General features: G+C 69.8%; 52 protein-coding genes and 3 pseudogenes (2 of these 55 running past the window's edge). 17 read left to right on the top strand and 38 right to left on the bottom strand.

Going from position 1 to position 56,104, the window contains the following annotated elements; translation table 11 throughout:
- The 3 genes and pseudogenes from BEN78_09030 to BEN78_09020 form a co-directional block, all read left to right on the top strand.
- Positions 1–543 (top strand): annotated as a pseudogene (locus BEN78_09030) (AI-2E family transporter); it begins 578 nt to the left of the window's first position.
- Between the two features lie 22 nt (positions 544–565).
- Positions 566–1,279 (top strand): HAD family hydrolase, encoded by a 714-nt coding sequence (locus tag BEN78_09025; GenBank protein ID ASR43491.1) that lies wholly within the window; start codon positions 566–568, stop codon positions 1,277–1,279.
- A gap of 12 nt (positions 1,280–1,291) precedes the next feature.
- Positions 1,292–2,653 carry a leucyl aminopeptidase gene (locus BEN78_09020; protein ASR43490.1) on the top strand — a complete coding sequence of 454 codons (1,362 nt, stop codon included), beginning with the start codon at positions 1,292–1,294 and terminating at the stop codon, positions 2,651–2,653.
- A 38-nt stretch (positions 2,654–2,691) separates the two neighbouring features.
- Here BEN78_09020 and BEN78_09015 read toward each other — a convergent pair whose 3' ends face one another.
- From BEN78_09015 to BEN78_08995, 5 genes are all read right to left on the bottom strand, one after another.
- A complete protein-coding gene (locus tag BEN78_09015) occupies positions 2,692–3,075 on the bottom strand; it encodes a hypothetical protein (GenBank protein ID ASR43489.1) in 384 nt (127 codons plus the stop codon).
- A gap of 103 nt (positions 3,076–3,178) precedes the next feature.
- Positions 3,179–3,799 (bottom strand): DNA-binding response regulator, encoded by a 621-nt coding sequence (locus BEN78_09010; protein ASR45041.1) that lies wholly within the window; start codon positions 3,797–3,799, stop codon positions 3,179–3,181.
- Between the two features lie 18 nt (positions 3,800–3,817).
- Positions 3,818–5,014 carry a two-component sensor histidine kinase gene (locus tag BEN78_09005; GenBank protein ASR45040.1) on the bottom strand — a complete coding sequence of 399 codons (1,197 nt, stop codon included), beginning with the start codon at positions 5,012–5,014 and terminating at the stop codon, positions 3,818–3,820.
- 64 nt (positions 5,015–5,078) lie between these two features.
- Positions 5,079–5,861 carry a hypothetical protein gene (locus BEN78_09000; protein ID ASR43488.1) on the bottom strand — a complete coding sequence of 261 codons (783 nt, stop codon included), beginning with the start codon at positions 5,859–5,861 and terminating at the stop codon, positions 5,079–5,081.
- Positions 5,858–6,793 carry a multidrug ABC transporter ATP-binding protein gene (locus BEN78_08995; GenBank protein ID ASR45039.1) on the bottom strand — a complete coding sequence of 312 codons (936 nt, stop codon included), beginning with the start codon at positions 6,791–6,793 and terminating at the stop codon, positions 5,858–5,860. Before BEN78_08995 ends, BEN78_09000 begins: the two co-directional genes overlap by 4 nt.
- A gap of 234 nt (positions 6,794–7,027) precedes the next feature.
- Between BEN78_08995 and BEN78_08990 the strand changes: the two genes are divergently transcribed.
- The 5 genes from BEN78_08990 to BEN78_08970 all read left to right on the top strand — a co-directional run bounded on the left by BEN78_08990 (position 7,028) and on the right by BEN78_08970 (position 12,060).
- Positions 7,028–8,257, top strand: coding sequence for an efflux transporter periplasmic adaptor subunit (locus tag BEN78_08990; protein ID ASR43487.1), 1,230 nt, complete (start codon positions 7,028–7,030; stop codon positions 8,255–8,257).
- A gap of 93 nt (positions 8,258–8,350) precedes the next feature.
- A complete protein-coding gene (locus BEN78_08985) occupies positions 8,351–9,046 on the top strand; it encodes an ABC transporter ATP-binding protein (protein ID ASR43486.1) in 696 nt (231 codons plus the stop codon).
- A gap of 206 nt (positions 9,047–9,252) precedes the next feature.
- On the top strand, positions 9,253–10,419 hold the full coding sequence (locus BEN78_08980; GenBank protein ID ASR43485.1) for a hypothetical protein: 1,167 nt from the start codon (positions 9,253–9,255) through the stop codon (positions 10,417–10,419).
- A gap of 10 nt (positions 10,420–10,429) precedes the next feature.
- On the top strand, positions 10,430–11,758 hold the full coding sequence (locus BEN78_08975) for a hypothetical protein (GenBank protein ASR45038.1): 1,329 nt from the start codon (positions 10,430–10,432) through the stop codon (positions 11,756–11,758).
- Positions 11,755–12,060, top strand: a complete 306-nt coding sequence (locus BEN78_08970; protein ASR43484.1) for a hypothetical protein — start codon at positions 11,755–11,757, stop codon at positions 12,058–12,060. Before BEN78_08975 ends, BEN78_08970 begins: the two co-directional genes overlap by 4 nt.
- Before the next feature lie 25 nt (positions 12,061–12,085).
- Here BEN78_08970 and BEN78_08965 read toward each other — a convergent pair whose 3' ends face one another.
- From BEN78_08965 to BEN78_08890, 16 genes and pseudogenes are all read right to left on the bottom strand, one after another.
- Positions 12,086–12,670 (bottom strand): hypothetical protein, encoded by a 585-nt coding sequence (locus BEN78_08965; protein ID ASR43483.1) that lies wholly within the window; start codon positions 12,668–12,670, stop codon positions 12,086–12,088.
- A gap of 134 nt (positions 12,671–12,804) precedes the next feature.
- On the bottom strand, positions 12,805–13,716 hold the full coding sequence (locus tag BEN78_08960) for a hypothetical protein (protein ID ASR43482.1): 912 nt from the start codon (positions 13,714–13,716) through the stop codon (positions 12,805–12,807).
- Positions 13,713–14,669 carry a drug/metabolite exporter YedA gene (locus tag BEN78_08955; protein ID ASR43481.1) on the bottom strand — a complete coding sequence of 319 codons (957 nt, stop codon included), beginning with the start codon at positions 14,667–14,669 and terminating at the stop codon, positions 13,713–13,715. Before BEN78_08955 ends, BEN78_08960 begins: the two co-directional genes overlap by 4 nt.
- A 295-nt stretch (positions 14,670–14,964) precedes the next feature.
- Positions 14,965–17,154 carry a tail-specific protease gene (locus BEN78_08950; GenBank protein ASR43480.1) on the bottom strand — a complete coding sequence of 730 codons (2,190 nt, stop codon included), beginning with the start codon at positions 17,152–17,154 and terminating at the stop codon, positions 14,965–14,967.
- Positions 17,155–17,355: 201 nt separating this feature from the next.
- Entirely contained in the window at positions 17,356–18,360 is a 1,005-nt protein-coding gene (locus BEN78_08945) for a lipoyl synthase (GenBank protein ASR43479.1), read from the bottom strand.
- An 81-nt stretch (positions 18,361–18,441) separates the two neighbouring features.
- A complete protein-coding gene (locus BEN78_08940; GenBank protein ID ASR43478.1) occupies positions 18,442–19,122 on the bottom strand; it encodes an octanoyltransferase in 681 nt (226 codons plus the stop codon).
- The gene (locus BEN78_08935; protein ID ASR43477.1) at positions 19,119–19,604 is read right to left on the bottom strand and encodes a hypothetical protein; all 486 of its coding nucleotides are present in this window, start codon (positions 19,602–19,604) and stop codon (positions 19,119–19,121) included. Before BEN78_08935 ends, BEN78_08940 begins: the two co-directional genes overlap by 4 nt.
- A gap of 16 nt (positions 19,605–19,620) precedes the next feature.
- Positions 19,621–19,899, bottom strand: a complete 279-nt coding sequence (locus tag BEN78_08930; GenBank protein ASR43476.1) for a hypothetical protein — start codon at positions 19,897–19,899, stop codon at positions 19,621–19,623.
- 377 nt (positions 19,900–20,276) lie between these two features.
- Positions 20,277–21,497, bottom strand: a complete 1,221-nt coding sequence (locus BEN78_08925) for a serine-type D-Ala-D-Ala carboxypeptidase (GenBank protein ID ASR45037.1) — start codon at positions 21,495–21,497, stop codon at positions 20,277–20,279.
- A gap of 83 nt (positions 21,498–21,580) precedes the next feature.
- Positions 21,581–22,857 (bottom strand): annotated as a pseudogene (locus BEN78_08920) (hypothetical protein).
- Positions 22,858–22,889: 32 nt separating this feature from the next.
- On the bottom strand, positions 22,890–24,020 hold the full coding sequence (locus tag BEN78_08915; GenBank protein ASR43475.1) for a lytic murein transglycosylase B: 1,131 nt from the start codon (positions 24,018–24,020) through the stop codon (positions 22,890–22,892).
- A 66-nt stretch (positions 24,021–24,086) separates the two neighbouring features.
- On the bottom strand, positions 24,087–25,196 hold the full coding sequence (locus tag BEN78_08910) for a rod shape-determining protein RodA (GenBank protein ASR43474.1): 1,110 nt from the start codon (positions 25,194–25,196) through the stop codon (positions 24,087–24,089).
- Positions 25,193–27,205 (bottom strand): penicillin-binding protein 2, encoded by a 2,013-nt coding sequence (locus BEN78_08905; protein ASR43473.1) that lies wholly within the window; start codon positions 27,203–27,205, stop codon positions 25,193–25,195. Before BEN78_08905 ends, BEN78_08910 begins: the two co-directional genes overlap by 4 nt.
- A 6-nt stretch (positions 27,206–27,211) precedes the next feature.
- Entirely contained in the window at positions 27,212–27,691 is a 480-nt protein-coding gene (locus tag BEN78_08900) for a rod shape-determining protein MreD (GenBank protein ID ASR43472.1), read from the bottom strand.
- A complete protein-coding gene (locus BEN78_08895) occupies positions 27,688–28,674 on the bottom strand; it encodes a rod shape-determining protein MreC (protein ID ASR43471.1) in 987 nt (328 codons plus the stop codon). The genes BEN78_08900 and BEN78_08895 overlap by 4 nt, the downstream gene beginning before the upstream one ends.
- A 196-nt stretch (positions 28,675–28,870) precedes the next feature.
- A complete protein-coding gene (locus BEN78_08890) occupies positions 28,871–29,911 on the bottom strand; it encodes a rod shape-determining protein (GenBank protein ASR43470.1) in 1,041 nt (346 codons plus the stop codon).
- Between the two features lie 242 nt (positions 29,912–30,153).
- Here BEN78_08890 and BEN78_08885 point away from each other — a divergent pair, with 242 nt between their 5' ends.
- The gene (locus BEN78_08885; GenBank protein ID ASR43469.1) at positions 30,154–31,101 is read left to right on the top strand and encodes a sugar kinase; all 948 of its coding nucleotides are present in this window, start codon (positions 30,154–30,156) and stop codon (positions 31,099–31,101) included.
- Positions 31,102–31,176: 75 nt separating this feature from the next.
- Here the strand turns inward: BEN78_08885 and BEN78_08880 are convergent, their stop codons facing one another.
- Together BEN78_08880 and BEN78_08875 are read right to left on the bottom strand one after the other, a co-directional pair.
- Positions 31,177–31,944, bottom strand: a complete 768-nt coding sequence (locus tag BEN78_08880) for a hypothetical protein (protein ASR43468.1) — start codon at positions 31,942–31,944, stop codon at positions 31,177–31,179.
- Positions 31,945–32,159: 215 nt separating this feature from the next.
- A complete protein-coding gene (locus tag BEN78_08875; GenBank protein ASR43467.1) occupies positions 32,160–32,720 on the bottom strand; it encodes an NADPH-dependent FMN reductase in 561 nt (186 codons plus the stop codon).
- A gap of 391 nt (positions 32,721–33,111) precedes the next feature.
- On the opposite strand from BEN78_08875, the gene BEN78_08870 reads away from it, so the two are divergent.
- From BEN78_08870 to BEN78_08860, 3 genes are all read left to right on the top strand, one after another.
- The gene (locus tag BEN78_08870) at positions 33,112–34,338 is read left to right on the top strand and encodes a diguanylate cyclase (GenBank protein ID ASR43466.1); all 1,227 of its coding nucleotides are present in this window, start codon (positions 33,112–33,114) and stop codon (positions 34,336–34,338) included.
- Between the two features lie 104 nt (positions 34,339–34,442).
- Complete coding sequence (locus BEN78_08865; GenBank protein ID ASR45036.1) at positions 34,443–35,927, top strand: MATE family efflux transporter; 1,485 nt, start codon at positions 34,443–34,445, stop codon at positions 35,925–35,927.
- 105 nt (positions 35,928–36,032) lie between these two features.
- Positions 36,033–36,518: a hypothetical protein gene (locus BEN78_08860; protein ASR43465.1), complete on the top strand. Its 486-nt coding sequence runs from the start codon at positions 36,033–36,035 to the stop codon at positions 36,516–36,518.
- 8 nt (positions 36,519–36,526) lie between these two features.
- On the opposite strand, the gene BEN78_08855 is transcribed toward BEN78_08860, so the two are convergent.
- From BEN78_08855 to BEN78_08845, 3 genes and pseudogenes are all read right to left on the bottom strand, one after another.
- The gene (locus tag BEN78_08855) at positions 36,527–36,775 is read right to left on the bottom strand and encodes a 30S ribosomal protein S3 (protein ASR43464.1); all 249 of its coding nucleotides are present in this window, start codon (positions 36,773–36,775) and stop codon (positions 36,527–36,529) included.
- Positions 36,776–36,809: 34 nt separating this feature from the next.
- A pseudogene (locus BEN78_08850) lies at positions 36,810–37,543 on the bottom strand (hypothetical protein).
- Between the two features lie 137 nt (positions 37,544–37,680).
- Positions 37,681–39,666 (bottom strand): aminopeptidase, encoded by a 1,986-nt coding sequence (locus tag BEN78_08845; protein ID ASR45035.1) that lies wholly within the window; start codon positions 39,664–39,666, stop codon positions 37,681–37,683.
- Between the two features lie 71 nt (positions 39,667–39,737).
- Here BEN78_08845 and BEN78_08840 point away from each other — a divergent pair, with 71 nt between their 5' ends.
- Positions 39,738–40,484, top strand: coding sequence for an endonuclease V (locus BEN78_08840; protein ASR43463.1), 747 nt, complete (start codon positions 39,738–39,740; stop codon positions 40,482–40,484).
- 129 nt (positions 40,485–40,613) lie between these two features.
- On the opposite strand, the gene BEN78_08835 is transcribed toward BEN78_08840, so the two are convergent.
- Both BEN78_08835 and BEN78_08830 read right to left on the bottom strand, forming a co-directional pair.
- On the bottom strand, positions 40,614–41,375 hold the full coding sequence (locus BEN78_08835) for a bifunctional demethylmenaquinone methyltransferase/2-methoxy-6-polyprenyl-1,4-benzoquinol methylase (protein ID ASR43462.1): 762 nt from the start codon (positions 41,373–41,375) through the stop codon (positions 40,614–40,616).
- A 7-nt stretch (positions 41,376–41,382) separates the two neighbouring features.
- Entirely contained in the window at positions 41,383–42,927 is a 1,545-nt protein-coding gene (locus tag BEN78_08830; GenBank protein ID ASR43461.1) for a hypothetical protein, read from the bottom strand.
- A gap of 138 nt (positions 42,928–43,065) precedes the next feature.
- Here BEN78_08830 and BEN78_08825 point away from each other — a divergent pair, with 138 nt between their 5' ends.
- Positions 43,066–43,521, top strand: a complete 456-nt coding sequence (locus tag BEN78_08825; GenBank protein ID ASR45034.1) for a tRNA-specific adenosine deaminase — start codon at positions 43,066–43,068, stop codon at positions 43,519–43,521.
- Positions 43,522–43,543: 22 nt separating this feature from the next.
- Here the strand turns inward: BEN78_08825 and BEN78_08820 are convergent, their stop codons facing one another.
- Positions 43,544–44,761: a hypothetical protein gene (locus BEN78_08820; protein ID ASR43460.1), complete on the bottom strand. Its 1,218-nt coding sequence runs from the start codon at positions 44,759–44,761 to the stop codon at positions 43,544–43,546.
- Positions 44,762–46,553: 1,792 nt separating this feature from the next.
- Between BEN78_08820 and BEN78_08815 the strand changes: the two genes are divergently transcribed.
- On the top strand, positions 46,554–47,675 hold the full coding sequence (locus BEN78_08815; protein ID ASR43459.1) for a hemolysin secretion protein D: 1,122 nt from the start codon (positions 46,554–46,556) through the stop codon (positions 47,673–47,675).
- Between the two features lie 103 nt (positions 47,676–47,778).
- Here BEN78_08815 and BEN78_08810 read toward each other — a convergent pair whose 3' ends face one another.
- The 4 genes from BEN78_08810 to BEN78_08795 form a co-directional block, all read right to left on the bottom strand.
- Positions 47,779–48,414: a hypothetical protein gene (locus BEN78_08810; protein ID ASR45033.1), complete on the bottom strand. Its 636-nt coding sequence runs from the start codon at positions 48,412–48,414 to the stop codon at positions 47,779–47,781.
- A gap of 140 nt (positions 48,415–48,554) precedes the next feature.
- Positions 48,555–48,911, bottom strand: a complete 357-nt coding sequence (locus tag BEN78_08805; GenBank protein ASR43458.1) for a hypothetical protein — start codon at positions 48,909–48,911, stop codon at positions 48,555–48,557.
- A gap of 219 nt (positions 48,912–49,130) precedes the next feature.
- Positions 49,131–50,516: an HslU--HslV peptidase ATPase subunit gene (locus tag BEN78_08800; protein ID ASR43457.1), complete on the bottom strand. Its 1,386-nt coding sequence runs from the start codon at positions 50,514–50,516 to the stop codon at positions 49,131–49,133.
- Between the two features lie 100 nt (positions 50,517–50,616).
- A complete protein-coding gene (locus BEN78_08795; protein ASR43456.1) occupies positions 50,617–51,168 on the bottom strand; it encodes an HslU--HslV peptidase proteolytic subunit in 552 nt (183 codons plus the stop codon).
- Positions 51,169–51,386: 218 nt separating this feature from the next.
- Here BEN78_08795 and BEN78_08790 point away from each other — a divergent pair, with 218 nt between their 5' ends.
- Positions 51,387–51,587: a hypothetical protein gene (locus BEN78_08790; protein ID ASR43455.1), complete on the top strand. Its 201-nt coding sequence runs from the start codon at positions 51,387–51,389 to the stop codon at positions 51,585–51,587.
- A 5-nt stretch (positions 51,588–51,592) separates the two neighbouring features.
- Here the strand turns inward: BEN78_08790 and BEN78_08785 are convergent, their stop codons facing one another.
- The 5 genes from BEN78_08785 to BEN78_08765 all read right to left on the bottom strand — a co-directional run bounded on the left by BEN78_08785 (position 51,593) and on the right by BEN78_08765 (position 55,504).
- Positions 51,593–52,714, bottom strand: a complete 1,122-nt coding sequence (locus BEN78_08785) for a hypothetical protein (GenBank protein ID ASR43454.1) — start codon at positions 52,712–52,714, stop codon at positions 51,593–51,595.
- Positions 52,715–52,796: 82 nt separating this feature from the next.
- Entirely contained in the window at positions 52,797–53,678 is an 882-nt protein-coding gene (locus BEN78_08780) for a tyrosine recombinase XerC (GenBank protein ASR45032.1), read from the bottom strand.
- A gap of 8 nt (positions 53,679–53,686) precedes the next feature.
- A complete protein-coding gene (locus BEN78_08775) occupies positions 53,687–54,358 on the bottom strand; it encodes a hypothetical protein (protein ASR43453.1) in 672 nt (223 codons plus the stop codon).
- Positions 54,355–55,200 carry a diaminopimelate epimerase gene (locus BEN78_08770; GenBank protein ASR45031.1) on the bottom strand — a complete coding sequence of 282 codons (846 nt, stop codon included), beginning with the start codon at positions 55,198–55,200 and terminating at the stop codon, positions 54,355–54,357. The genes BEN78_08775 and BEN78_08770 overlap by 4 nt, the downstream gene beginning before the upstream one ends.
- 40 nt (positions 55,201–55,240) lie before the next feature.
- Complete coding sequence (locus BEN78_08765) at positions 55,241–55,504, bottom strand: hypothetical protein (GenBank protein ASR43452.1); 264 nt, start codon at positions 55,502–55,504, stop codon at positions 55,241–55,243.
- Between the two features lie 159 nt (positions 55,505–55,663).
- Between BEN78_08765 and BEN78_08760 the strand changes: the two genes are divergently transcribed.
- A protein-coding gene (locus tag BEN78_08760) for a hypothetical protein (GenBank protein ID ASR43451.1) crosses the window boundary here: on the top strand, positions 55,664–56,104 show its 5' portion. It continues 669 nt past the right edge of the window; 441 of the gene's 1,110 nt are visible here — the first part of the coding sequence; it begins with the start codon at positions 55,664–55,666; its stop codon lies off the right edge, out of view.

The raw sequence follows: 56,104 nt of genomic DNA, 5'->3' as shown, positions 1-56,104 counted from the left end.
CAACGCGATCGCTCTGTTGCCCGACCGGCAGCGCCGCAAGCTCACGGTCGACATCCTGCAGTCGATCGAGCGCGAGATCTCCCGCTACGTGCTGACCATCTCGATCATCAACACGCTGCTGGGCGCGCTGTTTGCCGGCATCCTGCTGTGGATGGGGCTGCCGCTGCAGGATGCGCTGCTGTGGGGGACGGTCGTCGCGCTGTTGAATTTCGCCCCTATGTCGGTCCGCTGATCGGCGTGCTGCTGATGCTGCTGATGGGCTTCGTCAGTTACGAGGGCAGTTGGCCGACCCCGGCCTGGGCGCCGGTGATTCCGGCGGCGATCTATCTGGCGCTGCACACGCTCGAGGGCCAGTTCGTCACCCCGATCGTGCTGGGCCGGCGGATGGCGTTGTCGCCATTGATGCTGGTGCTGGCGCTGCTGTTGTTTGGCTGGATGTGGGGCATCGTCGGCCTGCTGCTGGCGGTGCCGTTGCTGGTATGTGTGAAGCTGGTGCTCCGGCGCGTGGAGGGCTTCGAGGGCTGGGCGCGGCTGCTGGCCTGAGCACGCCCGCTACAATGGCCGCATGCGATTTCCCATCCGCGCCATCACCATCGATCTCGACGACACCGTGTGGCCCTTCGCACCGATCGGCACCCGCATCGAACAGGCGCTCGACGCCTTCCTGCGCGAACACAGTCCGGCGACCGCCGAGCGCTACCCGATCGAACGCATGCGCGCTTTGCGCGCGCAGGTGTTCGCCGACAACGCGCACCTGGCGCACGATGTCGAGGCCCTGCGCCAACTCACGATCGAGCACGCGCTGCGCGACAGCGGCGGCGATGTCGGCCTGCTCGATGCGGCCTATCGGGTGTTCCACGCTGAGCGCAACCGCATCGAGTTCTATCCCGACAGCCTCGAGGCACTGGCACGGATCGCCGCGCGCGTGCCGATGGCCGCGCTGACCAACGGCAATGCCGACATCGAACACATCGGCTTGTCGCATCTGTTCGCGTTCAAGCTGGCCGCGCGCGAGCACGGCGCGGCGAAGCCGGAAGCGAGCATCTTCCATGCCGCCTGTACGCGGCTGGGCTGCGCGCATGGCGACGTGCTGCACGTCGGCGACCACATCGAGATGGACGTCGCCGGTGCCGCGCGCGCGGGGCTGCGCAGTTGCTGGATCAACCGCGAAGGCCGCCGCTGGGAGCATCCCGAGCTGACGCCCGATCTCCAATTCGACACCCTCACCGCACTCGCCGACTGGCTCGACACCGTGCCGACCGCCGCCGACGATGCCTGACAGGACCCGCTCATGACCCACAACATCACCGACCTCTTCGCCGCTGACGCACGCGATGCCCGCCCACTGCACATCGTCTCGCGCAAGCACTACGCTGCCTGGCGCGACAGCCAGCCGGCCGCCATCGGCCACTGGCTCGATGCCCAGGCCTTCGACGGCGCCGCGGGCGCCTTGACCCTGCTGCCCGGCGGCGACGGCCTGGCCGGCGCGGTGATCGGTATCGGCGATGCGCACGACCCCGACAGCTACGCGCATGCCGTCTACGGCCTGCCCGAAGGGTGCTGGCACCCGGTCGGCCACTACGCGGCCGATGCATTGCAGCTGGGCTGGGGCCTGGGTGCGTATCGCTTCACCCGCTACAAGGCCACCGCGCGCAAACCGGCGCGCCTGGCGCTCGACCCCGATCCGGCGATCGTCGACCTGATCGCCGCGACCGCGCGCGTGCGCGACCTGGTCAACACCCCGACCGAAGACATGGGGCCCGAACAGATGGAGGCGGTGGTCGGCGACATCGCCGCCGCACATGGCGCCACGTTCGAGAGCATCGTCGGCGATGCCTTGCTGGCAAGGAACTTCCCGGCCATCCATGCCGTGGGCCGTGCCTCGCACCGCGCACCGCGCCTGCTGCACCTGCAGTGGGGCGACGCCTCGCATCCGCATGTGGCGATCGTCGGCAAGGGCGTGTGCTTCGACACCGGCGGGCTGGACATCAAGCCGGCCGACGGCATGCGCAACATGAAGAAGGACATGGGCGGCGCGGCACACGCGATCGCGCTGGCCGAACTGGTCATGGCGCGTCGGCTGCCGCTGCGGATCACGCTGCTGGTGCCGGCGGTCGAGAACGCGATCGGCCCCGATGCGTTGCGTCCGGGTGAGGTCATCGCCACGCGCAAGGGCCTGAGCGTGGAGATCGACAACACCGATGCCGAAGGCCGCCTGGTGCTGTGTGACGCGCTCGCCTACGCCGCCGAGCAGGCGCCCGACACGCTGCTCGATTTCGCCACGCTGACCGGCGCGGCGCGCATCGCGCTGGGCCCCGACCTGCCGGCGCTGTTCGCCAACGACGACGCGCTGGCCGCCGCCTGGATCGCCGGCGGCGAGGCCACCCGCGACCCGGTCTGGCGCATGCCGCTGTGGCGGCCGTACCTGCGCTACCTGACCAGCGGCATCGCCGACATCGCCAATGCCGGCTCGCGCATGGCCGGCAGCGTCACCGCGGCGCTGTATCTGGAGCGCTTCGTGCCTGGCGATCTGCCCTGGGCGCACCTGGACACCTACGCCTGGAACGACAGCAGCCGTCCAGGCCATCCGCAGGGCGGCGAGGCACTGGGCCTGCGCGCGGCGTGGGCAATGCTGCAGGCGCGCTGCGGCTGAAAAACGCCGGCCGACGGCGCGGCGGCAACGCCGCGTCGTCAGCGCAGCCAGCCGCGCCGTGCGGCCGAGCGGGCGAACAGCCAGATCGAACCGACCACCAGCACCAGCAGCACCGGCATCGCAGGCCCGGTGGGAAACAGTGCAGGCTGCAGCACCAGGCCGGCGCCGACCAGCACCGCGACCGCGACGAAGGCCGCAAGCAGCATCGGCACCGCCCAACGGCGGGCCAGCAGCAGCGCGACCGAGCCGGACGTGCCGGCGACTACGGCCAGGCCGGAGACGAGATCGAACCACATCGGGAGCGCGGTCGTTGCGACCTCGGTCTGCGCCGGCAGCGTGGCCAGCCGCAGCATCAGCAGCAACAGGCCGAACAGGTACCACAGCAATGCGATGAGGGCGACGACACGGCCGCCCAGCGGCATCGAGGATCGGATCACAGGGCCTTCCGGCAAGCGTGCACAACCGAGCACGGGCCAACGAGGCTAGCAGCCCGCCGCCACTACGCACAGCCAGCTGCGGCCGTCGCTACAGCCAGCCCTTCTGGCGGGCGAGCCGGTAGGCCTCGATGCGGTTGCCGGCGCCGAGCTTGCCGATCGCCTCCGACAGGTAATTGCGCACCGTGCCATGCGAGAGCTGCAGCCGCGCCGCGATCTGGGTCGCATCCAGCCCCTCGCCGGCAAGGCGCAGCGCCTGCCGTTCGCGCTCGCTCAGCGGATCGGGTTCGCTCCAGGCCTCGAGCGCGAGTTGCGGGTCGATCGCCCGCCCGCCGTCGTGGACCCGGCGCAGGGCCTGGGCGAGCTGCTCGGGTGGCGCATCCTTGAGCAGATAGCCGCCGACGCCGGCATCGAGCGCGCGGCGCAGGTAGCCCGAGCGCGCGAACGTGGTGACGATGACCACGCGCACCGGCAAGCCATGGCGCTGGATGCGCTGCGCAAGCTCCAGGCCGGTGAGGCCCGGCATCTCGATGTCGGCCACCAGCACGTCCGGGGCAAGGCGCTGCAGCGCGCGCCACGCCGATTCGCCATCCCCCACCGCACCGACGACCGCCAGGTCCGGTTCCAGATCGAGCAGCGCGGCCAGCGCACCGCGCAGCATCGCCTGGTCCTCGGCGATGAGGATGCGCAACTGCGCGTCGGCGGTGGGCATGCGCGGCATGGCGCGACGTTAGCAGGCCCCGGCGCGCAGGCGCGTCCCCGGCACCCACACCGGGGCGGGCAGCGGGATGCGCGCATCGACGCGGGTGCCTTGGGCGCCGCCTTCGACATGCACACGGCCGCCCAGCGCTTCGATGCGCTCGCGCATGCCCGACAGGCCATTGCCCGGCACGATCGCACCGCCGCGGCCGTCATCGATCACCTGCAGGCGGATCGCATCGCCCTCTCGCGAGAACGCCGCCTGCGCTCTGCGCGCGCCGGCATGGCGCTGCAGATTGGTGACCGCCTCGCGCAGCGTCATCGCCAAGGCCGTTTCCACCTCGGGCGGCAGGCCTGCGCCGACGACGTGGTCGTCGAGCACGTAGTCGAACGCGATCCCATCGGTCTCGAGCAGCAGGCGCGACGATGCGAGCTCGGCGGCGAGCCCGGCCGCGCGGATACCGCTGACCGCTTGGCGCACCTGCGCGAGCGCATCGCGTGCGATGCCGCCGACCTCGCCAATCTCGCGGCGCGCGCCATCGGGATCACGATCGACCAACCGCGACGCGAGATCGGCCTTGAGCGCGACCATCGACAGCGTGTGCCCGAGCAGGTCGTGCAGGTCGCGCCCGATGCGCTCGCGCTCGGCAACCGCGGCCAGGCGCCGGACCTCGTCGTGCGACAGCCGCAGTGCCGCATCCTGCGCATGCCGCAGGCGGTCGACATGCACCAGCATGCCGATCACCCCGGTGGTGAGCGGCATCCAGGCCAGCGCCGTCCATGGATAGCCGAGCCAGCGCGCCCACACCAGCAACACCGCATTGAGCGCCGCCAGCGTCAGCGCATAGCGCCACACCGACCCGCGCGACAGTGTGCCGAGGAACACGCAACCGAACACGAAGTAGCTCAAGCCCGACACGTACCAGGGCAGCATGCCTAAGCACATCGCGATCATCGCCGCCGCGCACCAGGACGCGCGGCGCGGCGGCAGAACCAGAGCACCGACGAACAGCGCCAGGAACATCGGATACGACAGCAGTGTCAGCAGCAGCCAGCGCAGGTCGTAGCCGCGTTGCGAGAACATCGGCACCACGAACACCCAGACCGACCACAGCACGTGGATGCCCTCGCTCCATGCCGGCCGGCCCTGGCGCAGGGCCATCCCGAGCACCGAATCGGGCGCCGGGCGCAGCCCGGCGATGGGACGAAACGGGACCTGGTCTGGCATCTGGGCGCTCACGGCCGCCAGCGTAACCGGCCCCAGGGGCGGCAGGCGATCTGGGTCCATGCGCTCAGCCCACCCGCGCCAGCCGGCGCAGCGCAAGCCCCGCGCAGACCACCGTCGTCGTCGTCAGCACCGCGACGTGCACGCCAGCGGCGCCCCCGGCATCTGCCCCCAGCACCGCGAGCGCGAGCTGGCCGTGGTGATAGGCCGGCCACAGCGGCGCCAGTTGCACGAGTGCATCGGGCAGCATCGACAACGGCAGCCACAGACCCGACAGGAAGGCCATCGGCAGGAACAGCACGTTCGCCCAGGCCGGCGCGGCATTGGCGCTGGCGACGCTGCCCAGCAGCAAGCCGATCGCGCAGAACGGCAGCGCGCCGAACACGGTGACGGTCCACAGTTGCACCCATTGCGCCGGCGCCAGCGACACGCCGCCGAACGCCGTCGCCAGCGCCGCCAGTTCCAGCACGATGATCAGTGAGAACAGCAGCGCGATCGCGGCACGCGCCACCAGCCAGGCACCGCCGGGGGCCGGCAGCGCACGCTGCAACGCGAAGAATCCGCGTTCGCGGTCGATCGCCAGCGTCACCGAACATCCGAACAGACCCGCCCCCATCGCGCCGAACACCCCGTACGTCGCCAGCAGGTAGCGGGCGGCCTCAGCACTGCCCCGGTTGCCGCCGAGCACGAGTCCGAACATCGCGTAGAACGCTGCAGGAAACAGCAACGTGGGCAGCACGTACATCGGCTCGCGCAGCAGACGCAGCAGTTCGCAGCGCACCGTCTGCGCCACCGCGCGTACGCCCCGGGCCCGCCCGGCCGACGCGCCGATCCGGGTCCGCGCGCTCATGCGCCTGCTCCCGCCCGGGCCTGCCCAGGTCCAGTGGTCAGCGCCTCGGCCAGGTCCGCGCGGCGCACCTCGAGCCCGCCGGCCTGTGGATCGGCCTGCAGCAGCCTGCGCACCACCGCGTCGGCATCGTCGGTCACGATCGCCAAACGCCCTTCCGTCCGGGCCACCGACATCACACCCGGCCAGGTCGCGATCTCGCCTTCCGGCAGCGCGCTGTCGCAGGCCACGCGCCGTTGCGCGACTCGCGCCCGCACCGCATCGACGCTGCCGGCGACACAGACACGCCCGGCCGCCAGTACCACGACGCGATCTGCCAACGCCTCGGCTTCGGCCATGTCGTGCGTGGTCAGCAACACGCCCGCCCCGCGGGTCACCAGGGTACGGACCGTCTGCCAGACCTGTCGCCGAGCGTCGTGGTCCAGGCCGGTCGTCGGCTCGTCGAGGAACAGCAATTGCGGACGGCCGCACAGCGCGAGCGCGAACTGCACACGGCGTTGCTGCCCGCCCGACAGCCGACCATAGCGCCGCGACAGCAGCCCCTCGAGCCCGGCCAGGGCGACGCAGTCCGGCAGGCTGCGCGGCGCCGGATACCAGCTGCGCACCAGCGCCAGCAATTCGCCGACCTGCAGTCGTTCCGGCAACTGCGCCTGTTGCAGCATCACGCCGATCCGCCATCGTGCATCCGGGTCGGTGGGCGGGCGACCGAACAACCGGGCCTCGCCCTGGTCGGCAGGTTGCAGGCCGAGCAGAACGTCGAGGGTCGTGGACTTGCCCGCACCGTTGACCCCGAGCAGCGCGGTGACCTGGCCGGGCGGCACCGCCAGGTCCACACCATCGAGCACACGGACGCGCCCGCGGGTGCGCACGACACCGCGCAAACGCGCGAGCGGCTCGACGACGGCGGGTGTGGGCGAATGGGCGATCGCAGGCATGGACATCATCGCGTCTCCTTCGGGCCGGGAGCCACCAGTCTTGGCACTGGGCCCGCGTGGCATCAGACGCAAACGTCAGTACGATCGCCTGACAGCTGTCACGTGCTCCCGGGACCTGCGCGGCGGCAGACTGTGCCGGTGCGGCGCACCCGCCCGCCGGCCTTGGCCGCCGGCAGATTGGAAACCCTCGCCCCCCGCGGTCACACTGGCCGCAGTTCTCCCGTCCAGGCTTCGATGAACACGAACGCAGACCTGCTCAAGGAACTCCGCATCGACCGCAGCGCCCCGCCGCCGCCGTCGCGTCGCCGCCTGTGGATCGGGCTCGGCATCGCCGCTGTGGTCGCGATCGTCCTGTTGCTCGCAGCCTGGCTGCTGGCGCCGCGCGCGATCGAAGTCGAGACCACGGGGGTGGCCGCGCCCAGCGCGCCGGGTAGCGCCGGCGGCTCGGTGCTCGATGCCAGCGGCTACGTCGTCGCCCGCCGGATGGCGACCGTCTCGGCCAAGATCACTGGCCGCGTGCGCGAGGTGCGGATCGAAGAAGGCCAGCACGTGCAGGCCGACGAGATCCTCGCCACCCTCGATCCGATCGACGCCGATGCCCGGCGCGATCTGTCGGCCGCGCAGCTCGAGGCCGCGCGCAGCCAGGTCGCCGGCGTGCAGGCGCAGCTGACCGAGGCCACCGCCAATGCCGAGCGCCTGCAGGCGCTGGTCGGCCAGCAATTGGTGTCCAAGGCGCAGTACGAACAGGCGGTCGCCCAGCGCGACGCGCTGCGTGCGCAACTGGCCACCGCGCGCCGCAACGCCAACGTCGCCGACGAGCAGTTGCGGATCTCCACGATCGGTGTCGACGACACCCTGGTCCGCGCACCGTTCGCCGGCGTGGTCATCGCCAAGGCCGCGCAGCCGGGCGAAATCGTGTCGCCGCTGTCGGCCGGCGGCGGCTTCACCCGTACCGGCATCGGCACCATCGTCGACATGGACTCGCTCGAGGTCGAAGTCGATGTCGGCGAGTCCTACATCGGCCGAGTGTCGCCGGGCATGCCCGTCGAGACCACGCTCAACGCCTATCCCGACTGGAAGATCCCCGGCAGCGTGATCGCGATCGTGCCGACCGCCGACCGCGGCAAGGCGACGGTGAAGGTGCGTATCGCGCTCGACGCCAAGGACGCGCGCATCGTGCCGGACATGGGCGCGACGGTGAGCTTCCTCGAACAGGCACGCCCGGCCCAGGACGCCGACGCGCCGCGGCTGTCGCGTGTGCCGGCAACCGTGCTGGCCGAGCGCGATGGTGCGCAGGTGGTGTTCGTGGTCGACGGCGACGTCGTGCGCCAGCGCACCGTCGAACTGGGCCAGCGCATCGGCGGCAATGTCGAGATCGCATCCGGGGTAGCGCCCGGCGATGTGCTGGTGGTCAATGCGCCCGATGCACTCGCCGACGGCAGCCGCGTCCGGGTCAAGGACTGATCCACTGCAACGCGCACTTGCGCGAATGGCGCGATCGGTCACAACACGCTGCGCCCACTGCGCAGCACCACAGTTCCAGATCACGAAAGGGGAATGACGATGGCACTGGTGTCGATCCGCAATCTCACCAAGTCCTACCAGCGCGGACCCGAGCGGGTCGAGGTGCTGCACGGCGTCGATCTCGATATCGCCGAAGGCGATTTCGTCGCGCTGATGGGCCCTTCGGGTTCGGGCAAGACCACGCTGCTGAATCTGATCGGCGGACTCGACACGCCCACCGGCGGCGAGATCGCCGTCCACGGCGAGCGCATCGATCGGATGGGCGGCGGGCAACTGTCGAGCTGGCGCAGCCGCAACGTCGGCTACGTGTTCCAGTTCTACAACCTGATGCCGGCGCTGAGCGCGCAGAAGAACGTCGAGCTGCCGCTGTTGCTGACCAAGCTTTCGGGCGCGCAGCGCAAGCGCAATGCGCAGATCGCGTTGACCCTGGTCGGGCTGTCGGATCGCACCTCGCACAAGCCCAACGAACTGTCGGGCGGTCAGCAGCAGCGCGTGGCGATCGCGCGTGCGATCGTCTCCGACCCGACGCTGCTGATCTGCGACGAGCCCACCGGCGATCTCGACCGGCAATCGGCCGAGGACATCCTGGGCCTGCTGCAGACCCTCAACCGCGAACACGGCAAGACCATCGTCATGGTCACCCACGACCCGAAGGCCGCCGAGTACGCCAGCCACACGCTGCATCTGGACAAGGGCACGCTGGTCGGCGAGCACGCGGCAGCGGCCTGAGCGTCTGCGCCCTCCCCGCGTGCGGAGGGAGGGTTGAGAGGGGCAAACGATCAGTTCGACGAACAACACGCGCACGCACTGTGCGGGCCGCCTGTCTCGGCGATCTGGCCTCGCCCTCATCCCGGCCTTCCCCGCTAGCAGGGGAAGGAGAGAAAAGCCGACTCGCTGCGATACCGAATTCCTGAACTACACCGGCAGGACATCCCATGAAATACCTGCATCTGATCTGGGCCGCGCTGATGCGCCGCAAGACCCGCACCGCGCTCACCGTGGCGTCGATCGTTGCCGCCTTCCTGCTGTTCGGCCTGCTCGACGGCATCCGGGTGGCGTTCGCGCAACTCGGCAAGAACGCCGATGGCGCGCAGCGCCTGCAGACCGCTTCGCGGCTGTCGTTCATCGAGACGCTGCCCAAGGCCCTGGGCAAGCGCATCGAACTGGTCGACAACATCGAGGCGGTCACCTATGCCAGCTGGTTCGGCGGCACCTACCAGGGGCCGCGCAACCAGATCTTCAGCTTCGCGGTCGCGCCCAACTACCTCGATCTGTACCCGGAAATCGAGGTCGCACAGGCCGAGCGCGACGCATTCGCGAGCACGCGCACCGGCATCCTGGTCGGCGAGAAGCTGATGCAGCGCTTCGACTGGAAGGTCGGCGACCGCATCCCGCTGCAGTCGTCGATCTTCCCCAACAGCGACGGCTCGATGAACTGGTCGTTCGACATCGTCGGCGTACTGCGCAACCGCGGCGGCAAGCAGGGCGGCTTCAACGACCAGATGCTGCTGATGCACTACGACTACTACGCCGAGTCCACGCCGTACGTGGACAACGAGGTGGGCTGGTACGTCAGCCGGGTATCCGACGTGCGCCGGGCCGATCGCGCGGCCAAGGCAATCGATGCGCTGTCGGCCAACTCGCCCCACGAGACGCGCACGATGACCGAGGGCGCGGCGATCGCATCCCAGCTCAAACAGATGGCCGACATCGGCATGATCGTCAGCGCAATCATGGGCGCGGTGTTTTTCACCCTGTTGCTGCTGACCGGCAACACGATGGCGCAGGCGGTGCGCGAACGCACCTCGGAACTGGCGGTGCTCAAGACCATCGGCTTTTCCAGCCCCAGTGTGCTGATGCTGGTGCTGGCCGAATCGATGGTGCTGGTGGTCTTTGGCGGCGTGCTCGGCCTGGGCCTGGCAGCGGCGGCCAGCGCGGTGCTCAACCTCGTGGCCGGCGACATGATTCGTTTGCCCGGGATCGAATGGCGCAGCTGGCTATTGGGGCTGGGCTTGATGGCCGCGATCGGCCTGGTCGTCGGCGCGCTGCCGGCGCTGCGCGCGATGCGCCTGAACATCGTCGATGCCCTCGCGGGCCGCTGAGGAAACCGCCATGCATCCGTTGCTCAAAACCCTGTTGCAGAACGCCGGTCTGGTCGCGGCCTTGGTCGTCGCGCTTGTCGTCTGGATCCTGGCGCCGTGGTATGTGCTCCTCGCTGCCGCGCTCGCGGTTGCGCTGTGGATGGTGCTCAGCCACAGCGGGCGCCAGGCGGCGTCAGTCAGCCAGGTCGGCATCAGCACGCTCGGCCAGCGGCTGGGCGCCTCGTCGGTCGTGGTGATCGGGATCGCCGGCGTGGTCGCCGTCCTGGTCGCGCTGTTGTCGATGGCCGAGGGCTACCGGCAGACCGTCGGCGGCACCGGCGATGCCACCAATGCGATCGTGCTGCGCGGCGGCTCGGTCGCCGAGGTGATGTCCACGCTCGACCGCGCGACGATCAGCACGGTCGTGCAGGCACCGCAGATCGCCCGCAGCGCCGACGGTCGGCCGCTGGCCTCGCCCGAACTGGTCGTCGCCGCGACGCTGCCGCTGCGCGGCGGCGGGCCCGACGAGGACGGCAGCGTGCAGTTCCGCGGCGTCGGCGACATGGCCTTCCAGGTGCGGCCGAAGCTTCGGATCGTCGAGGGCCGGATGTTCGAGACCGGCAAGCGCGAGTTGGTGGTCGGCAAGGGCGCGCGCAAGCAGTTCGCCGGGCTCGATCCGGGGCAGTCGGTCCGACTGGGCAGCGACATCTGGCAGGTGGTCGGCGCGTTCGAGGCGGGCGATGCGACCGACTCGGAGATCTGGGCCGATGCCGAGGTCGTCGCCACTACCTACCGCCGCGGTTCGACGCGTGCATCGATCACTGCGCGGCTGACCGATCCGGGCGCCTTCGCCGCCTTCAAGGCCGGCCTTGATGCCGATCCGCGCACCCAGGTCGAGGTCAGCACCACACTGGACTACTTCGCCAAGCAGTCGGAGGGCATGTCCAAGGTGCTGCGCGTCATCGGCATCGTGGTGGGCTCGATCATGGCGGTCGGCGCGGTGTTCGGCGCGCTCAACACGATGTTCGCCACGGTCGCGGCGCGGGCGCGCGAGATCGCGACGCTGCGCGCGATCGGCTTCCGCGGCCTGCCGGTCGTGGTCGCGGTCATGCTCGAAACGATGTTGCTGGCGTTGCTGGGCGGACTGCTCGGCGGCGCAATCGCGTGGCTGTTGTTCGACGGCTACGGTGCCTCGACGCTCGCCGGCGGCGTCGGTCAGATGACCTTCGAGTTCCGGGTCACGCCTGCGCTGTTGTGGGGCGGGCTGAAGTGGGCGTTGGCGATCGGCTTCGTCGGCGGGTTGTTCCCGGCGGTGCGCGCGGCGCAGTTGCCGGTAACCACCGCGCTGCGCGCCGGATGAGCGGCGGCGACCCGGCCACGCTGTCGAACGCGGACCTGCAGCGCGAGATCCAGGCGCTGCAGGCCCGCGCGTTCGAACGTTATGAGGACGCGGCGCTGCAGGCCGAGGCCGCCCCCGACCGCGCCGAGGCCATCTATGCCCGCGCCGAGCGCGAGACCGCGCCGTGGATCCAGCGTGCCAATGCGCTCAACGCCGAACGCGTCGCGCGCTATCGCCGACGCGCGGCGCGCTGGCGTCAGGCCGCGATCGCGGTGGCGGTTGTCGGCACCGCCGGCGTGCTGTGGCTCGCGGTGATGCGCTAGCTGCGTCGCGCGGCCGGCGCGGCCTTCAGCTGTCGCGATCCAACAGGCCATCGGCCTGCGCCCGCCGGACGGCCTCGGCCGTATCGAGATCGCGCTGCAGCGCCGGCGCCTCCAGCCGGAACAGTGCGGGCTGCGGCAGTGCCGCGAGCAGCCCGCCGAAGCCCCGATCGCCGTGCAGCGCTTGCGCCTGCGCGAACAACACCGGCGACAGCACCGCCGGAATGCCCGGACGATCGCCGTGCAGCGTTGCCGCGCAGCCCGACGGTGCCATCGCCGCGCCATCGAGCAACGCGCGCAGATGTGTCGCCTCGAGCGCCGGCTGATCGACAGCAACCACCAGCACCGGCCCGGCATGCCCCTGCAGCGCGCGCGCCGCGGCGGCGAGGCTTGCGGCAATCCCCGTGCGCCACGCGGGCACGTCGCAGCGCTCGCCGGGTGCGGACGTCAGGGCGGCGGCGACCGCATCGCGATGCCCGCCCAGCATCACCACCAGCCGATCGGGCGCTGTGTCCGCCGCGAGCCGCACCGCACGGGCGACCAGCGGCCCGCCCGCACGCCGCAACAGTTGCTTGGGAAAGCCCAGCCGCGTGCTGCCACCGGCGGCGAGCACGACGACGGCATGGCCGGCCGTTTTGCGAGGAACGGTGGCAGGGCCCGCGACCGCAGTCGTATCGGAACAGGACATCGCGTCACTGTGCCAGAGGTCGCGCCTCGGACGCCGGACGCAAGCCTGGGCCCGCGCAGTCAGGCCTGTTGCGCAACGATGCGGCGACGCGCCTGCAGGTAACCGTCGACCGCGAACACAGCCAAGCCCGCCCAGATGAAGGCGAACCCGGCAGCGCGGTCAGCGCCGAACGGCTCGCCGAAGAAGAACACCCCCAGCAGCAGTTGCAGCGTCGGGCCGATGTACTGCATCAGCCCGACCACCGTCAGCGGCACGCGCCGCACCGCATAGGCGAAGCAGATCAGCGGGATCGCGGTCAGCGCGCCGCCCATCACCAGCAGCACATCGGTGAGGCCGCCCCAGCGCAGCGAGAAGAAGCCGCCCCCGCCACGCAGTTCCAGCCAGACCAGCGCGAGCAGCGCCGGCCCGAATACGAACAGGTTCTCCACCCCCAGGCCCTTGACCGCCTCGACTGCCGCGAACTTGCGGATCAGGCCGTACAGCGCGAACGAGCCGGCCAAGCACAGCGCGATCCACGGAAAGCTGCCGTAGTTGAAGGTCAGCCACAGCACACCGCAGGCCGCCAGCACCACGGCGATCCACTGCGGCCGCGACAGCCGTTCGCGCAGGAACAGCACGCCGATGACCACGTTGAGCAACGGGTTGATGAAGTAGCCCAGGCTCGCCTCGACCACGTGGCCGCTGTTGACCGCCCACACGTACAGGCTCCAGTTGCCGGCGATCAACACACCCGATAGCGCCAGCATGCCGGCCAGGCGCGGCTGGGCGATGGTCTCGCGCAGCCAACCGCGCCCGTGGCGCAGTGTCAGCCAGGCGGCCACGAGGATCGCGCACCAGATCGCCCGGTGCAGCACGATCTGCAGCGACGGCACCTCGCGCAGCAGATGCCAGTACATCGGCATCAGCCCCCAGATCACGAAGGCCGCAGCGGCGATCCACGTGCCGCGAGGGGCCTGCACGGCGTCGTTCATGCCTCGTCTCCGGCCGCGGCAGGAACAGGTGCCTTGCGCGCGCGGCCCAGCGTGATCGCCACGACCGCCGCCAGGATCACCGCCATCGCGCCCAGGTCGTGCGCGGTGAACCGCTCGGCGGCCAGCCAAGCGCCGAGCACCACGGCGATCGCCGGATTGACGTAGGCGTAGCTGCTGGCCAGCGTCGGGCGGACGTTGTGCAGCAGCCACACGTAGGCGGTGAAGCCGACGATCGAGCCGAACGACGCCAGATAGGCGAGCGCGAGATGCCCCTTGGGCGTCGGGGGCACGTCCAGCCGCTCCCCCAACAGCAGGCCCGTGGCGAGGATCAAGACGCCGCCGGCGAGCATCTGCGCCGCGGCGGCCATGAACGGCGACGGCAGATCGCGGCCGCGGCTCCAGACCGAACCGAAGGCCCAGGCCAGCGGCGCGATCAGCAGCGCGACCAGGCCGGCGGGCGTCGAGGTCAGCGAACTGCCGGCGTTGAGCCACAGCACGCCGACGAAGCCAATCGCCAGGCCCGCCCATTCGATGGGGCCGGGCCGCTCGCCGCGCATGACCGAGAACAGCGCCACCCAGATCGGCACCGACGCCACCGCGACTGCGGCCAGGCCCGACGACACGCTCTGCTCGGCGATGCAGACCATGCCATTGCCCAATCCCAGCAGCAGCACGCCCATCGCAATCACGTTCGGCCACTGGGCACGCGTGGGCGCGGGCACACCGCGCAGGCGCAGCACGGCGTACATCAGCGCACCGGCGGCAATGAAGCGCGTACCGGCCATCAGCAGCGGCGGATAGCCGCCTTCGAGCGCGAAGCGGATCGCCAGATAGGTCGAGCCCCAGACCACATAGACGGCCGTCAACGCCAGGCCGATGGCCAATACCGACGCCGGACGCGCACTGGACGCGTTGCTCATGGGGGCAGTTCCAAAAAAGGGGCAGGCCCGCATCAGCGGGCCGCAGATTCTACGCCGGGTGCCCGTTGCATGGCTGGAATGGCGGTGTTGCACGACGTGGCGCCGACCGCTGCGCGCACCGGAAACGCCCTTTCGCTGAACCTGCACATTCCGGTGTATCGGCGGCGTCGGGCATCGGCCTGACGGCTTACATGCCCAATGCGCGCGTCGTGGGAGGCATCCTTCATCGCGGCGTCATTTCGCAGGGGCAATGCGCCACCAGCGCCGAAGCGCAAAAAAAAACCGCCGCGACAGGCGGCGGTTTTTTGAAACCGACTGAGAGCGTGGCTCAGCGCGCCCAGCGACCGGGGCCGGTCGATTCGGGCAACACCGAGGCCGAGAGTTTGCGGTCGTTGTTGAGCAGGCGCACGGCATCGGCCAGGATCGCAGAGGCCTCGCGCAGCAGCGGGTCCGGACGCTCCTCGGCCGCCTTCTCCAGACGGGCCTGCTGCGCGATCGCACGCTCGCTCGCCTGCAGGCCGTCGTCATCGGAGTCCTCGGCCAGCGGATCGAGCTCCAGGCCCAGCGCCTTGCGCTCTTCCTGGCGCTGCGCGCGCTTGGCGGTCTGGCGATCGCGCTCGGCGCGCCGCTCGGCCTCGTTGAGCGAGACCCACTTCTTCTCGCGCTCGGCCCGGAACTCGGCGATGTCTTCGGCCCACCACTGGAATTCCTTGTCGGTGGCGACGCGGGTGTCGTGGAGTTGTTCGAGCTGCGGCAGCAGTTCGCCGAAGTTGCCGTATTGGGTGTGCGGCACGGCGGCGATGCGCGACCACGGCAGGGCGTTGTCGTAGGTGCTCTCGCCGAACTCGGTGGCATCCACCGTCACCGGGAAGTGGATGTCCGGCTCCACGCCCTTGTTCTGCGTGCTGCTGCCGCCGGGCAGGAAGAACTGCGCGATCGTCAGCTTGACCTGCCCGTAGCGCTTGTTCTCGTTGGCCGGCCACCGGTCCAGATCGACCAGGTTCTGCACCGTGCCCTTGCCGAACGTGGTCTCGCCGATGATCAGGCCGCGCCCGTAGTCCTGGATGGCGCCGGCGACGATTTCCGAGGCGGAGGCCGAACCGCGATTGATCAGCACCGCCAGCGGGCCGTCCCAGGCGACGCCGGGATCGCGATCGCCCTGCACGCCGACACGGCCGCCCGACTCGCGCACCTGCACCACGGGGCCCTGGTCGATGAACAGCCCGGTCAGTTCGACCGCCTCGTTCAGCGAACCACCGCCGTTGTTGCGCAGGTCCAGCACCACGCCGTCGACCTTGTCCTGCTTGAACTGCTCGAGCAGGCGGGCCACATCGCGCGTCGCCGAGGCGTACTCGCCGTTGCGGCTGCGACGCCCCTCGAAGTCCTGATAGAACGCCGGCAGCTTGATCACGCCGATGCGCTTGTCGACGCCGCCCTCGGTTGCCGGCAGGGTCAGCGTCTCGGCCTTCGCGGCCTGCTCTTCCAGGCGCACGCGGGCGCGGGTGAGCGTGATGCGCACCGGCTCGCTGTCGAGCGTGGCCTCGGCGGGGATCACATCCAAGCGCACCTGGGTGTCCTTGGGGCCCTTGATCTTCTCGACGACGTCGTCGATGCGCCAGCCGATCACATCCTCCATCGGCCCGTTGGTGCCCTGGCCGACGCCGACGATGCGATCGCCGGGCTTGAAGCGGTTGCTCAGCGCCGCGGGACCGCCGGCGATAACCTCGCGGATCACGACCACGTCGTCCTGCTTCTGCAACTGCGCACCGATGCCCTCGAGCGACAGCGACATGCTCTGGTTGAACAGGCGCGCGGCACGCGGATTGAAGTAGTCGGTGTGCGGATCGATGACGCCGGTGTAGGCATTGAGGAAGCTGCTGAAGGCGTCCTCGTCGTTGTACGCGGCGACCGTGTTCGCCTGGTTGAGATAGCGCCGATCGAGCGTCTTGCGGATCTCGTCAGGCTGCTTGCCGGCCAGCTTCAGGCGCAGCCAGTCGTTGCGCACCGATTGCCGCCACAGCGCGTCGAGCTCGGCGCCGTCGGCCGCCCACGCAGCATCCTTGCGGTCGTATTCCCAGCGGTCGTTGCCGCTGAAGTCGAAGATGTCCTGCGACAGCAGGTTGCGGGCCTGGGCGGTGCGCTCGGAGACGCGGGTCTTGAACAGCGCGAAGATCTCCAGTGCCGGCGCGATGTCGCCGTCGCGCACCGCCGCGCCCATCTTCGGCCGCAGCGCCTCGAAGCGCGTGATGTCCTGCTGGGTGAAGAAGACCTTGCCCGGATCCAGGTTCTCGAAGTACCGGTCGAAGATCTCGCTCGACATGCCCGCATCGAGCGGACGCGGCCGGTAGGCGTAGCGGCTGTCGGACAGCAACCCGTAGACGAGCTTGGACGCCGCGACCTGGTCCACGTTCGGCGTCGCCGGGACCTCGGCGATGGCGTCGGGCCTGGCCATCAGCGCCAATGGCACCGCCAGCGCCAGGGCGATCAGTGAGCCGGAAACGACACGGGAAGCTTTCATTCGGTGTCCTGCGCTGCGGGTTCGGGAAATCATGGACAGGTCATCGAGCCTGTCGCGTGAATAGACGTGATGACAGTGCCGAAAGTTGCATGTCCGATGCAAGCCGGACACGCAATCCGTTGTGTTGCGGACACGCTGCGTCCCGCCGGAGGCCCGGCGTTCACCCGTTCGTCAGGCTCGGCCACACGGGCCGAACATGGCTCAGGCGGCGACGCCGGCTTCCATCGCCTGGCGATCGGCGTGGTAGGACGAGCGCACCAGCGGGCCGGAGGCGACGTGGCTGAAACCCAGCGCCATGCCGTAATCCTCGAGGGCCTTGAACTCGTCGGGGGTCCAGTAGCGCAGCACGGGATGGTGGTGCGCGGACGGCTGCAGATACTGGCCGATGGTGACCATGTCCACGTCGTGCGCGCGCAGGTCGCGCAGCGTGCCCTGCACCTGCTCCATGGTCTCGCCCAGGCCGAGCATGATGCCCGACTTGGTCGACACCTCCGGATGCTGGGCCTTGAACTTCTGCAGCAGGGTCAGCGACCACTGGTAGTCGGCGCCGGGCCGGACGTTGCGATACAGATCCGGCACCGTCTCGACGTTGTGGTTGAACACGTCCGGCGGATCGGTCCGCAGGATCTCCAATGCGCGCTCCATGCGGCCCTTGCCGCGGAAATCGGGCGTGAGGATCTCGATGCGGATGTTCGGCGACAGCGCGCGGACTTCGCGGATGCAGTCGACGAAATGCTGGGCACCGCCGTCACGCAGGTCGTCGCGGTCGACCGAGGTGATCACCACGTACTTCAGGCCCATGTCGGCGATCGTGTTCGCCAGGTTGCGCGGCTCCGAGGCGTCCGGCGGCTTGGGCCGGCCATGGGCGACGTCGCAGAAGGAGCAGCGGCGGGTGCAGACCTCGCCCAGGATCATGAACGTCGCGGTGCCGTGGCCGAAGCACTCGTGGATGTTCGGGCAGCTGGCTTCCTCGCAGACCGTGACCAGCCGGTTCTCGCGCAGCTTCGACTTGAGCGCGGCGACCGCACCATTGGACGGGATGCGCACGCGGATCCACGAGGGCTTGCGCAGCACCGGCGCCTGCGCGAATTGCACGGGCGAGCGGGCGATCTTGTCGCCGGCCACCTGCTTGACGCCGGTCTCCAGCGATGCCGGCGGCGCGGACACCACCTGCAGCGGAATCGATTTGTCGGCGGTCTGGGTCATGGCGAAGGCATTGCGCGGATCGGATGGCCATTGTAGGCCCCCGCCCCCGCAGTGTCTGCGGCAGGCAGGAGACGCTGCGTGTCAGCAGGGTGGTACGGCCTCGGGAAGTACCGGGGCCGGCGCATCCGACAGGGTCAGACCGAACTGCTGCGCCAGGTGTCCGAGCAGCACCGGCGCGACGGTCTCCGTCGTTGCGCTGCCGCCCAGGTCGGCCAGCGAGACCACCTGCAGGCCCTGGTAGCCGCAGGGATTGATCCGCTGGAACGGCTCGAGGTCCATCGCGACGTTGAATGCGAGGCCATGGAACGTGCGACCCCGGCGCACACGAATGCCGAGCGCGGCGATCTTGGCGCCGGCGACATAGACGCCGGGCGCGCCTTCGCGTCGCACCGCCTCGATGTTCCAGTCGGCCAGCGTGTCGATGACCGCCTGCTCGATCCGGCAGACGTACTCGCGCACGCCGACCTTCAGCCGGGGCAGGTCCAGCAGCGGGTAAACCACCAGTTGGCCGGGCCCGTGGTAGGTCACCTGCCCGCCGCGGTCGACCTGCACGACCGGGATATCGCCCGGCGCGAGCACATGCTCGGGCTTGCCGGCCTGGCCGAGGGTGAACACCGGGTCGTGCTCGACCACCCACAGTTCGTCGTCCGTGTTCGCGTCGCGGGCATCGGTGAAGCGCTGCATGGCCTGCCAGACGGGGATATACGCCTGGCGCCCGAGCCGGCGCACGGACGCGGGGAGCGGCGCAGACACGTCGGTCATCCCCACCCTCCCGCGAACGCCGGCACCAGCCCGCCCCGCGGCACGGACGCCCCATCCAGGAACGCGCACAGGATCCTGGCGACCGGGTCGTCGCCGGCCCGCTCGAGCTGGGCCAGCGCGCGGTGGTCGGTCTGAAGGCCGGCGAACGCCGGCGCCTCGCCGTCCTCCGGCGGCGCCTCGGCCCAGGCCATCGGCCAGTCCGGCAGCAGCGGGGCGGCGCGCTCGGCGCGCACCAACAGGCGGACCTCGCAATGCCGGGGATCGGCAGCGATCCGTGAAAACAGCGCATCGACCACGGGGGCGGGACCCTCCAGCAATTGCATGAACAACCCGTCGCGCAGCGCCAGCAGGCCGCTGACGCCGCGTCGCGCGTTGGCTTGGCGGGAATCCTGCAACAACGCGCGCATGTCGGACACGGTGAATTCGTACAGCTGCCCGCTGCGATAGAGCAATTGCCGGTTCACGCGCGGGACGCCCTGCACCTGGATTGCGAGTGGGTCACAGCGTCCACTTGACCTCGGGATGCGCGCGCAACGCCTCGTGCGCCGCGTCGTACTGCGCCCGCGTCTCTGCGCGGATGCTCAGGCGCACGGACACGTAGCGCCCGCCGCTCGATGCGCGGGTGTTCACCGTCTCGTGCAGCACGGCAACGCCTGCATCGCCGAGCAGTCGCGGCAGTTCGGTCTCCAGGCCGGCATCGGCGGCGCCCATCGCGGTGAGCTCGAACACGCCCGGGAACTGGAAGCCGTGCTCGGGATTATCTGATTTGATGTCCATCGACGGATTATCGGGGCTGCCGGGGCCGAACCCAAGCAATGGCGGTGCAAGCGCCCGACCGACCGGATCTTCTTCTTCGGACGGGCAGCAGCCCGCCGGCCGGAAACCGCTCTCCCCTCGGTCAGGACATCCTGTCCTGACTCGGGCGCGCGCCATCCTTGGCGCGCTCGACGCGGTCACCGGCCGTCAGTCCGCTGCCGCGGACGTTTGCAAACAGACTTCGGTCAGCGCGGAGTCGCCCCAGGAGGAAGTCGCGAACTCTCAGCCTCAGTGTGTCGCGCCCGGCGGGGACTGCGATAACAAAAGCCGGGGTAGGCCGTACCCGGTTTCGAAGAAAAAAGGCCGGCATTTGCCGGCCTTTTCCGTGACAGGTGGACTCAGGAGTTCCACCACATCAGGAACTCGTGCCACAGCCGCTTGAAGAAGCCGGCCTCCTCGACCGCCTCGAGCGCGACCAGCGGACGCTGCGCAATGACCTTGCCGTCGAGGACGACGCGCACCGTGCCGATCTGCTGGCCCTTCTCGATCGGCGCGACCAGGGTCTCGGGGATGTCCATCGACGGCTTGAGTTGCGCGTACTTGCCGCGCGGCATGCTGACCAGCATCGGCTCGGCCACGCCCAACTGCACCTCGTCGGCCTTGCCCTTCCACACCTTCTGCGTCGAGACCGCCTTCTGGGCGTCGTAGACCGCGTGGGTCTCGAAGAAGCGGAACCCCCAGTTGAGCAATGCCAGCGAATCGGTGGCGCGCTGGGCCTCGCTCGTCGAGCCCATGACGACCGAGATCAGCCGCTGGTCGCCGCGCAGCGCCGAGGCCATCAGGCAATAGCCGGCGCCGGAGTGGTGACCGGTCTTGATGCCGTCCACGCTGTCGTCGCGCCACAGCAGCCGGTTGCGGTTGTGCTGGGTGATCGGCCCGACCGTGAATTCCTTGATCTTGTTGTGCGCGTATTCCTCGGGATAGTCGCGCACCATCGCGCGGCCCAGAATCGCCAGGTCGTGCGCGGTCGAGTAATGCTCGGGGCCGGACAGGCCGGTGGCATTGGTGAAGTGGGTGTTCTTCATGCCGATGCGTTCGGCGTAGGCGTTCATCAGCTGGGCGAACGCCTCCTCGCTGCCGGCCACGTGCTCGGCCAGCGCGATCGCCGCGTCGTTGCCCGACTGCACGACCATGCCGATCTCCATGTCCAGCAGCGGTGCGCGCTGGTTCACCGGGAAGCCGCTGTAGCTGCCGTCGGTGCCCGCGCCGCCCTTGCGCCAGGCGTTCTCGCTCATCAGCACCTGGTCGTCCGGCTTGACCTTGCCGGCCGCCATCTCGGCGGCGATCACGTAGCTGGTCATCACCTTGGTGATGCTGGCCGGCTCCACGCGCTGGTCGGCATTCTCGCCAGCCAGGACCTGACCGGTTGCATAGTCCATCAGCACCCAGGCCGTGCCGGTCACCTCCGGCGGCGGCGGCGTGGGCAGCGCATCGCTGAGTGCAGCGCCCCCCTCGCCGGCGGCGGCCGGCGCAGGCGCCGGTGCAGGTGTCGGCCGCGGCGCGGGGTCCTGGGCGACCGCAAGGCCGACCACCGCGGTGGCCATGGCGGACAGCAGCATGCGCGAAACGACGACAGGCACTTTCATCTGCAACGGAACTCCGGAATGCCCGCCGCGACGGCAGGCGGGGAAATGGGAAATACTCAGTCGCGCACGACGGTCGGCGCACCGAAGCCGAGCCCGGCGACACGCGAGGTCATCTCGGCGACGCGCGCGGCGTCGACCGGCCCCACGCGCAGGCGCCACACCGGTTTGCCGGCGGCGGTGCCGTCCTCGAGCTGGGCCGCGCCAATGCCGGCGCCGCGCAGGGTGGCCAGCGCCCGCTCGGCATTGGCCCGGGCGCCGAACGCGGCGACCTGCAGGGTGACGCCCCCGAGGCCGGCGCCACGACCGGACGCGCGGGCGCGGGCGTCGGCGTCGGCGACGTTGCAGCGGCGACCGGGACCGGCGCCGCTGCAGGCACGGTCGCGGCCGCAACCGCCCCATTGATTGGGACCTGGCGCCCGTTCTCGAGCTTGAGCCCGCGCGCGGCGAGCCAGGCATCGAAATCGTCGGCGGTCATGACCTTGCCGTTCTGATACATGTTGAACCGCCCGTCCGCCGCGCTGGGCTGCGGCAACGGCGCGGGACGCTCGCCGGCACGCGCGCTGGCGATGGGCAGGGCTTCGACGATGGCGTCGATCGTGCTCGTCGCCTGCGGCGCTGCCGGGCGCGGCGTGGCCGTAGCGACCGTGGCAGCGGGTGCGGCCGTGGGCGACTGTGCAACGGCGCGGTAGTCGTGTCGCGCGTTCTCGCCCGGGCTCAGCGCGCGGACTTCGACCCGGCCGGTGCCGGCCGGATGGATGCCGATCTTCACCGCGGCGGCATAGCTCAGGTCGACGACGCGACCGTCATGGAACGGGCCGCGATCATTGACCCGCACCACCACCGACTGTCCGGTGTCTAGGTTGGTCACCCGCGCAAAGCTGGGCAGCGGCAGCGACTTGTGCGCCGCGGTGAACGCGTACATGTCGTAGACCTCACGATTGGAGGTCAGCCGGCCATGGAACTTGGCGCCGTAGTACGAGGCGGTGCCGGTCTCGACGAATTCGCTGTGGTCGTCGAGCACGCGATAGGTCTTGCCGAGCACCTGGTAGGGGCTGCGGTTGCCGATCTCCGAACGCGGCAGATCGACGACCTCCGGCTCGGGAATCGCATCGACGTTGGGCAGGTAGTCGGGCAGGCTGTCGGGGACACCGGGCTTGTAAAGGCCGCCTGCGGTGTAGTGCCCGCGGGTCCGGGGATCCTCCTGCGCCGGCGCGTACGGCGACACCCGACGTGCGCCATGCGCAGACGATGCGGCACTCGCCGGCGTGCCGACCCGTTCGCCGCCGGAGGCGGCCACTGGCTTCTTGGGCGCGCCCGCGCAGCCGGCGAGCATCAGCAGGGGGGCCGCCGGCAGCAGCCAGCGGATCACGGACCGACCCCCGCCCGGATCGCCTGCGCCAGCTGGTGCACCGACAGCGAGTACATCGGCGAGCGGTTGTAGCGGGTGATCACGTAGAAGTTGCGGTAGGCCAGCCAGTACTCGGTGCCCGCCTCGCCGTCCAGCGACAGCAGCGTGCCGCCCTCGGCGGTGGGCTCGCCGGAGAGCGGCGTGTAGCCGCGCGCGGCAAGATCGGCCAGCGGATACACCGGCTCCCAGTTCTCGGGCTTGAAGTCGGCGGCGCCGTCGGCGCGCTGCGCGCGCGCGACCACTGGGCCGCCACGCTGCCAGCCGTGGACGACGAAGTAGTTGGCGATCGAGGCGAACACGTCGGGCTTGTGGGTCAGCAGATCGCGACGGCCATCGCCATCGCCGTCCTTGGCCCACAGCCGGTAGCTCGACGGCATGAACTGGCCCATGCCCATCGCGCCGGCATAGCTGCCCTTGAGCTCGCCGATCTCAAGCTGCGGCTCGGCCTTTTGCAACGCGAACAACTGCGCCAGTTCGCCGGCGAAGAACGGCGCGCGCGGCGGGTAATCGAACGCCAGGGTGTAAAGCGCGTCGAGCACTTTCCAGTTGCCGGTCACCCGGCCGTAGCTGGTTTCCACGCCGATGATCGCGACGATGTACTCGGCCGGCACGCCACTGTCGGCGGCCACGCGCTCGAGCGCCTCGCGGTTGTCGCGATAGAACGCCACGCCGCCATCGATACGCGCGGGGTTGATGAAGATCGGCCGGTAGTCGCGCCAGGGCCGCACGGCCTCGGCAGGGCGGCTGATCGCATCGAGGATTTTCTGCTGGACCTGGGCCTGCGCGAGCGTGCTGCGGATGCGCGCCGGATCGACCCCATAGGTCGTTGCCGTGTACTGGACGAAATTCTCCACGCGCTGCGCGCGCGGGATCGCCGGATCGGTGACCGATGGCGGCGCGACCGGCCGTTCCGGCGGCTGCGGCACCGAGGGCAGCAGCGCGCCCTCCGGGCGTTCTGGCTCGGCCAGCGGCGTGACCGCGCGATAGTCGTCGGCCTGGGCATCGGCGTGATTGGCAGGCGTCGCGCAGGCCGCCAATGCGAATGGCAGCGCGGCCAGGGAGAGTCGGAAGAACGGGCGTCGGCTCATCGGCGGCGAGGGTAGCACGCGTGCACGCAACGCCAACACTGCACCGCCGCCATCGTTGTGACGCGGTCAGCGTCGCCGCAGGCCGCTGGCCTGCACCGCCATCACCACGCCGAAGCCGGCGAGCAGCGACACCGCGGCGGTCCCGCCGAAACTGAGCAGCGGCATCGGCACCCCGACCACTGGCAGCAGGCCCGAGATCATGCCGCCGTTGACGACCACGTACACCGACATCGCCAGGCCCAGGCTGCCGACCAGCAGCCGCGAGAAGCCATCGCGCGCCTGGCTGGCGATCCACAGGCAACGACCGATCACGAACAGGTAGAGCGCCAGTACGACCACGACCCCGAGCCAGCCGAACTCCTCGCTGAGCACCGCGAACACGAAGTCGGTCGTGTGCTCGGGCACGTAGTTGAGATGGGATTGCGAACCGTCGCCCCAGCCCTGCCCGGTCAAGCCGCCCGAGCCGATGGCGATCCGGGACTGGATGATGTTCCAGCCCGTGCCCAGGGGGTCGGACTCGGGATCGAGAAAGGTCAGGATGCGGTCCTTCTGGTAGGGCTGCAGGTACCAGAACCAGGCTGCGGGCGCGCCCACCGCGGCGACCGTGGCGCCGCCGACGAACCACCACCACGACAGGCCCGCCAGGTACAGCGCGAACGCGCCGCCCGAGGCGACCAGGACCGCGGTGCCCAGATCGGGCTGCAGCAGCACCAGGCCGGTGGGCAGGCCGATGATCGCGGCCGCAACTGCGATCGCGCCCAGTCGCGGCGGCGTGGGCTGCTGTCCCAGCCACCAGGCCGCCATCATCGGCAGCGAGAGCTTCATCAACTCGGCCGGCTGCACATAGAACACGCCCAGGTTGAGCCAGTGCTGGCCGCTGCGCCCGGTGCCCACGAACAGCACCGCGATCAGCGGCAGCAGCGAGGCGGCATAGGCCAGCGGCGTGAAGCGTCGCAACTGCACGGCCGGAATCCGCGAAAGCAGCCACATCGCCCCCAGACCCACGGCGTAGCGCCCGGCCTGGGACCCGACCATCGCCATGTTCTTGCCGCTGGCGCTGTGCAGCACCGCCAGCCCAATGCCCATCAGCGCCACCAGCGCCGCCAGCAACGGCCAGTCGAGCGTGCGTGTGAAGCGCAGCCACAGGTCCAGCAACCAGCGCAGGATCACCTTCATCGCCGCGCCTCCGCCGGCGCAGGCGCAGGCTCGGCGACTGCGCCCGGCGGCACCGTGCGCACGCCGTCGACGACGCCCTCGAACGAGACCTCGCGTGCCGGTGTGGCGCCGGGCGCGGCGGCGACGACCGCAGCCGGGGCCCCGGTCATCGGATCCACTTCGACCTCGGGCATCGTGCCCAGCAGCCAGGCATCGAAGATCCGGCGCGCAATCGGCGCGGCCGCTGTGCCGCCGTAACCGCCATGCTCGACGGTCACCGCGACGGCGATGGTCGGATCCTCGGCCGGCGCATAGCCGACGAACAAGGCCTGGTGGCGCAGATGGTAAGGCAGCGCGCGCGGGTCGAGGCTGGCATTGCCGCGGCGGCTCACGCGCTGCGCGGTACCGGTCTTGCCGGCCATGCGGTACTGCGCGCCCCGCGCCATCGCGGTTGCCGATCCACGGCCATGGATCGTGTTCATCATCCCCTCCTGCACGGCACGCAGGTGGTCGGGGCGATCGGTGATGCGCTCGCCCGGCGGGCGCGCGATCGGCCGCCACGGCGCATCGAAGCCGTCGCGGCGCTCGGCCGCCAGGTGCAAGGTGTTGAGCACGCCGCCATTGGCGATCGCCGAGGTGCCGCGCGCCAGCTGCAGCGCGGTCGCGATCCAATAGCCCTGGCCGATGCCGGCGATGACTGTTTCGCCCGCGTACCAGGGCTCCTTGCTGCGCTGGGCCTTGTAGCGCGGCGACGGCACTACGCCGGGATTCTCGCCCAGCAGGTCGATGCCGGTGGGTCGACCGAAGCCGTAGCGCGTCATGTACTGGTCGAAGCGCTCGATGCCCATCTCGTAGGCGAGCTGGTAGTAGTAATAGTTGACCGAGCGGGAGATCGAGTCGCGCAGGTCGGTCCAGCCGCCACCGCGTCCAGCGTCGCGGTAACCGCGCCGCTGGCCGGGGATGAAGAATTCGCCGGTGGAGAACACCCGGTACTCGGGCGTGCGCAGGCCGCTGTCGAGGCCAGCGAGCGCGACCAGGGGCTTGATCGTCGAGCCCGGCGGGCCGCCGCCGAGCACGTTGCGGTTGAACAGCGGCCGCGCCGGATCATCCATCAGCCGACGGTAGTCGGTATGCGAAATGCCGTTGACGAACAGGTTGGGATCGAAGCTCGGCAGACTGACCATGCCCAGGATCAGTCCGGTCTTGGGCTCGACAGCGACCGCCGAGCCGTGCAGGCCGCCGAAGGCGAGCACCATCGCGCGCTGCAACTCGGCATCGATGCTCAGCCGCAGGTCGGTGCCCGCGGTCGCCGGCACCAGGCCGAGCCGGCGCAGCGCGCGGCCCTCCACGTTGGTCTCGACCTGTTCGTAGCCGATCTTGCCGCGCAACTGTGCGTCGTAGTACCGCTCCAGCCCGGTCCGCCCGGTCTGCGGGAACAGCAGGTGCGCCTGGCCGTAGCGCTCGATGTCGCTGTCGTCAGTGCGGCCGACGTAGCCGACCACGTGCGCGAACAGGTCGCCGTAGGGATAGTGCCGGTTGAGATAGGGCACGACTTCCACGCCCGGGAAGCGCCAGCGGTCGATCGCAAAGCGCGCCATCTCGTCCTCGCTGATGCGCAGCTTCAGCGTCACCGGCCGGAACCCGCGCTGCGCCTTGCGCTCGCGCTCGAAGCGCGCGATGTCGTCGGGAGACAGGGCGATGATGCGCGACAGGTCGGCGACCAGTTGCCGGGGGTCGCCGGCCTCCTCGGGCGTGACATCGAGCCGGTACGCCTGCTCGTTGCTGGCCAGGATGCGGCCTTGCCGGTCGTAGATCAGCCCGCGGCCGGGCACCACCGGGCGCGGCTTGATGCGGTTGGCCTCCGAGCGTTTGGCGTAGACCTCATGGTCGATCACCTGCAGCTTGAAGTACCAGCCGGCGAGCACCGAGAGCGCGGCCACGACCAGCACGAAGCCCAGCAACGCGCGACGCGCGAACGCCGCGGCCTCGGCGGCGTTGTTGCGGACATTCGAACGACGACGCCCGGCCATGTGCGGTCAGGTCCGGCGCCCGAAGCGCAGTGCGTCCATGACCAGGTACAGCGGCGCCCACAGCAGCATGCCCAGCAGCGGTGCGATCCAGTATGTCCAGGGCAACTGCGGCAGGCCCAGCGCGCCGTGGATCGCGGCACTGACGATGCGGTCGTTGAGCAACAGCCCACCGACCGCCGCCGCCTGCTGGGCAACCGGGAAAAAGCGCAGCTGCGAGCGGAAACGCTGCAGGATGAAGCTCATCACCACCAGCCGCAGGGCCTGCTCGCCCAGCAGGCCGCCGAACGCGAGATCGGAGATCAGGCCGACCGAGAACGCCAGGCCCAGGCCCGCGCGATCGGGATCCTCGATCACCCAGTAGGCGACCACCAGCGCCAGCCAGAACGGGCGCAGCGGCTGCAGGCCGGCCGGCAGCGGCAACAGGCCGAGCAGCATCGCGGCCAGCAGGCTCACCGGCAGCAACCAGCGCTTGCGACGGCGAATCATGGCGTGGGCCTCTGGACAGGCGGTGCGGGCTCGGTCGCGGTCGGCGTCGCCGCGGCTGCACCGTCCACCGCGCCCGTCTGCGCGCCGTCTGTGGCGGCCTCGGCAGCGGCAGCGGCTTCCGCCCTGGCGCGTGCTGCGGCCTCGCGCTCGGCCGCGGCCGCATCCAGATCGGCGGTGGTCACCGGCACGACCTCGTCGCGCAGCAGCAACACGTCGCGCCCGCGGTCGAACTGCGCGGCCGGTATCAGGCGGCCGATCAGGAATGCGCGGCTGTCGTCGGGCTCGAGCGAGGCGATCGTGCCGACCGGGAAGCCCGGCGGGAACCGGCCGCCCAGCCCCGAGGTGACCAGCGCGTCGCCGACCTGCACATCGGCCGACAGCGGCACGTTGCGCAGCAGCAGCGCATCGGCATGCCCGCTGCCGTAGGCGACCAGGCGCACACCATTACGCGCCACGACCACTGGCACCGCATGTTCGAGATCGGTCACCAGCAGCACGGTCGCGGTGGTGGACGTCGTCGCGATGACCTGCCCGAGCAGCCCGCCGGCGTCGATGACGCTCTGCCCGGTGCGCACACCGTTGCGGGTGCCCGCATCGAGCAGCAGCCGCTGCCGCGTCGGATCCTGGTCGACATCGAGGACCGGCGCCAGTTGCACGTCCAGATTGCCCTGCCCGACCGCGCCGAGCAGGCGCCGCAGGCGGGCGTTCTCGGTCGCCTCGACCCGCAAGCGGGCCTGGCGGGCGTTGAGTACCAGCAGTTCGTTGCGCAGCCGGCGGTTGTCCTCGGCCAGTTGGGAGCGGGTCGCCGCGTCGTTGCGCATGCTCGTGCCCAGACGCGAGGGCAGGCCGGCCAGCCACCACAGCGGCTGGACGATGACCGCCGCCTGGTGCCTGGCCTCCGACAGCCAGCTGCCGCGGTGGTCCATGACGATCAGCACGCACGACAGTGCCAGGTAGGCCAGCAGCCGCAGCGTGCCGGACACGTCGCCAGATCGGGGAGCCGGTGAGCTGGAAGACGACATCGGGCGTGTTGTCCTGATGGGAGTCGATCGTCAGTCCCGCGGCAGCGGGACGCCAGCGACCTGGAACCGGGCGGACGGCGGGGCGGGCCCCTCATGCCTGCAGCGAGGACGGGACACCAGGTCCTCGACCGCCAGCACTGCCGATGGCGCCGCGCGGTCAGTCGGCGAAGAACTCGTTACCGTGCAGGTCCAGCAACTCCAGCGCCCGGCCGCCACCGCGCGCGACGCAGGTCAGCGGGTCCTCGGCGACCTGGACGTGCAGGCCGGTGGCCTCGCTGATCAGGCGGTCGAGGTCGCGCAGCAGCGCGCCGCCGCCGGTCAGCACGATGCCGCGCTCGGCGACGTCGGCGCACAACTCGGGCGGCGTCTGCTCGAGCGCCTGCTTGACCGCTTCGACGATGCCCGACAGCGGCTCGCGCAGCGCGTCGAGCACCTCGTTGGAGCTGATCGTGATGACCTTGGGCACGCCCTCGGCCAGGTGCCGGCCGGAGACCTCGATCTCGACCACGGGCTCCTGCTGGTAGGCGCAGCCGATCTCGAGCTTGATCCGCTCGGCGGTCGCATCGCCGATCAGCATGCCGTGATTGCGACGCACGTAGTTGATGATCGACTCGTCGAACCGGTCGCCGCCGATGCGGGCCGACTGCGAGTAGACGATGCCGTTGAGCGCGATGACCGCGACCTCGGTGGTCCCGCCGCCGACGTCGACCACCATCGAGCCGCGCGCCTCGGTCACTGGCATGCCGGCGCCGATGGCCGCGGCCATCGGCTCTTCGATCAGCGACACCTCGCGGGCACCGGCCTCGAGCGCCGAATCCTTGATCGCCCGCTTCTCGACCTGGGTCGAGCCGGCGGGCACGCAGATCAGCACGCGGGGGCTGGGGCGCAGGAAACGCGACTTGTGCACCTTCTTGATGAAGTGCTTGAGCATCTCCTCGGTGTACGTGAAGTCGGCGATGACGCCGTCCTTCATCGGGCGATGCGTGGTGATGTTGCCCGGCGTCCGGCCGAGCATCTGCTTGGCCTCGGCGCCGACCGCCGCGACCACCTTCTGGCCGGCGGTCCGGTCCTGGCGCACGGCCACCACGGACGGCTCGTTGAGCACGATGCCCTGGCCGCGGACGAAGATCAGCGTATTGGCGGTGCCCAGGTCGATGGACAGGTCGTTGGAAAACAGGCCGCGGAACTTCTTGAACATCGGAAAAGGGCGTCCGTCAGAGGGGGCGACACAAGCGCGCTAGCCTAGCAAAAAAGCCGATGACCCGCGGCGCCCCGAATGCCCCGTATGGCGCCCGTCCAGACGGCCCGATCGCGCTTCCCGCAGGGCCCGCCCCCGCGGCGCCGCCGGTCTGGGCCGCGCCCTGGGCGGCCCGCATCGAGCCCGGCGCGCGCCGGGTTAACGTAAACTAACCGGCCTTCGACGATGACGAGTTGCGCGCGATGTCTGCATTGATCTGCGGTTCCCTGGCCTACGACACCATCATGGTGTTCCCGGACCAGTTCAAGAACCACATCCTTCCGGACAAAGTGCACATCCTGAACGTTTCGTTTCTGGTGCCGCGCATGCGCCGCGAGTTCGGCGGCTGCGCCGGCAATATCGCCTACAACCTCAAGCTGCTCGGCGGCCATCCCATCCCAATGGGCACCGTGGGCCAGGATTTCGGCCCTTATCGCGAATGGTTCACCGAGCTTGGCATCACGCTCGACTATGTGCGCGAGATTCCCGAGCTGTTCACGCCCCAGGCGTTCATCACCACCGACCACGACAACAACCAGATCACCGCCTTCCACCCGGGCGCGATGATGCGCAGCCACGAGAACCACGTGAAGGACGTGCCCGGGGTGACCATCGGCCTGGTCGGACCCGACGGCCGCGAGGGCATGCTGCAGAACGCACGCGAGTTCGCCGAGGCCGGCACCCCGTTCGTGTTCGATCCGGGTCAGGCGATGCCGCTGTTCAACGGCGACGAACTGCGCCAGTTCATCGAGCTGGCGGACTATGTGATCGTCAACGACTACGAGTCCAACCTTCTGCAGGAGCGCACCGGCTGGGACGAAAAGGTCATCGCCGGCAAGGTGCGCGCCTACATCTGCACGCGCGGCCCCAAGGGCGTGGTGATCCATGCCGAGGGCCAGACCCACGACGTGCCGCCCGCGCACGAGCGCCGCGTGACCGACCCGACCGGCTGCGGCGATGCCTTCCGCGCCGGCCTGCTGTTTGGCATCGACAAGGGCTACGACTGGCTGACCATCGGCCGCATCGGCAACCTGATGGGCGCGCTGAAGGTCGAGCATCCCGGTACCCAGAACCAGCGCTTCGACTACGAAGAGTTTTCGCTGCAGTTCCGACAGCAGTTCGGCTACTCGCTGGAGAGCAAAGGCGGCTGAGCCCGGGGGCGCCGCGCCGGCGGCGTAGAGCGCCCTCCAACCTCGCCGCGCCGCGCTTGAGGTCGCCGCGTCCGATCAGTCCGCGCTCGCGGGCCCGTCGGACGCAGACGGCTGCCAGTAGCTGCTGAAGTGCGGATGCCGGTAGACCTTGGGGATCCGAACGCGTACCGGCGAGCGCAACACCCGGCCCGGCGTGTCGGTCGCGACAATCGCCTGCTGCTGTGGAAACAGGAACACGCACAGCCCATCGAGGGCGGTATCGAATCGGATCGGATGGCGCTGGCCATCGATCATCGCGTCCGGTTGGTCGGCGTACTCGATCGGCTGGATGCGCCCGCGATCCAGGCACTGCCCGTCGTGGTGCATCCAGAATGCCTCGTGCCTTTCGGCATCCGTCGGATCGATGACCGAGGTCTCGGTCAGATGAAAATCGATACGCATGTCGCGCGCGCCTGCGGCCTCCGGTGTCCGCACCCAGACCAGCAACGATGTCGGGCGATAGCCGTCGACAAGGGGCACCGGCAGGCGCAGCACACCACGTGCATCGGGCGCGATGCCACGCACGTCCAGATTGCGCCAACGCGTCCCGAGCACGCCAGCGGCTCGGTTCTTGGCATACGACACCGACACCGGCGGACGGCCATGTGGTTGCCGCCCCAGCGTCATGCCCGGTGGCAGCGCGACCACGATCTGACCGTAGCCGGGCATCGCCAGGTAGACATCCGATTCCACCGTACGCGCCTGGTGATCGAGCTGCGGGCGGCCGAAACCGTCGTTGAACGTCGGCACGTTCTGTGGAAATCCGAGGATCGAACTGCACCCGGACATCACCACCAGCAGCATGGCGGCGCCGGGGAAACACCGCCGCCAGACACGACGCAGAGGGTTCGCTTCGAATCGCATTGTCGACGGTCACCTTCACGAGCTGCCTGCACGACAAAGGCAGCCGTGCAGCGGCGTGAAGCGTACCGGAACTGGCCACAGGCGACGTCGCTACTCCCGAGAGAGCCGTTCAAAACTCGCGCCAGGATCAGGCAGCCGCCGTCGCTGTCGATCGCCTAGCGCGCTGACCCACCGTGACGCGCGATCCATGCCAGGTAGGCGTCCAGCCAGCCCTGCATGAAGTCGCGGCTGGCCGTACCGAAACCGCCATCGTCGTCGAAGACGCCTTCCTTGGCATGCAGGAAGACCTCCGGCTGGCCGAGGGTCGGCATGTCGAGATAGGCGAGGATGTTGCGCAGATGCTGCTGGGCAAGCGCGGAGCCGATGCTGCCGATCGAGGCGCCGACCACGCCAGCCGGCTTGCCGGCCCACACGCTCTGGCCGTAGGGCCGCGAGCCATGGTCGATGGCATTTTTCAGCACGCCCGGCACCGAGCGGTTGTACTCGGGTGTCACGAACAGCACGGCATCGGCGCCGCGCACCGTATCGCGCAGGCGCACGACGGCCGACGCGGGCGCATCATCGTCGTCCTGGTTGTAGAGCGGCAGATCGCCGATCTCCACATGCACGAAGGCGGCGCGGCCCGCCGCAAGGCGCTCCAAGGCGTGGGCCAGGCGGCGGTTGATCGACGCCTTGCGCAGGCTGCCGACGAGTACGGCGATTCTGGGTGCGGGCATGGGGAACTCCTTGTGGGTGGAAGGGCGCGACTGGGGCCTCGGCGACCAATGCCCCACACCATGCACCACGCATGCGGGGATCGGGATGAAATGAACTGCCGGCCAGGCGCCCACCCGGCCAGGCAGGCCGAGCGAAGCGTCGTCAACCGGCCAGCAGCACCGCGCGCAACGTGGGCCAGCCTTTGCGCACCATCAGGACGCCGACGCAGGCTCAAGTTCACCGCTGCCCAGCCGTTGGTACTAAGCTGTCGCCGTCCAATCGGACGGGGCAGGCCTGCCCGTCCTGACATCCAGTCGCGCGCGCCGAAGGGGGAACTTCGGCGTCCCTCCAGCGGATGAGGCGTGCAGATCTGCGGCCGGTCTTCGTCCTTGTTCCGACTTCGAGCGCCTTATGATCGCCAAGCTTCTTGTCGGCATGCTGTGTGCCTACCTGTTGAGCTTTTCAGTGTTGTTCCTGCTCATCGGCAGGCGCCTGGGCCGCGACAAGATGGGGACAGATGCGTTCGCCGTGGGCAACCTGATCCTCGGTGCTGCCTACGTGCTGCAGTTGCTTGAAGGGTCGGTGGGGCGCAGTTGGATGGGCGTGGTCAATCACGCGCTCACGCTCGGCGCGCTGCTGGCCTACAGCGTGGGCGGTCTGCGCTTCTTCGACCGACCGACACCGCTGCTTCGGCCGTTGGCCACGCTCGTGCTGGGCTATGCGGCCGTGCAGATCCTGGTGGCGTGGGCCTGGGGACCGGTGGCGCGCTACGCGCTGCTGTCAGCGGCCTGCGCCCTGTGGTTCGGCGGCATGGTGGTCGTGCTGGTCGCGGGCCTGCGGACGTTCGCCCGCGATCTCGGCGCCGAGGCGCTGCTGCTGGCCGCGCTGATCGGCGGCATCGGCGTGCTGAATGCGATCAAGTTGACCAAGTTGCTGGCCGGCGGCCTGGCGACGCTGCACATGGATGGCCAGTTCCAGGTGGCCTTCTATGTCTACATGTGTTCGCTGGCGACCATCATTCCGCCGTTCATCGTCTGGTTGGTGCTGCGTCGCCTGACCGACCGGCTTGGCGAGATGGCAGCGCGCGATCCGCTGACGCAGTTGCTCAACCGCCGCGGCTTGAGCGAAGCGCTCAAGCTGCAACCGCGGCACCCGGACGGTGCTCGCCTGCTGCTGATCGATCTCGATCACTTCAAGCGCATCAACGACCGACACGGTCACCACACGGGTGACGCCGTGCTTTGCGCCATCAGCGATGTCCTGCGTGGGGCCGTCCGTACGGAGGATCTGGTGTGCCGGATGGGCGGGGAGGAGTTCGCCGTGGTCTGCCCAGGCGCCGACGAGACCATCGCAGGCGGCGTGGCCGAGCGCATCCGCCAGACTGTGGCGTCGACGGTCCTGCGCCAGGCACCGGATGGCGAGGCCTTGCACTGCACCGTCACCGTGGGCATTTCAGGGCGCTTCGACGACGATGCCTCGCTGGAGCGGGCGATGCAGGTGGCGGACGCGGCGCTCTATCGCGGGAAGTACGCGGGGCGCAACCGGGTGGAATGTAGCGACACGACCACGAACCAGAACCAGGGTCAGAGTGCACTTTCTGACGTGCCGGTTCTTGCCGGGGTCACTTGCGATCCCTGAGTGGCGACGGGCCTCACTGAAAGTGACCCGCTCATTCACGCGCGCCGCTCCCGGCCGATTGCACCCTCACCGCATCACGATCCCGGGCCAGCTTGAATGCGCCGATGTCACGACGCCACGCCGCCCCAGCCACCGACCGCCCGCGCGACCTGACCCGTGGCCCGATCGCCGCCACGCTGCTGGTTTTCGCCCTGCCGATCCTCGGCGGCAACGCCTTGCAGTCGCTCAACGGCTCGGTCAACGCCATCTGGATCGGCCGATTCCTGGGCGAGGACGCGATCGCGGCGATCGCCAATGCCAACAACATCCTGTTCTTCCTGCTGGGCGCGGTGTTCGGCGTCGGCATGGCGGCGACGATCCTGGTCGCGCAGGCCATCGGCCGCGACGACCTCACCGCGGCCAAGCGCGCGATCGGCACCAGCGCGACGTTCTTTGTGAGCGTGTCGGTGCTCGTCGCGCTCGCCGGCCTCCCGCTCTCGGGCCCGGTGCTCGAATGGATGGGCACGCCGGCCTCGGCGCTGCCGCATGCCGAGGCCTACCTGCGGATCATCTTCCTGGCGGTGCCGTTCCTGTACGCGCTGGCGTTCCTGTCGGCGATCCTGCGTGGCGCCGGCGACTCGCGCACCCCGTTTCTGTTCCTGCTGCTGGTGGTCGCACTGGACATCGTGCTGGTGCCGCTGCTGTTGTTCGGCGTGGGCCCGTTGCCGGAGATGGGCATGGCCGGCGCGGCGGCTGCGAACCTGATCGCCAATGCGCTGGGGCTGGTGGCGATGCTGGCCTGGCTGCGGCATCGCCGCCATCGGCTGTGGATCAGCCGTCACGAGCGCGCGCTGTACCGCCCCGACTGGACGATCGTCCGCGCGCTGCTCGCCAAGGGCCTGCCGATGGGCCTGCAGATGGTGATGCTGTCGGCGGCGATGATCGCAATGATCGCGATGGTCAACGCGCACGGCATCGAGACCACCGCCGCCTACGGTGCCGCGCTGCAGTTGTGGACCTATGTGCAGATGCCGGCGATGGCGATCGGCGCTGCGTGCTCGACAATGGCGGCGCAGAACGTCGGCGCGGGCCATTGGGACCGCGTGGGCCAGGTCGCCAAGACCGGCGTGGCGATCAATTTCCTGATGACCGGCATGCTGATCGCGGTGCTGATCGGCCTCGACCGCCACGCGCTGGCGCTGTTCCTGCCAGAGGGCAGCGCGGCGCTGGAGGCCGCGCGCCACCTCAATCGGGTGGCGATCTGGTCGTTCCTGTTTTTCGGCGTGACCTTCGTGCTGTTCGGCGTGGTGCGCTCGACCGGCGCGGTGCTGCCGCCGCTGGTGATCCTGGGGGCGACCCTGTGGGGCGTGCGCGTGCCGTTCGCCACTTGGCTGCAGCCCACGCTCGGCGCCGATGCGATCTGGTGGAGCTTTCCGGCCAGTGCGCTGGTGGCGATGCTGCTGGCGGTCGGCTACTACCGCTGGGGCGGCTGGCGCGCGGCGCGCATGCTCGCCGATGAACAGGTCGCGATCCCGGCCGAAGTCCCGGCCCCGCCGCCGGCACCGGTCGCTGGCGTCCCACCCTGCCGGCCGCAGAGGGCGGTCGACTGAGGCTGAACGGCCCGGCCGCAAGGCGCATTGACGCCGGCGTACGCCCGGCCGCTGTAGGAAGGACGTCCGCCCCGCTTTTGGAAGACGCTCATGCGCCCCGCTCCCTTGCTGGCCCTCGTGCTCGTCTGCGCCGGCGTCGCGACCCCCGTCGTGGCGCAACAGCTGCGCAATCCGGCCGATCCCCCGCCTGCCGCGGTCGCGCGACCCGCAGCGCCCGCGCCCGCCCCACCGCAGTTGCGCCCGCAGGCGCCTCCGCCACCGGCAGCCACGCTGCGCGCCCCGCAGCCGACGCGGCAACTCTCGAACGATGTCACCCGCCCGGTCACGCCCACCCCGGCGCTGTCGCAGCGCGAACGCTGTCTGCAGACCACGCGGAGCGCCGTACAGCCGGTGTCGGATCAGCGTGTCGCCGCGGCCCAACGCGGGTTGGCCGCCACCCAGGCGCAGCGCGCGGCGACCGGCGCTGTGGGCGCCGATCCGACCGACCGCTCGGGCCTGCGTGCGCAGCAGGAGGGCCAGCAGCGCGCGATCGCACGCGAACGCGACGCGGCCGCCCAGCAATTGCGGGTCGCGCAGGCCAACTGCAACTAAAAGCCGCCTCAGGCAGCGGGCGCGTCGTTCGGCGCGTTCGCCGCTGCGCGGGCCAACCAATCCGGCAGCGCGCGCCGGCCGACGCCCTGCGCCCTCGCCTGCTGCAACTGCGCCAGCATGTAGGCGCGCCGCGCCGGGTCGTCGCCGGCGAACGACAGCGCAAGATCGCGGTCCATCCAGCGCCGGAACACCACGAACAGGACGACATGCAGTGCCAGCGCCAAGGCACTGACCACCACGACGATGGCCACGTCCATCAGTGCGGACGTCCCAGTGCGTTGCGCCGCAGGCTCACTGCCAGCCCGGCATCCGTGCCCGGTCGAGCCCGGCGACTTCGAACACCGCCGTGCGGGTGCCGCCGGCGTTGACCGGGAACGCGATCGATAGCGTCTTTGCGCCCTCGAGCAGACGCCACAGCGCCTTCTCGTCGTCGATGAACATCGCGATCGCCTCGTCGGTCTGCGGCCGGTTGGCCGCCATGCGGCGCGGCGCGGCCTCGTCCACTGTCACCTCGACCCGGCAGCTGGGATAGCAGTCGAAATCCCCCGCCTCCAGCACAAGGTAGCTGCTGCGCCCCACGAGGGATGGTCGCGGAAGATCAGCCGCACGGGCTTGCTCCCGCTGCCATCGACATCGACCGGCTCGCGGGCATAGATCGCTGCCGACACCTGTTGCCCGCCGTCGGCAGGGCGGGTGTCGTAGCTCCACAAGGCCGCGGTCCGCGCCTGCTCGCGCACCGCGTCGCCGCGGCTGCGGACCTCGTCGAACTTCGCACGCACGCGGCCGGCGGCCTCGGTCTGGGGGTAGCGCGACAGCAGGACGTCGGCCTGGGCCTTGGCCAGCGCCCAGTTCTCGGCGGCGACGGCGGCTTCGAAGTCGCGTTCGCCGGCGACCGCCTGCTGCTCGTTGGCTTGCGCTTGGGCCTGGGCCTGAGCGGCAGCCTGCGCCTCGCGGTCCTGGCAACCGGCCAACGCCAGCGATGCGACGAACAGGACGGCAGCGAACGGGCGGGCAACGGCGGGCATGGGCAGGGTCTCTCGTTTCGAAGGGCACGACGCCACCACGGCGCGCACCGCACCAGCGTAGCAGGCGTCCGCATCGCGGCGCCCGTCCAGAACGCACGCGGCCGCCCGAAGGCGGCCGCGCAAAACCGCACCGACGGTCAGTTGGCCGCGGGGGCGGCCTCGTCGACCGCAGGCGCGGCCGGCTCGGCGGCCGGGGCCGGCTTAGCCTCGGCGATCACCTTCTCCACCGAGCCGGTCGTGATCGGGTGATAGCCCGGACGCGCCTTGGCGAAGATCTCCTTGGCCAGCGCCAGGCCGGATTCGGTCTGCACCAGCGCGTCGTAGATCGGCATGATCAGCTTGCGGCGACCGACGCGTGCGGTGAACTCGGCCAGCGCCGCATTCGCCTCGGTGTAGCCGCTACGCACGGCCAGCGGATACCAGCGCATCGCGATCTCACCGTTGCCGGTGCCGGTGAAGTGGTAGGCGCCATCGAGCTGGGCCATCTGCTCGTGGGTCAGCGTCGCCGGCAGGCTGTCGAGGAAATGCAGCCACTCCTGCGTCGACCAGGCATCGGTGATCTGGCGCGGCGGCAGCTGCGCGCTGCCCAACCAGGCCAGTCGCGCGGAGTCGACGATGCCGAAGTTGCGCGACATCACCTGCGGCGCCGAGGCCGGGATGCCCGGGCCATAGACCCATTCCTGGATCTCGGCGTCGGTGACTGTGCCCGGATACTTGTCGAACAGATGCTCCTTCGCGTACGCGAGGAACTGCTCGGTGGTGATGCTCTGGAACGCGAAATGGTCGAAGTAGCCGCGCAGGAACGCGTCGAACGGCTCGCGGCCGAAGCGCTGCTCGAGGAACTGCAGGAACCACGCGCCCTTGTCGTAAGCGACTGCGCTCAGCGCGTCGTCGGCGTCGAGCACCGTGCCCGGCTTGACCGCCAGTGCCTGCACCGGCTCGGGCATCGAGACGATGCTCTCCTTGAGCGCGTTGCGGGCGATCACGAACTCCATGTCGCTGGTCTCCTTGCCGTAGACCGATTCGACGATGCGGTTCTCCACGTAGCTGGTGAAGCCCTCGTTGAGCCAGCCGTGCTTGGCGCTGGCGAACGTCACCAGATTGCCCGACCAGCTGTGCGCGAGCTCGTGGGCGACCAGCGAGACCAGCGACTTGTCGCCGACGATGACGGTCGGAGTGATGAACGACAGGCGCGGGTTCTCCATGCCGCCGTAGGGGAACGACGGCGGCAGGATCAGCAGGTCGTAGCGCTCCCAGCGGTACGGCCCGTAGAGCTGCTCGGTGGTGGCGATCATCTTCTCGGTGTCGGCGAACTCGTCGACCGCGCGGTCGATCGTCGCAGGCTCGGCCCAGATGCCGCTGCGCTCGGAAATCGGCTTGAACACCAGGTCGCCGGCGGCGATCGCCATCAGGTAGGAGGGGATCTTCTGCGGCATCTTGAACGCGTAGTCGCCATCGCGCTGGGCAGCCGGATCGTTGTCCGCGCTCATCAGCACCATCACGTCCGGACGCGAGGTCACGTGCGCGCTGTAGGTGTAGCGGATCGCCGGCGTGTCTTGCAGCGGCACCCACGAGCGCGCATGGATCTGCTGCGACTGGCTGAACATGAAGGGCAGCTTCTTGCCCTCGGTCATCTCCGGGGTGAGCCACTGCAGGCCCGAGGCATCGGGCGAAGTGGTGTAGGTCACGCGGATCCGGGCGTTGCGGTCGGGTGCCTGGATCGTCAGCTTGCTGCCGAGGGTCGCGTCGGCATCGGCCAGCGCGTACTGCAACGGCTGCCACTGCCCGCCGGCCTCGCCCTCGACCTTTTCGATCGTCAGCGCGCGCGTGTCGAGCACCAGTTCGGTCGCGGCCGGGTCCTTCCACTGCAGCGTGTAGGTCGCGGTGCCGGCGATGGTGCGGGCATCGAAGTCGAGCGCCAGGTCCAGCGCCAGATCCTCGGTGACGACCTTCTCGGGCTCGGCGTAGGAATGTTCGTCGCGGTCGGCGGCCTCGGCCGGCGGCTTTTCGCTGGCCGGCGGTGCCGGCGCGGTGCCGGCGTCGGGCTTGCAGCCGCTGATCACCAGGGCCGACAGGGACAGCAGCAGCACCGAGGCCAGCTGCGGGAAACGGAACGGGGGAATTCGGATCACGGAACGTCTCGCGGCGGAAGAACCGAGGCGCAGTCTACTCCGTCGCCCCGCATGGCCTGCCGATGCCCTGGATCTGCACGCCCAGGCGACCGGAGGCATCGCAACATGCGCGCATGAACAAGGCCCCTTTCGACGACTGGGACGGCAGCCCCGCCCAGGCGCGTGCCCTGCAATCGCGCCTGGGCGCGCAGGTCGTGCTCGAGGACCGGCTGCCGACATGCGTCCGCTGGCTCGCCGGCTTCGACGTCGGGTTCGAGGAGGCCGGCGACATCACCCGCGCCGCGGTGGTGCTGCTCGATGCGCAGTCGCTGCAGCCAGTCGAGGCCCATATCGCCCGCCTGCCGACTCGCATGCCCTATGTGCCCGGCCTGCTGAGCTTCCGCGAGCTGCCGGCGCTGCTCGCCGCACTCGCGCAGCTGTCGCAGACGCCCGACCTGGTGTTCGTGGACGGCCAGGGCATCGCGCATCCGCGGCGTCTGGGCATCGCGGCGCACTTCGGCGTGGCCACCGGCCTTGCCAGCATCGGCGTGGCCAAGAAGCGGCTGGCCGGGCAGTTCGAACCGCCCGGCGATACGCCCGGCGACCGGTCGCCGCTGCGCGACCGCGGCACGCACATCGGCTGGGCGCTGCGCAGCCGCGCACGCTGCAATCCGCTGATCGTCTCGCCCGGGCACCGGGTCTCCGTCGACGGCGCACTGGACTGGACGCTGCGCTGCCTGCGTGGCTACCGGCTGCCCGAGCCGACACGGCTGGCCGACCGGCTCGCATCGCGGCGCGGCGCCATCGACGTCGCCCCCACGCTGTTCTGACGCGCCGCTTCAAAGCGCGCGGTTCGCAGGCACGTCGTTCACGGCCAATCGTCTGACGGCACGCTGCGAGCAGGCGCGGCGCGCCTTCGTTGGGCTGTCCCGGGCCGGCGCAACGCCGGCCGCAGCGTGTCAGGCCTTGAAGCCGTCGTGGATCGCGACGATGCCAGCCGACAGGTTGCGGTAGCGGCAACGCACGAAGCCGGCCGCGTCCATCATCGACTTGAGTTCGTCCTGCGGCGGATGCTTGCGGATCGACTCGGCCAGGTAGCGGTAGCTGTCCGCATCGCCGGCAAACAGGCGGCCCAGTCGCGGCAGCACCTGGAACGAATGGAAATCGTAGAGCGGCCGGAACCACTCGGGCTTGACCTGGGAGAACTCGAGCACGCGCGCCTGGCCGCCGACGCGCAGCACACGCTGCATCTCGCGCAGCGCTGCGTCCTTGTCGGTGACGTTGCGCAGGCCGAAGGCGATCGTGACCAGGTCGAAGCTGTTGTCGGGGAACGGCAGCGTTTCGGCGTTGCACTGCACGTACTCGAAGCCGCGCACCTGCCCGCGATCGGTCATGCGGTCGCGACCGGTGCGCAGCATCGCCGCATTGATGTCGCCGAGCACCAGTTCACCCGATTCGCCGACCCGACTCTTGAGCAGGGCCGCGATGTCGCCGGTGCCGCCGGCCAGATCGAGCACGCGGTCGCCGCGGCGCACCTGCGCGGTCGCGACGAAATAGCGCTTCCACACCCGATGGATGCCCAGGCTCATCAGATCGTTCATCAGGTCGTAGTTGCCTGCGACTGAGGAGAACACCTGGCCAACCAGCTTCTGCTTCTCGCCGGTGGGGACGTCGCGGAAGCCGAAATGGGTGGTGTCGGGTCTGGAGGATTCGTCGCTCATGGGCCGATTATCCCTCATTCGGGGCCGGCGCGATCCGCAGGCGCCCGACCCGCCGCCGCTCCAGCGATTCGACCCGCAGCAGGTGACCATCGATGGTCACCTCGTCGCCTTCGGCCGGCATCCGGTCGAGGGCGTGGACCACCAGCCCGGACAGGGTCACATAGGTCGGGCTGGTCGGCAGGCTCAGGCCGGTTGCCAGCGCCAGGTCCTGCATCGACATCGAGCCGTCGACCAGCCAGGCGCCGTCCTCGCCGCGCACCGCGCCGTAGTCGGCGTCCTGGGTGTCGGCCAAGTCGCCGGCGATCGTGGCCAGCAGGTCGTTCGCGGTGACCATGCCTTCGATGCTGCCGTACTCGTCGACGACGACCGCGATCGGGATCGGATGGGCACGGATCTGTTCGAGCACGCGCAAGGTCGACGTGCCCTCGGGCACGACCAGCGGCTCGCGGACGAACTCGGTCACGTTCAGTGCCCGGCCCTGCAGCACGCTCGACAGCAGGTCGCTGCTCTGCACCACGCCCAGCAGGCGATCGAGCTCGCCGTCGCAGACCGGCAAGCGGGTATGCGGCGACTGCACCAGCCGCTCGGTCGCGTGCGCCAAACCACGTGTGGCGTCGATCCACTCGATATCGCCGCGCACCGTCATCACGCTCGACACCGGCCGCTCGGCCAGGGTCAGCACACTGCGGATCATGTCGTGCTCGGCCGCCTCCAGACGCTCGCCATCGGGCGCCTGCTCGGCCGGCTCGCTGACGCCCTCGCTCACCGTGTCCGGACGCGCGCCAAGCAGGCGCAGCACTGCGTCGGCGGTGCGCTGACGGAACGGCAGCTGGCGCACATGGCGCTCGCGGTTGTAGCGCGACCACTGATTGAACGCCTCGATCAGGATCGAGAACACGATCGCCGCGTACAGGTAGCCCTTCGGAATCTTGAAGCCCAGGCCCTCGGCGACGAGGCTGAAGCCGATCATCAGCAAGAAGCCCAGGCACAGCACCACGACCGTCGGATGGCGGCTGACGAAGCGCGTCAGCGGCTTGCTGGCCAGCATCATCACCGCCATCGCGATGATCACCGCGGCGTACATCACGCCCAGATGCTCGACCATGCCGACCGCGGTGATCACCGAGTCGAGCGAGAACACCGCATCGAGTACGACGATCTGCGCGACCACGACGCCGAACGCGGCGTAGGCCTTCTTGCCGCCGTTGTCGTGCTCCCGCCCCTCGAGCCGCTCGTGCAGCTCCATCGTCGCTTTGAACAACAGGAACAGGCCGCCGACGAGCAAAATCAGGTCGCGCCCGGAGAACGGGTTACCCCAGACCGAGAATAACGGCGCGGTCAGCTTCATGATCCATGCCAGCAACGCCAGCAGCACCAGGCGCATCAGCAGCGCCAGGGTCAGACCGATGATCCGCGCCTTGTCGCGCTGCTCGGGGGGCAGCTTGTCGGCGAGGATGGCGATGAACACCAGGTTGTCGATGCCCAGGATGATCTCGAGGACCACCAGGGTCGCCAGACCCATCCAAATCGTCGGGTCGGCCAGCCATTCCATAGGTGTTCTTGCATCGCGCGCGGGGAGGAGCGCGGATTCTGCCACGCGAATGTTAAGAATTTGCCGCGATCGGCGCGCCCGCTCGACCGCACCGCGCAGGCGCGTCAGACTGCAAGCCCCGCGCTGCTACGACCGCCGATGATCGCCACGCCCGACTACCGCGCCCTGCTCGACACCGCCATCGCCGAAGCCCGCCAGGGCCTGGCCGAGGGCGGCATCCCGATCGGCGCGGCGCTCTATCACCGCGACGGCCGGCTGTTGGGCTGCGGCCACAACCGCCGCGTGCAGGAGGATGACCCGTCCGTGCACGGCGAGACCGACGCCTTCCGCAAGGCCGGCCGCCAGCGCAGCTACCGCGACACGATCATGGTGACGACGCTGGCGCCGTGCTGGTACTGCAGCGGCCTGGTCCGCCAGTTCGGCATCGGCACGGTCGTTGTCGGCGAGTCGCAGACCTTCCGCGGCGGCATCGACTGGCTGCGCGAGCACGGCGTCGACGTGATCGATCTGCACAGCCAGGACTGCATCGACCTGCTCGGCGGCTTCATCGCCGCGCACCCGCAGGTCTGGAACGAGGATATCGGCGAGGACTGACGCGCTCCCGCGATCGAGGCACTCAGCGCGCCGTGTCGGTGCGCCACAACGTCGGGAAATCGCCGGGCGCCGCGCCTCCGCAGCGGCGCAGTTCGGCGTACTGCGCCAATACGAACGCTTGCCCGTCGTAGCGCCACTGCGCCGCCTCGCCGCAATCGGCGAGCCCGCGCCCCTTGGCGAAATGCGACAGCGTGGCGGTGTCCGGCGCGTAGTCGGCGTTGGTCAGCAACGCGAAATTGACGTCATCGAGCCCGGGCGGGCCCGGCGGCACGATGCGCGCCGCGCTGCTGCCGTCGCGCGCAACGCGAAAGGCCAGGCTCGAGGTCTGGTAGGCACCGCTCAGGCACGCGACGAAGACCAGCGCGTGCTCGGCATCGAGCGGATACGCCGCGTCCTGGTCACGGATGTCGAAGCCGTCGCGCGGCGGATTGCAATCGGCCTCGCGCAACGCGTCGGCGGCCTGTGCGCGGACGGCGGCGGTCAGCCGTGTGGCGTCCTGCGGCGACAGCGCCGGCGGCGGCGCCGCTGCATGCAACCTCGGCAGCGCCGGTGCGCCGGGTACGGCCGCCGAATTGCGCTCGCCGGGCCGCGCCCAGGCGCCGGGCGTGTCCAGTCGCTGCTGATGCTCGTCGATCAGCAGCAACGCCGCGCGCAGGCCCGACAGTGACAACGCCGGCGCGTCCTCGCCGCTGCCGGCCGACAGCCGAACGCCGTCACCGACCAGCGCGACGAACGCCGCAATGTCGGCCGGGGCGTCGAGCGTCAGCGCATCGCGATCATCGTCGCGCTGCCACGGCAGCGCGGCCAGCTCAGGCACCGCCACGCCGTCGAGCCGCAGCGTTGCGGGCTCGGGCGCGCCGTCCGACGTGCCCAGCCGCAGCCGTTGCGCGCCATCGCCGCCCGGCGCGCGCGCCAGCCGCAGCACCAGACCGAACGCGCCGTCATTCACGCCGATGGCCTCGCAGGCCAGGCCGTTGTCGCAGGCCACGGTGAAGTCGCGCAGTTGCCGATACAGCGGCGCCACCTCGCTGCGTGCGGCGTCCGCCGTCGCGTCCGCATCGTGCGCGACGGTCGATGGCGCGGTGGACGGCGCCGCAGCGGTCGCATCCGGCGTTGTCGGCGGCGACGATTCCGAGCACGCGGCCAGCAGCACGGCACAGGCAAGCACGAGGGGACGGATCATGGACATCGCGGCACTCTTGCGGATGAAAGCGCCATTGTCCCCCGCCCCGATCGGCATGGCATCGACGCGGCCATCACACGGACTCTGAGCGGTTTGGCCCGCAACGCTCCGGTGCATGCGGCGCCTTGCCGGCCTACCGGGTACGGCTCCAGACTGCGCGCCATGTCGCGCGTTCCGCCGCCTGCTCCGTCCTCCACGCCGCGATCGCCCGGCGCCGACCGCTACGCACCGCGTGCGTGGGCGCCGCACGAGCGGCCGATGATGCCGGGATCGCCATCGACCCCGCTGCATTCCACGCCGATGCGCGTCGCCTACGGCGTCGTGGGCTTCGTGATCGCGATCACCGGCGGCCTGGGCAACGCGCTGGTCACCGCCAACCTGCTCGATCTGCAGGGGCCGCTCGGTGCTTATGCGGCCGAGGTCGCCTGGCTGCCCGCCGCGTACGTGATGACCAACGTGTCGATGAACATCCTGCTGGTGAAGTTCAGGCAGCAGTTCGGCCTGCGGCTGTTCACCGAAGCGTTCCTGGTGCTGTACGCGTTGATCACGCTGGCGCATCTGTTCGTCAACGATCTGGGCTCGGCGATCGCGGTCCGCGCCGGCCACGGCATCGCCGGCGCGGCGCTCAACACCCTCGGCCTGTACTACATGCTGCAGGCCTTCCCGCAAAAGCACCGCTTGCGCGGCCTGGTGCTGGGATTGGGCATCGCGCAGTTGGCGCTGCCGCTGGCACGGGTGTTCTCGACCGATCTGCTCGAATTCGGCGAGTGGCGCGGCCTGTATCTGTTCGAACTGGGCCTGGCACTGCTGGCGCTGGGCTGCGTGCTGCTGCTCAAGCTGCCACCGGGCGATCGCCATAAAGCGTTCGAGCCGCTGGACTTCCTCACCTTCGGCCTGTTCGCGCCCGGGGTCGCGTTGCTGACCGCAGTGCTGGCGCAAGGCCGCATCGGCTGGTGGACCGAAACCGCATGGCTGGGCTGGGCGCTCGCCGCATCGGTCGCGCTGGTGACTGCCGCCATCGCGATCGAGCATTTCCGCACACGTCCGCTGCTCAATACGCGATGGCTGGCGACCGGTGCGATGCTACGGCTGGCCCTGGCGATCGTGCTGATCCGCATCGTGCTGTCGGAACAGGCGACCGGCGCGGTCGGCTTCCTGCAGGCGCTGGGCCTGGGCAATGCGCAGATGCACACGTTGTTCATGATCGTGCTGGCCGGCAGTGTCGCCGGGCTGATCGCCAGTGCGGCGACGATCAATCCGGCCAAGACCTGGCAACCGGTGTTGCTGTCGCTGCTGCTGATGATGACCGGCGCGCTGATGGATGCGCAGGCGACCAATGCCACCCGACCCGAGCAGATGTATCTCAGCCAGTTCCTGCTGGCCTTCGGCAGCACGTTTTTCCTCGGGCCGATGATGATCGCCGGCATCGGCCCAGTAATCAGCCAGCCGCGCAACCTGATCAGCTTCGTCGTGCTGTTCGGCATGACCCAGAACCTCGGCGGCCTGCTCGGCTCGGCCGTGCTGGGCACGTTCCAGACCATGCGCGAGAAGTTCCATTCCAGCGTGCTCAACGAGCACTTGACCCTGCTCGATCCCCAGGTCGCCGCGCGCGTGCATGCGACCGCCCAGGGCTACGCGTCCACCGTCGCCGATCCTGCATTGCGCGAGGCACTCGCACTGCGAGCACTCGGCGCGACGGCCAGCCGCGAGGCCACTGTGCTGGCCTACAACGATGTCTTCCTGCTGATTGCCTTCATCGCCTTCTGCACCTTGGTGTGGATCATCGCCTCCCGGGCGTGGGCGCGCCTGCGCGCGCCTGCGCCGCCCGTCCCGCGAGACCGGACCCCGCATGAGCACCCCTGCCTCCTCGCCTCCCGAACAACCCGCGGCACCCTCGCGCCGACGACGGACGTTGCAGATCGCGGCCTTCGCCGCCGTCGCACTCGCCGGCATCCTGGTGGTGCTCTACGCCTGGCGCCTGCCGCCGTTCGGCAGCAGCGTGCAGAGCACCGAGAATGCGATGGTGCGTGGCCGGGTGACGCTGATCGCGCCGCAGGTCACGGGCTATGTGACCCACGTCGCTGTGCAGGACTTCGAGGCGGTCACCCGTGGTCAATTGCTGGTGACGATCGACGATCGCATCTATCGCCAGCGTTACGAACAGGCCCAGGCCAATCTGCGGGTGCAGCAGGCCGCCCTGGCCAATGCCACGCAGTCCAGACGCAGCGCCGAGGCCGGCATCGCGCGCAGCGCCGCCGACATCGCGGCCACGCGCGCGCAGGCCGAGGTCGCCACGATCGACCTGCGTCGGCTCGAACAACTGGCTGACCAGAAGCTGATCTCCGCGCACGATCGCGATCTTGCGCGCGCCAACAGCGCGCAGGCCCGCGCTGCCGCCGCCCAGGCCCGCGCGGCCCTGCAGATCTCCGAGCAGGACGCGCGCAGCGTCGACGTCAATCGCGACAGCCTCGAGGCGGCGGTGGCCAGCGCCGAAGCCGCGGTGCGGCTGGCGAAGATCGACCTCGACAACACCCGCATCGTTGCGCCCGAGGACGGTCTGCTCGGCCAGGTCACCGTGCGTGAGGGCGCGCTGGTCAATGCCGGCACGCAGTTGATGGCGCTGGTGCCGGCCGATATCTGGGTGGTGGCGAACATGAAGGAAACCCAGATGACCAACATGCGCGTCGGGCAGCCGGCGACCTTCACCGTCGACGCCCTCGGCGGCGCGCAGCTCACCGGGCACGTCGAACGCATCTCGCCGGCGACCGGCTCGGAGTTCAGCGTGCTGCCGGCAGACAACGCGACCGGCAACTTCGTCAAGATCGCCCAGCGCATTCCCGTGCGCATCGCGATCGACCGCGACCAACCGCTGGCCGAACGCCTGCGCCCCGGCATGTCGGTGGTCGTCTCGGTGGACACCGCAGGCGCGCGAGAGGCATCCGACGAGGCGCCGCGCACACCGACGCACTGAGCGTGTTCTTCGTCGGACTGATCGTTTGCCCCCAACCTACCCTCCCCCGCGTGCGGGAGAGGGCTTCAGATCAAGCCTCGCTGCTGCCCTTGACGACGATCCGCTAAGTGCGCCGATCGTGCGCGGCCAGCGCGGCCTCGACCAGCGGCTGCGCCCAGCCCGGCGTCGCGCGCAGGGCCCCCGGATCATCGGGCGCCGGGTGCACCAGGCGCCCGGCCACCATCTCCAGCACGCGCAGCGGATCGGGCACCGCGTGGCCGCGCGCGACATCGACGCTGTTGTCGTAGACCTGCAGGTGCGCCAGGTACGGCATCAGCACGACCAGGTTCTCACGCGCCCGTTGCCAGCGCGCGCGGATGTCGGATTCGGGAATGTCGTGACCGCCGGCGGCGACGCGGGCGCGCACGCGGGCGATGTGCTGGTGGACCGACGACAGACCGCAGAACCACATCAGCACGTCGTGCGTGCGCGCGGCCCCGGCGATCTTCGCCGGCACGGTGTTGCCGCCGAGCGTGGTCTCGAATGCGTAATGCCGACCGGCTGCGATGGCTGCGTCGAGCCGCCGCATGCCTTCCTGCCACGCTTCGGCATTGGCGTCGCGCTGGCTGCAGCCGGTGGCGGCGACGAGTGCGCGTGCGAAGTCGTCGGGATTGAACCAGGTCAGGCCGGCGTCGGCGAGCAGGTGACCGCCGATCGAACTCTTGCCGGCGCCGTTGACGCCTGCGAGCACGAGCAGCACCGGCCGAGGCTTTGCGGCCTCTTCGCCAGCCGCGGCGCCGCGCGCCGCGCCGCGCTCGTGTTCGGCTGTGGGGCACCCGCCCGCGGCGGCCGCACCGCGCGTCCGCAGCGTGCGCCGCGCGCCAGGCCGCCCGCGCGGGCTCAATGCGAAGCGCCGGCCTTGACCTTGCCGCGCAGTGCGGCCGGCTGCGCCATCACCGCGCGCAGTCGGTCGCCGGCATCGGCGGCCTCCAGCGACGCCAGCCTGGCGTCGAACTTCGCCTGCAGCGCCTCGAGCGCCGAGCGTTGCGGCGCCGCGGCCGCCTCCAGCGCGCGCAGGATCGCGTCGTAGGCCTCCGCCGACAGGATCACCGCTTCGGGCGTGTTGTGGTGGGTCACCACCACTTGGCCATCGCGGGCGACCGACTTCATGACGCCGCGCCAGCCCAGCTTCTTGACGTCGGACGCCGGCGTGCGCGGCAGCGCGTCGAGGGCACCGAACTTGGGGGCAATGGACATGGGAACGGCCTCACGATGGACGTGAGGCCAATATACCCATTTTTCCCTTTCGCGGCCGTGAACCCGGCGGAGCGGCAGAACCTGTTCAAGGTCCGTCGCGAGCGCCGCCAAATGGCGCGTGGCGGAGCGCAGGAAGCGCAGCGTACGTGCAGGTACGTGAGCATTCCGAGCACCGCACGCGCGCCATTTGGCAAGCGCAGCAGGACCTTGGACAGGTTCTCAGAGGATGTAACGGCTCAGGTCCTGATCCTGCACCAGCTCGCCCAGATGCGCATCGACATAGGCCCGGTCGATGGTCACCGTGCCGCCCTTGTCAGGGGCCTCGAAGCTCAGCGTGTCGAGCAGACGCTCGAGCACGGTGTGCAGGCGCCGCGCGCCGATGTTCTCCTGCCGCTCGTTCACGTGGGCAGCGATCTCGGCCAATCGCTCGACCGCGTCGTCGGCGAACGTCAGGTCCACGCCTTCGGTCCGCAACAGCGCCACGTACTGGCGCGTCAGCGCCGCCTTGGGCTCGGTGAGGATGCGCACGAAATCGTCCTTGGTCAGCGCGGTGAGCTCCACGCGGATCGGGAAGCGGCCCTGCATCTCGGGGATCAGGTCGCTGGGCTTGGCGAGGTGGAAGGCGCCCGAAGCGATGAACAGAATGTGGTCGGTCTTCACCGAGCCGTACTTGGTGCTCACCGTGCTGCCCTCGACCAGCGGCAACAGATCGCGCTGCACACCTTCGCGGCTGACGTCGCCGCCGGTGGTGCCGGCCTCGCTGCGCTTGGCGACCTTGTCGATCTCGTCGATGAACACGATGCCGTGCTGCTCGCAGGCCTCGATCGCGGCCTCGCGCACGTCGTCCTCGTTGACGAGCTTGCCGGCTTCCTCCTCGATCAGCTGCGGGCGCGCGGCGCGGATCGTCAACTTGCGCTTCTGGGTCTTGCCACCACCGAGGTTGGCGAACATCTGCCGCAGTTGCTGGCCCATTTCCTCCATGCCCGGCGGCGTCATGATGTCCATGCCCTGTCCGGCACTGAGTTCGAGTTCGATCTCGCGCTCGTCGAGCTCGCCTGCGCGCAACTGGCGACGCAGCTTCTGCCGGGTCTCGGACTCCTTCGACGACGGCTCGGCGCCGATGTCGACCGTGGTCTGCTGCGCGCCGAAGCCGAACGGCTGCGACGGCGCCTCGCGCCGCGGCAGCAGCGCATCGAGGATCCGGTCCTCGGCGCGGTCCTCGGCCTGCGTGCGCACCCGCACCTTGGCCTGCTCGCGATAGAGCTTGACCGCCGTGTCGGCAAGGTCGCGGATGATCTGTTCGACGTCCTTGCCGACGTAGCCGACCTCTGTGAACCGCGTGGCCTCGACCTTGACGAACGGCGCGTTGGCCAGCGTCGCCAGCCGGCGCGCGATCTCGGTCTTGCCGACACCTGTCGGGCCGATCATCAGGATGTTCTTGGGCATGACCTCGTTGCGCAGTTCATCGGGCAACTGCGCCCGGCGCCAACGATTGCGCAGCGCGATCGCGACCGCGCGCTTGGCCGCGTTTTGGCCGACGATGTGGCGGTCGAGTTCCTGCACGATCTCGCGCGGGGTCATGGTGGAGGAGCTGGAATTGGGCATGGGGAAATTCGGGCTTCGTAAGAGCGGAGGGGCGCGCGACTCGGGATCGACGGGGGATCGGCTGGTGCGAACCCCGGTGCCGGACATCCCGGTCCCGCCTTCAGAGTTCTTCGACGACGACGTTCCGGTTGGTGTAGATGCAGATGTCGCCGGCGATGTGCAACGCCTCGGTGGCGATCGTGCGCGCGTCCAGATCGGTATGGGCCAGCAGCGCGCGGGCCGCCGACAGCGCATAGGAGCCGCCCGAGCCGATCGCGACGATGCCGTCTTCGGGCTCGATGATGTCGCCGTTGCCGCTGATGATCAGCGAGGTGTCCTTGTCGGCCACCGCCAGCAGCGCCTCGAGCTTTCCGTAACGCCGGTCGGTGCGCCAGTCCTTGACCAGCTCGACCGCGGCACGCACCAGCTGACCGCCGTGCTGCTGCAGCTTGGCCTCGAACAACTCGAACAGCGTGAACGCGTCGGCCGCGGCGCCGGCGAAGCCGGCCAGCACGCTGCCGTCGCCGAGCCGGCGCACCTTGCGGGCATTGCCCTTCATCACGGTGTGGCCGAGCGTGACCTGACCATCGCCGGCGACGACGACCTTGCCGCCCTTGCGGATCGAGACGATCGTCGTGGCGTGGAAGACATTGGGATTCTGGCTGGGGTCCATGCGGCCTCCGTGGATCGAACCCCATCAGTGGGGCGTCCACGCGCCCCATTCAACCCGCGCGCCGACAGCCGCCGATCGCGAGACATCCGCGAGCACGATTCGAGGGGCCGCGCAGCCTCCTTGACGCGCGGCGCACGATCCTGCGCCGCTTGTCCTGGATCAATGCGCGCGGCCGATCGCGGCGCGATGCTGGAATCCGGTCCCGACAAGGCGCAGGCATGGCCAAACCGTTTCCGCTGCATCCCAAACACCCCGAGCGCATCTGTTGGGGCTGCGACAAGTACTGCGCGGCCGATGCCCTGGCCTGCGGCAACGGCGCCGGGCGCACCCAGCACCCGATCGAGAACGAGGGCGAGGACTGGTACCTCGCCTGGGGCATCGAACCCGAAGCCGACCGTCCTAAGCACGCGAAGTGCTGATGCACTCAGCCCGTACTGTCCGGATGGCGGCACGCACCCGCGCCCGATTCGCCCGCAAGGACCTCCAAGTCCCCGAGCGGATGCAGGGCCCGCAGGTCTTCCCGGGCAAGCCGATAGCGCCCCGGCGGCAAGCGCAAGTCGCCCTGCCGCGCATCGGCAGGTACCACGGCCTGATCGATCGCGATCGCATCGGCGGGATCTCCGAGGGCGAACGCGCGTAGCAACGATGCGTCTGTCCACGGCGCCAGGCACACCGGAACCGGCACCCCGCGCCGTGCGTGTGCGGATGCGACCGCCTGCGGCGGATGGAGCACCAGAAAATCCACATGCGGTTGCGAGACCACATATCCCTCCCGCCAGGCCACGACGGCTCTCGGCGCATCGAACTGCCAAGCATCGGCAGTCTGCGCACAGGCTGCCGTCTGCGCGACTGTTAGCGGGTCGATCCCGGTCAGCGCGGTCAAGCGCGCAGCCATCCAGCCGGCCTCGGGGTCCTCGGAAATATGCGAGCCGCCGGCATAGACCAGGAGACGCCGCTTGGGGTGGCGGGTCAGCCAGTCGGCCAGCGCAGCCGCCTGGCCGCGCTCGCGAGCCTCGCGCCCGCCGCCCATCGACTCATACGCGACGAAGTCCCAACCCGCGCGCGCCGCGACACGCACCGCCGCGGCAAATGCGGGATCGGCGGTGTAATGGCCCGTACTGGTCTTCGGGACGCCGTCGTGCATCGTGCCTGCCACGCCGGCATAGAACGTCTCAGCGGCCAATGCATCGAACCCCATCACATCGAGTCGCTCGATCAGCTCCGACAGGAACAAACGAGGCACTCGGCTGGCATGGTACTCGTTGAGCATCACCACGCGCGCGTCGCTTGCGGCCTCGGCAATGGTCGAAAGCGCGTCGTGATACTCGGCCCCATTGGCCTGCTCAGGCGGCCGACCGGACAGGATCGCGCAGCCGGGCCGATCATCGCCGACGAACACGGCCACCTGCGCGGCGACCTGGGCCTGCACGCCAGGCGCCTGCAAGGCATGCAGGGCCGCCCAGGGACGGTTGTCGCGCAGCGCACTGAAGCCCTCCGCCATCTGCGCGGAGGCCGTGCCCCAGAGCATCATCGTCAACAGCGCCATCGCCCAGCGGCCCTGTGATCGGGAGATGGATGTCGTCATCGGCGGGGACTCGTCCTTGAGTGAATGTATGGGGAGTTTGCCGTCAGCGCTTGCGCCGCGCGCGCGGATGCGCGGCGTCGTAGACCTTGGCCAAATGCTGGAAGTCGAGGTGGGTGTAGATCTGGGTCGTGGCGATGTCGGCGTGGCCGAGCAGTTCCTGCACGCCGCGCAGGTCGCCCGAGGATTCGAGGACGTGGCTGGCGAACGAATGCCGCAGCAGGTGCGGGTGCACGCGCTTGAACAGGCCCTGGCGCTGGGCGAGCAGCCGCAGCCGCATCTGCACCGCGCGCGCGGTGATCGGACCGCCGCCGCGACCGGGGAACACCGGTGCATCAGCACCCGAGGCACTATCGGCGCACCATGCGCGCAGGGCCGCGACCGCATGCGAGCCGACTGGCACGCTGCGTTGGCGGCTGCCCTTGCCCAGCACCGTCACCAGCCCGCTGTCGAGATCGAGGTCGCGCCAGCGCAGCGCGACCAGTTCGGCCAGGCGCAGACCAGACGAATAGAACAACTCGAGCAGCGCGCGGTCGCGTAAGCCCAGGGGCGCATCGGTCGACACCTCGACCAGTTGCGTCGCCTCGTCGACATCGAGCACCTGCGGCAGCTTGCGTGGCGCCTTGGGGCCGCGCACGCCGGCCGCAGGATTGGCGACAACGTGGCCATGCCGCAGCAGCCAACGATAGAAGCTGCGACAGGCCGACAGTCGCCGCTGCAGGCTCTTGGCCGACAGGCCGCCGCGGTGGCCGGCGGCGACGAAGGCGCGGATGTCGTCGGGCTGCAAGCCGCGCAGGTCAGCGCGCCCGCTGTCCTCGGCCCACGCGGCCAGCGCGGTGAGATCGCGGCGATAGGCGTCGAGCGTGTGCGCCGACATGCGCCGCTCGACCTGCAGGTGCGCCAGGAACGCCTCGACGTCGGCCGACATCGCCACGCTCAGGCGGCGTAGCGCTTCATCGCCGCCGCGAACGCCTCGCCCATCATGTGCAGGAACAACGTGCCCATGCCCGGATAGAAGCGATTGGGGTCGCGGCTGCCCACGGCAATCAGGCCGACGCCTTCGATCGGCAGCAGCGCGCTCGAATGCACCTCGTCCACGCGCGGGCCGTACAGCAGCGACTGCTTGTCGGGGTGCAGACGGCCGCACAGCGGCGTCTCGTCCTTGAGGCAGTCGACGAAAGGCTGCAGGCGGCGGTCGTCGCGCGCGACGATCTGCAGCCAGTCCTCGTCGAGCCCGGCGACCGGCGCGAACAGCACAAGGCGGACCAGATCGCCGTTGAAATCCTCGGCCAGCGTCGCCGCCAGCGCGCGCACCGTCGAGGCGGCGTCGGGCTGACGCATCAGCGCCAGGGTCAGCTGGTGGGTGCGCACCGCCAGGCGTTCGTTCTCCTGCGAGATCGCATACAGCTCGCGCAGGCGCTTGGACAGTTCGCGATTCTTGTCGCGTAACACTTCCAGTTGGTAGCTGGCCAACGACGCAGCCGGGCCGTCGTCGCGCGGGACGACCAGCGTCAGTGCCAGGTCCGGAAACTGCTGCAGGAACTTGGGCTGCCGACGCAGCCAGGCGGCCACTTCGTGCGCGCCGAGTGTCTCGGTGGTCTCGCTCATGCGCTCCACTCCCCTTCAAAAACGAATGCGGCCGGGCCGGCCATCGTCAGCGTGGCCGCATCCTCGGGCCATGCGATGCGCAGCGTGCCGCCGGGCAACGATACGTCGGCGCAGCGCGCAATGCGACCGCGACGAGCCAGGACCGCGACCGCCGCGCAGGCGCCACTGCCGCAGGCAAGGGTTTCGCCGACCCCACGTTCGAACACGCGCAGCGCGATCCGGTCCGAGGCCAACACCTGCGCAAAACCGACGTTGACCGACTCGGGAAACCAGCGCGAGGCTTGCAGGGCCGCACCGATGCGCGCCACGGGTGCAGCCTGCAGGTCGTCGACCTCGATCACCGCATGCGGATTGCCCATCGATACCGCCCCGAAGGCGACCGACGTACCGTCGTCGAGCACACCCGTGTACAACGGCACGGCATCAAAGCCGGCCAGCGGTACGTCGGCCGGCGCAAACGCCGGCACGCCCATCGCGATCCGGAAGTGCGCGCCATCGCGATCGACTGCATGCAGGCCCGCGGGACTTTCAAGCACGAAGCCGCTGGCCCCTGCCGCACCGTCGCGCACCAGCCAGGCGGCCACGCAGCGCGCGCCGTTGCCGCACTGCTGCGACGACGAGCCATCGGCATTCCAGATGCGATAGCGGGCCACAGCCTCGGCCGCCTGCGGCGCCTCGATGGTCAGGATCTGGTCGCAGCCGACGCCGACGTGCCGATCGGCAAGCGCACGGCATTGTTCGGCATCCGGCGGCGGCGTGCCGTCGCGCAGGTCGAGCACGACGAAATCGTTGCCGGCGCCATGCATCTTCGAAAAGCGCAGCGGCAGGGAAGACGCAGACATCATCGGCACCGGTCCCTCGACTCGACGGGGCCGCGCCCGGTCACGGCGTCCCGGTCGCGGGCGGCACGTCGAGGATCACCGGCACCGCGGGCGCGGGGCGGTCCTGCGCCGGATCGGCGTCGCCCGCGTCATCCTGTACCGCGTCGGTGTCGGCGTCGCGCTGCGCGCGCGTCGGCACCGAGGACTTGATCAGGAAGCGGCCGGCATCTTCCGGCGGCACCTGGGAGGGCATCAGCAGGTCGGCCTTGTTGCCGCAAGCGGCCAGCAGCAGGGCGGTCAGCACGATCGGAAGACGGTTGCTCATCGGCGAAGTGTACAGGCGCCACGCCCGGCGGTCCGCCCGAACGCGCGGCCGCCGGCCCCCAGGATGCGCACGTTCATGGACGCATTAGGGTCGGCCCCAGATTGTCCGCCCCAGCGCCGCCGCCCAGACTGCGGGAGTCACGCGCCACAGGACCGCACGATGGGCATTCTCGAAGGGCTGGGCAACGCCGCCTCGCAGGTGGGCGGCGTGTTCAAGGGCGCCGGCGAGGTGCTCTGGGAAACCGGCGAGGGCGTCGCCACACTGGGCGCGAACGCCTTGAAGACCGGCTATGACCTCGGCCCGGCAGGCTGGTTGGCCGACGGCGCGTCGGCGCTCTACACGCAGGCGACCGGCGACACGCTCGATGTTCCCGACTGGCTGCCCTCGGCCGAACGCGGCGGCGAGCGCATGGAAGCTGCGGCCGACCTGGTCTCCACGATCGCGCGCAATCCGGGCCTGTTGGTCGATGCGGTCGTCGACCCGATCGTCGACGACTGGCAGGCCGGACGCTACGGCGAGGCGATCGGCCGCGGCGCCGCCGAACTGGTACTCACCGTCGCCGGCACCAAGGGCGTCGACAAGGCGGCCAAGGGCGCCTGG

Origin of the sequence: Xanthomonas citri pv. mangiferaeindicae (assembly GCA_002240395.1) — a bacterium.
Lineage (GTDB): Bacteria > Pseudomonadota > Gammaproteobacteria > Xanthomonadales > Xanthomonadaceae > Luteimonas > Luteimonas citri_A.
The sequence above is the reverse complement of the archived record's forward strand: the minus strand, read 5'-3'. Positions and strand labels throughout refer to the sequence as shown.

What these genes read in the sequence shown, in the direction of transcription:
- BEN78_09025 (ASR43491.1), top strand. Translation starts at nt 566, where the DNA reads ATGCGATTTCCCATCCGCGCCATCACCATCGATCTCGACGACACCGTG.
- BEN78_09020 (ASR43490.1), top strand. Translation starts at nt 1,292, where the DNA reads ATGACCCACAACATCACCGACCTCTTCGCCGCTGACGCACGCGATGCC.
- BEN78_09015 (ASR43489.1), bottom strand. Translation starts at nt 3,075, where the DNA reads ATGCCGCTGGGCGGCCGTGTCGTCGCCCTCATCGCATTGCTGTGGTAC.
- BEN78_09010 (ASR45041.1), bottom strand. Translation starts at nt 3,799, where the DNA reads ATGCCCACCGCCGACGCGCAGTTGCGCATCCTCATCGCCGAGGACCAG.
- BEN78_09005 (ASR45040.1), bottom strand. Translation starts at nt 5,014, where the DNA reads ATGCCAGACCAGGTCCCGTTTCGTCCCATCGCCGGGCTGCGCCCGGCG.
- BEN78_09000 (ASR43488.1), bottom strand. Translation starts at nt 5,861, where the DNA reads ATGAGCGCGCGGACCCGGATCGGCGCGTCGGCCGGGCGGGCCCGGGGC.
- BEN78_08995 (ASR45039.1), bottom strand. Translation starts at nt 6,793, where the DNA reads ATGCCTGCGATCGCCCATTCGCCCACACCCGCCGTCGTCGAGCCGCTC.
- BEN78_08990 (ASR43487.1), top strand. Translation starts at nt 7,028, where the DNA reads ATGAACACGAACGCAGACCTGCTCAAGGAACTCCGCATCGACCGCAGC.
- BEN78_08985 (ASR43486.1), top strand. Translation starts at nt 8,351, where the DNA reads ATGACGATGGCACTGGTGTCGATCCGCAATCTCACCAAGTCCTACCAG.
- BEN78_08980 (ASR43485.1), top strand. Translation starts at nt 9,253, where the DNA reads ATGAAATACCTGCATCTGATCTGGGCCGCGCTGATGCGCCGCAAGACC.
- BEN78_08975 (ASR45038.1), top strand. Translation starts at nt 10,430, where the DNA reads ATGCATCCGTTGCTCAAAACCCTGTTGCAGAACGCCGGTCTGGTCGCG.
- BEN78_08970 (ASR43484.1), top strand. Translation starts at nt 11,755, where the DNA reads ATGAGCGGCGGCGACCCGGCCACGCTGTCGAACGCGGACCTGCAGCGC.
- BEN78_08960 (ASR43482.1), bottom strand. Translation starts at nt 13,716, where the DNA reads ATGAACGACGCCGTGCAGGCCCCTCGCGGCACGTGGATCGCCGCTGCG.
- BEN78_08955 (ASR43481.1), bottom strand. Translation starts at nt 14,669, where the DNA reads ATGCGGGCCTGCCCCTTTTTTGGAACTGCCCCCATGAGCAACGCGTCC.
- BEN78_08950 (ASR43480.1), bottom strand. Translation starts at nt 17,154, where the DNA reads ATGAAAGCTTCCCGTGTCGTTTCCGGCTCACTGATCGCCCTGGCGCTG.
- BEN78_08945 (ASR43479.1), bottom strand. Translation starts at nt 18,360, where the DNA reads ATGACCCAGACCGCCGACAAATCGATTCCGCTGCAGGTGGTGTCCGCG.
- BEN78_08940 (ASR43478.1), bottom strand. Translation starts at nt 19,122, where the DNA reads ATGACCGACGTGTCTGCGCCGCTCCCCGCGTCCGTGCGCCGGCTCGGG.
- BEN78_08930 (ASR43476.1), bottom strand. Translation starts at nt 19,899, where the DNA reads ATGGACATCAAATCAGATAATCCCGAGCACGGCTTCCAGTTCCCGGGC.
- BEN78_08925 (ASR45037.1), bottom strand. Translation starts at nt 21,497, where the DNA reads ATGCTGCTGTCCGCCATGGCCACCGCGGTGGTCGGCCTTGCGGTCGCC.
- BEN78_08915 (ASR43475.1), bottom strand. Translation starts at nt 24,020, where the DNA reads ATGAGCCGACGCCCGTTCTTCCGACTCTCCCTGGCCGCGCTGCCATTC.
- BEN78_08910 (ASR43474.1), bottom strand. Translation starts at nt 25,196, where the DNA reads ATGAAGGTGATCCTGCGCTGGTTGCTGGACCTGTGGCTGCGCTTCACA.
- BEN78_08905 (ASR43473.1), bottom strand. Translation starts at nt 27,205, where the DNA reads ATGGCCGGGCGTCGTCGTTCGAATGTCCGCAACAACGCCGCCGAGGCC.
- BEN78_08900 (ASR43472.1), bottom strand. Translation starts at nt 27,691, where the DNA reads ATGATTCGCCGTCGCAAGCGCTGGTTGCTGCCGGTGAGCCTGCTGGCC.
- BEN78_08890 (ASR43470.1), bottom strand. Translation starts at nt 29,911, where the DNA reads ATGTTCAAGAAGTTCCGCGGCCTGTTTTCCAACGACCTGTCCATCGAC.
- BEN78_08885 (ASR43469.1), top strand. Translation starts at nt 30,154, where the DNA reads ATGTCTGCATTGATCTGCGGTTCCCTGGCCTACGACACCATCATGGTG.
- BEN78_08880 (ASR43468.1), bottom strand. Translation starts at nt 31,944, where the DNA reads ATGCTGCTGGTGGTGATGTCCGGGTGCAGTTCGATCCTCGGATTTCCA.
- BEN78_08875 (ASR43467.1), bottom strand. Translation starts at nt 32,720, where the DNA reads ATGCCCGCACCCAGAATCGCCGTACTCGTCGGCAGCCTGCGCAAGGCG.
- BEN78_08870 (ASR43466.1), top strand. Translation starts at nt 33,112, where the DNA reads ATGATCGCCAAGCTTCTTGTCGGCATGCTGTGTGCCTACCTGTTGAGC.
- BEN78_08865 (ASR45036.1), top strand. Translation starts at nt 34,443, where the DNA reads ATGTCACGACGCCACGCCGCCCCAGCCACCGACCGCCCGCGCGACCTG.
- BEN78_08855 (ASR43464.1), bottom strand. Translation starts at nt 36,775, where the DNA reads ATGGACGTGGCCATCGTCGTGGTGGTCAGTGCCTTGGCGCTGGCACTG.
- BEN78_08840 (ASR43463.1), top strand. Translation starts at nt 39,738, where the DNA reads ATGCCCTGGATCTGCACGCCCAGGCGACCGGAGGCATCGCAACATGCG.
- BEN78_08835 (ASR43462.1), bottom strand. Translation starts at nt 41,375, where the DNA reads ATGAGCGACGAATCCTCCAGACCCGACACCACCCATTTCGGCTTCCGC.
- BEN78_08830 (ASR43461.1), bottom strand. Translation starts at nt 42,927, where the DNA reads ATGGAATGGCTGGCCGACCCGACGATTTGGATGGGTCTGGCGACCCTG.
- BEN78_08825 (ASR45034.1), top strand. Translation starts at nt 43,066, where the DNA reads ATGATCGCCACGCCCGACTACCGCGCCCTGCTCGACACCGCCATCGCC.
- BEN78_08820 (ASR43460.1), bottom strand. Translation starts at nt 44,761, where the DNA reads ATGCCGATCGGGGCGGGGGACAATGGCGCTTTCATCCGCAAGAGTGCC.
- BEN78_08815 (ASR43459.1), top strand. Translation starts at nt 46,554, where the DNA reads ATGAGCACCCCTGCCTCCTCGCCTCCCGAACAACCCGCGGCACCCTCG.
- BEN78_08805 (ASR43458.1), bottom strand. Translation starts at nt 48,911, where the DNA reads ATGTCCATTGCCCCCAAGTTCGGTGCCCTCGACGCGCTGCCGCGCACG.
- BEN78_08800 (ASR43457.1), bottom strand. Translation starts at nt 50,516, where the DNA reads ATGCCCAATTCCAGCTCCTCCACCATGACCCCGCGCGAGATCGTGCAG.
- BEN78_08795 (ASR43456.1), bottom strand. Translation starts at nt 51,168, where the DNA reads ATGGACCCCAGCCAGAATCCCAATGTCTTCCACGCCACGACGATCGTC.
- BEN78_08790 (ASR43455.1), top strand. Translation starts at nt 51,387, where the DNA reads ATGGCCAAACCGTTTCCGCTGCATCCCAAACACCCCGAGCGCATCTGT.
- BEN78_08785 (ASR43454.1), bottom strand. Translation starts at nt 52,714, where the DNA reads ATGGCGCTGTTGACGATGATGCTCTGGGGCACGGCCTCCGCGCAGATG.
- BEN78_08780 (ASR45032.1), bottom strand. Translation starts at nt 53,678, where the DNA reads ATGTCGGCCGACGTCGAGGCGTTCCTGGCGCACCTGCAGGTCGAGCGG.
- BEN78_08775 (ASR43453.1), bottom strand. Translation starts at nt 54,358, where the DNA reads ATGAGCGAGACCACCGAGACACTCGGCGCGCACGAAGTGGCCGCCTGG.
- BEN78_08770 (ASR45031.1), bottom strand. Translation starts at nt 55,200, where the DNA reads ATGTCTGCGTCTTCCCTGCCGCTGCGCTTTTCGAAGATGCATGGCGCC.
- BEN78_08765 (ASR43452.1), bottom strand. Translation starts at nt 55,504, where the DNA reads ATGAGCAACCGTCTTCCGATCGTGCTGACCGCCCTGCTGCTGGCCGCT.